The organism is Rhodococcus sp. T7, from assembly GCF_009872365.1.
Lineage (GTDB): Bacteria > Actinomycetota > Actinomycetes > Mycobacteriales > Mycobacteriaceae > Rhodococcus_F.
In genome coordinates, this window is sequence record NZ_WXYH01000366.1 from 1 (window position 1) to 56,284 (window position 56,284).

Here is a 56,284-nt window from a genome sequence, read left to right on the forward strand (position 1 = left end):
CCCTCGACCGCTCCAAGGCCGTCGAAGCCGCCACGAAGTACCGCATCGACGACGTCCGCGCCGCCGCCGTCTCCTACACGGATACCGGAAGCGCGTAACGCCGCCATCCTCACCCACCGCCGCCCGTGTGTCCGTCGGACAACACGGGCGGCGGTGCGCGTAGGTTCTTGACTATGGTCGAGCAGAGTCCGTTGGTCTCCCGCAGACGACAAACCCGGGATCCGTTGCCCGACGCACTGTTGCGTCGCGTCAAACAGTTCTCCGGGCGCCTCTCGACCGAGGCCGTCACGACGATGCAGGATCAGCTGCCGTTCTTCGACGACCTCGACGCCGCTCAGCGTTCCAACGTGCAGTTGCTGGTCCAGACCGCAGTCGTCAATTTCCTCGAATGGCTGAAGAACCCGGACAGTGACATCCGGTTCAGCCTGGACGCGTTCCAGGTGATTCCGCAGGATCTCGCGCGCAGGCTCACCCTCAGCCAGACGGTGGACATGGTGCGGGTGGCGATGGAGTTCTTCGAGCAGTGGCTCCCGGCACTCGCCCGCAACGACCAGCAACTGATCGCGCTCACCGAGGCCGTACTCCGCTACGGCCGCGAACTGGGTTTCGCCGCCGCCTCCGTGTACGCCAGTGCCGCGGAGTCCCGCGGCGCCTGGGACACGCGGCTCGAGGCCCTCGTGGTCGACGCCGTGGTCCGCGGCGACACCGGGTCCGACATGTTGTCGCGGGCGGCGACCCTCAACTGGGACGCCACCGCCCCCGCCACCGTCATCGTCGGCACACCGCCCGAGGACGAACGGGTCTCGGTCGTCGGCACGGTCCACACCATCGCGCAGAGGCACGGCCGGGCGGCGCTCGCCGTCGTGCAGGGTTCGCGCCTCGTGATGGTCGTCAGCGGCGAGCTGCAGGAGGGGTCGGGGCACTCGAGTTTCATGACCGACCTGCTCGGCAAGTTCTCGGACGAGCCGGTGATCATCGGGCCGACCACGCCGACGCTCGGCGCGGCCCACTTCAGTGCCGTCGAGGCGCTCGCCGCGATGCAGGCGGTCGCCGGCTGGCGGGGCGCCCCCCGGCCCGTCCACGCCGCCGAGTTGCTACCCGAGCGGGCACTGCTCGGCGACAACGCCGCAGTCACCGCTCTCAACGACCATCTGGTCGCTCCGCTGGCGGCCGCCGGAGGTGTTCTCACCGACACTTTGGACGCGTATCTCGACTGTGGAGGTGCGGTTGAGACTTGTGCCCGGCAGCTGTTTGTTCATCCAAATACTGTGCGGTATCGACTGAAGAGAATCGCCGAAGTCACGGGACGCGATCCGACGAATCCGCGGGATGCGTATGTGCTCAGAGTGGCCGCCACCGTGGGTCGATTGACACATTCCCATAACGAACCCATATCACGTTTAACACCAGTCACACCCTTCCCATTCGGAGAAGCAGGGCTGTAACGAACGTCTGTCCAGATTCGATGCGAGGACCCCACGTGCAATTTTGTGGGAACCCAACAAATCCGCCGACAAAGGTTCATCCGCAACGACATCTCGCGGTACGCCGTCGACGGTGTTCTCTTGAAGAGTGATTTCGTTGCTCGCCCCGGGTCAGGGCTCTCAGACTCCCGGCATGCTCATCCCTTGGTTGGAGCTGCCGGGTTCTCATGACCGTGTCGCACTGTGGTCGAAGGCTGCCGGCCTCGACCTCGTCCGCCTCGGTACCACCGCGACCGCGGAGGAGATCACCGACACGTCGGTGACTCAGCCTCTCGTCGTGGCCGCCGCAATCCTCGCGTTCGAGGAACTCGACGCGCGTGGCCTGGTTCCCGCAGACACCATCGCGGCCGGGCACTCCGTCGGTGAACTCGCCGCGGCCGCTGTCGCCGGGGTCCTCTCCGCCGACGACGCCGTCGCACTCGCCGCCGTCCGCGGCGCGGAGATGGCCAAGGCGTGCGCACTCGAACCGACCGGCATGTCCGCGGTCCTCGGGGGCGACGAGGCCGAGGTGCTCGCCCGCCTCGACGAACTGGGCCTCGAACCGGCGAACCGCAACGCCGCGGGCCAGATCGTCGCGGCAGGTCTGCTGACGGCGCTCGGGGAACTCGCGGCCAACCCGCCGGAGAAGGCGCGGGTCCGTGCACTGCCCGTCGCGGGCGCGTTCCACACCCGGTTCATGGCTCCCGCGCAGGAGGCCGTCACCGAGGCTGCGTCCAAGATCACACCGGGTGAACCCACCCGCACTCTGCTCTCCAACGCCGACGGCGCACCGGTCGCATCCGGAGCCGACGCACTGACTAAGCTGGCCGCGCAGGTAACCCGACCTGTGCGTTGGGACCTGTGTACCGCGAGCCTGCGGACCGCTCAGGTCTCGGCGATCGCGGAACTTCCACCAGCCGGAACCCTGGTCGGTATCGCCAAGCGTGAAATGCGCGGCACGCCGACTCTGGCACTCAAGACCCCGGGGGATATCTCCGCGCTAGCCGAACTGACAGAACTCGGCTAGTTTGCTGCGCGCACCTCGGTGCGTGCAGGGCCCGCAGGCGCGGCCGATGGGGACGTGCCTGCACAACTCCAGATACATCTACACCGAATCAGAAGGGAGCCACTCAGTGGCCGCCACCCAGGAAGACATCATCGCCGGACTCGCGGAGATCATCGAGGAGGTCACCGGTATTGAGCCGTCCGAGGTGACCATCGAAAAGTCTTTCGTCGACGACCTCGACATCGACTCCCTCTCCATGGTTGAGATCGCCGTCCAGACCGAGGACAAGTACGGCGTGAAGATCCCCGACGAGGATCTCGCCGGACTGCGCACCGTCGGTGACGCCGTGAACTACATCCAGAAGCTCGAAGCAGAAGGTGGCGCCGACGCGGAGGCCGTGAAGGCCAAGCTCGAAGCTGCCAAGAACGACGAGGAGTGAGCTCAGCCGTGACTTCCGCCTCGACCAACGGGAGACAGTTCCCCAACATCGTCGTCACCAGCCTCGCGGCTACGACGTCGATCGCTGGTGACGTGGATGCCACGTGGAAAGGCCTGTTGGCCGGCGAGAGCGGCATCGACACCATCCAGGAAGCGTTCGTCACGGAGAACGACCTTCCGGTGACGATCGGCGGCAAGCTGAAGGTGTCGCCCGACGAGTCGCTGTCCCGGGTCGAGATCCGCCGGATGAGCTTCGTCGAGCGGTTGGCGCTCGTCCTGGGCCGTCAGGTCTGGGAGAACGCCGGCAGCCCGGAGGTCGACAAGGATCGCCTCGGCGTCGTCATCGGCACCGGACTCGGCGGCGGCGAAGCTCTGATCGACGCCGTCGAGAAGATGAAGGCCGGTGGCTACCGCAAGGTGTCGCCGTTCGCCGTCCAGATGGTGATGCCCAACGGTCCGTCGGCCACCGTCGGACTCGAGCTGGGGGCCCGCGCCGGAGTGATCACTCCCGTGTCGGCCTGCTCGTCGGGTTCCGAGGCCATCGCCCATGCGTACCGCATGCTGGTGATGGGCGACGCCGACATCATCGTCGCCGGTGGCGTGGAGGGTTACCTCGACGCCGTGCCGATCGCGAGCTTCGCGATGATGCGTGCGCTGAGCACCCGCAACGACGATCCGAAGGCGGCTTCACGGCCGTTCGACAAGGATCGCGACGGCTTCGTGTTCGGTGAGGCCGGAGCGATGATGGTCCTCGAGACCGAGGAGCACGCCAAGGCTCGCGGTGCCACCATCCACGCCCGCCTGCTGGGCGCGGGGATCACCTCCGACGGGTTCCACATCGTCGCTCCCGACCCCTCGGGTTCGGGCGCTGCGCGGGCCATGACGAGGGCGATCGAGACTGCTGGATTGACGAAGAAGGACATCCAGCACATCAACGCGCACGCCACGGCTACGCCGATCGGTGACACCGCCGAGGCGAACGCCATCAAGGCTGCCGTCGGCAACCATGCTGCGGTGTACGCACCGAAGTCCGCGTTGGGGCACTCGATCGGCGCCGTCGGTGCGCTCGAGGCGGTGCTCACGGTCCTGAGCCTGCGTGACGGAGTCATTCCGCCCACGCTGAATCTCGAGAATCAGGATCCAGAGATCGACCTGGATGTCGTCAAGGGCGAAGCCCGGTACGGCGAGATCGATTTCGCGATCAACAACTCGTTTGGTTTCGGTGGGCACAACGTCGCGCTCGCCTTCGGCCGGGTCTGACAGCCGGTCCTGCTAGATCGCGGGTGGAGACCTCTTCTCTGAAGGGGTCTCCACCCATCGACAGCCCTCGAGGGGCCCCCTACAGAGGAGGACGCGATGACAATCCTGGCACCCGCGACGAAGTCCGATGCGTCGATCGACCCGCGCGATCCCCTTGCGCGCCTCGAGAAGCTGTTCGACGCCGGGACGGTCGTCCCGCTCCATCCGCGTGACAAGTCCGGTGTGCTGGCCGCGTCCGGCAACATCGACGGTGTCCGCACCATCGCCTACTGCTCCGATGCCACCGTCATGGGCGGCGCCATGGGTGTCGAGGGCTGCAAACACATTGTGACGGCGATCGATACCGCCCTCGAGGAAGATGCCCCCATCGTCGGGCTCTGGCACTCGGGTGGCGCGCGTCTCGCCGAGGGCGTCGAGGCCCTGCACGCCGTCGGACTGGTCTTCGAGGCCATGGTCCGCGCGTCCGGCCGCGTCCCACAGATTTCCGTCGTCCTCGGCTTCGCGGCCGGTGGTGCGGCATACGGTCCCGCGCTGACCGACGTCGTCATCATGGCGCCCGAGGCCCGCGTGTTCGTCACCGGACCCGACGTGGTCCGCAGCGTCACCGGCGAGCAGGTCGACATGGTGTCGCTCGGCGGCCCCGACACGCACACCAAGAAGTCGGGTGTGGCGCACATCGCCGCCCACGACGAGGGTGACGCTCTGCACCGGGCGCGCCGCCTGGTGTCCATGTTCTGCGAGCAGGGCGAATTCGATCAGGCCGCGGCCGCGCACGGCGACACCGATCTCCGCGCGCTCATGCCGGAGTCGGCGAAGCGCGCCTACGACGTCCGCCCGATCGTTCACGAACTTCTCGACAACGTCGAGGGCGAGTCGAGTTTCGAGGAACTGCAGGGCAATTACGCCCGCAGCATCGTCACCGGACTCGGACGCCTCGGCGGCCGCACCGTCGGGGTCATCGCCAACAACCCGCTGCGCCTGGGCGGGTGCCTGAACTCGGAGAGCGCCGAGAAGTCGGCTCGCTTCGTCCGGCTGTGCAACGCATTCGGCATCCCGCTGGTCGTGGTCGTGGACGTTCCCGGATACCTCCCCGGGGTGAGCATGGAATGGGAAGGCGTCGTGCGCCGCGGAGCCAAACTGCTCCACGCGTTCGCCGAAGCCACCGTGCCCCGGGTGACGGTCGTGACCCGCAAGATCTACGGCGGCGCCTACATCGCCATGAACTCCCGTGCTCTCGGCGCCACCGCCGTCTACGCGTGGCCCGACGCCGAGGTCGCCGTCATGGGCGCCAAGGCGGCCGTGGGCATCCTGCACAAGCGCGCCCTGGCCGCGGCGCCGGAAGAAGAGCGCGAAGCCCTGCACGAGCGTCTGGCCGTCGAGCACGAGAGCATCGCCGGCGGCGTCGACCGCGCCGTCGCGATCGGTGTGGTGGACGAGGAGATCGACCCGGCCAAGACGCGCAGTGTCGTCACCGCCGCCCTCGCCGCCGTCCCTTCCACCCGCGGCGACCACAAGAACATCCCCCTGTGATCTGAGCATTGATCGAGAGAAGGCCCCCACCGGCGGTGGGGGCCTTTTCGCGTCCGTGTGCGGGTGTCAGCCGACGTCGCGGCGCAGCCAGGTGACCTCGGCGCCTTCGCCGCCGCTGCGGAACGGCTCCAGCGCCTCGTCCCAGGCGGTTCCGAGGGCGTAGTCCAGTTCGGCCGCGATGTCACCGCCCGCCTGCATCAGTGCCCGCAGTCGCATCTCCCCCACGACGACATCGCCGTTCGCGCTGGTGGATCCGTGCCACAGACCCATGCCGGGCACGTGACTGAACCGTTCGCCGTCCACGCCCTCGCTGGCGTCCTCGGTGACCTCGAAACGCAGCATCGGCCAGGCGCGGAGCGCATTGACCAACCGCGAGGCGGTGCCGACGGGCCCCACCCAGTTGGTGGTCGCGCGCAGAACGCCGTTGGAAGCCGGCTGCGAGGTCCATTTCAGGTTCGCTCGGCAGTCGAGGGTCGCGGTCAGCGCCCATTCGATATGGGGGCACAACGCGGCGGGCGACGAGTGGATATAGACAACACCAGCCGTCACGTCCGCGAACTGATTCAATGCGCGCACTCGAGCCTCCTGCTTCGACGAGGGACGTCTTCCCCAACGGCCTCAGTCGGTGTGTGCAGCACGCTCGGTTGACCAGTGTGCCCTGTGATGCGTGTGTTGCGCCAGTGATTCGAGCAATCGGTGTGTCATCGTCGTCGGCGTTCCGAGAGGATACCGTCGCTCAGCTCGGTCCACACGGGCTTGGCCCAGTCGCCGAAGTCCCGGTCCGTCAACGCGACGCACGCCAGGCCCGCGACCGGATCGACCCAGAGGAACGTGCCGGACTGCCCGAAGTGTCCGAACGTCTGTGGCGAGTTGCCCGTGCCGGTCCAGTGCGGGCTCTTGCCCGACCGGATCTCGAATCCCAGACCCCAGTCGTTGGGACGCTGTGAGCCGTATCCGGGCAGAATTCCGTCCAGTCCGGGGAATTGCACCGAGGTGGCGTCCGCGAACGTCTGAGGCGAAATGAGCGCCGGGCGGAACAGTTCGGCGGCGAAGCGGCCGAGGTCTCCCGCCGACGCCTGCGCTCCGTGGCCGGCGGGCCCGACCAGAGCGGACGCGGTCATCGACAGCGGAGCGAAGACGGATTCCGAAACGTAGTCGGCGAAGTCGATCGACGTCTCGGCGGTGAGGAGGTCGGCGAGCACCTCGAAGCCGGCGCTGGAGTAGATCCGCTTGCGCCCCGGTGCCGTCTGCACCCGGTCCGCGTCGAAGGCGAGGCCCGACGCGTGCGCCAGCAGATGACGCACCGTCGAGCCCTCCGGGCCTGCGGACTGGTCGAGTTCGACGGCCCCCTCCTCGGTGGCCACCAGGACTGCGTACGCGCAGAGCAGTTTGGTCACCGAGGCCAGCGGGAAGACGCGCTGCTGGTCGCCGTACTCGCCGATCACCCCTTCGTCTCGCGACAGGACCACCGCCGCAGCGTTGTCCACGGGCCATCGGGCAATCTGATCGAGACTCTGCACCCGGTCAGACTACGAGACCGTCACCAGTCGGCTTCGGTGTACCGGATGACGCCGCGAATGTTCTTGCCGTCGAGCATGTCCTGGTACCCGTCGTTGACGCCTTCGAGGCTGTAGGTGCGGGTGATCATGTCGTCGAGGTTCAGCTGCCCCGACTTGTACATGGCCAGCAGGTTCGGGATCTCGACGCGGGCGTTGCCGCCGCCGAAGATGGTGCCCTTCAGGTCCTTCTGCAGCATCGAGAAGAGGAACAGGTTCAGTTTGACGTCCATGTCGGTCATCGCGCCCATCGCCGTGACGACGCACGTGCCGAACTTGCTGGTGAGCAGCAGGGCTTCCTCGACGTATTCGCCGCGCATCTCCCCGACCGTGATGATCGTCTTCTGCGCCATCAGCCCGTTGGTGAGTGCGATGATCGGCTCGATCGCGGCGGCGGCGCTCTCGAACGCGTGGGTTGCCCCGAACTTCAGCGCCTGTTCCCGCTTCCACGGCACCGGGTCGATGGCGAAGATCTGACGGGCCCCGGACGCCACCGCGCCCTGCAGCGCGCTCATGCCGACACCGCCGACACCCATGATGACGACGGATTCGCCCGGCTTCACCTCCGCCATCCGCGTCGCCGAACCCCATCCGGTGGGTACGCCGCAGCCGACGAGGGCGGCGACGTCGAAGGGAATGTCCTTGTCGATCTTCACGACCGACGTCTCGTGCACGACCATGTAGGGCGAGAACGTTCCGAGCAGGCACATGGGGATGACGTTCTCGCCGCGCGCGTGGATGCGGAACGTGCCGTCACTGATCGCCAGCCCGCTCAGGAGCCCCATCCCGAGGTCGCAGAGATTCTGATGTCCCGCCGAGCACGCCGGACAGCGTCCGCAGGCGGGTACGAAGGAGAGCACCACGTGGTCGCCGACCTCGAGATCCTTCACCTCCGGGCCCAGCTTGGTGATGACGCCGGACCCTTCGTGGCCGCCCATCACCGGGAAGGACGCCATGGGCATCGAACCGGTGACGATGTGGTGGTCGGAGTGGCACATTCCGGCCGCTTCCATGCGAATCTGCACCTCGCCCGCAACCGGATCGCCGATCTCGATCTCCTCGACCGACCACGGCTCGTTCAGGCCCCACAGGATCGCACCCTTGGTCTTCATGTGACTCCAACCCTTCGTTCATGTCTGCACATCTGCTGATGTGACGATAGACACAAACCGATCGAATTGGAACACGTTCTACCGAATCGGGTCCGGGAATCCGAAACTGTTACCCCGACACGTCGTGGAGGTGGTGGATCGGGTCGTGGACGAAATACCTGGCGAGGGTCTCCACCGTGAACGAGGCGCCGTCGCTCCGCCGCCCGGTCCGCGACCGGAGTTCCGGCGTGACGGCCGCGAAGTTGTCCGCCACCGCGGCGCCTGCCGCACGCAGTTCGGCGTCCACGACGACCGGGTCCTGCTCGTTGTAGCGCTCGGCGATCGCCGTCTCGTCCTGATCCCAGTTCGGGAACGGGGGATCCGTCTGCTCGAGGATGAGCCGGAGGCGGACGTCGAAGATCCGGAACACGTCGCGAACGTGCGCGGCGTACTCGAGGGCCGACCACGTCTGCTCGTTCGGCCGGACAGTCACGTCGGCACGGGTGAGGACCGGCGACCAGGCATCCGCGTTCGCCCGGACCAGAGCGGGAATGTCCTCGTACCGGGTTGCGGCCGAATCGAACCCGCAGTCGGGGCACGCCCGGTCGAGGACCCAGGTCCAGTTCTTCGTGTCGGGAGTGATCGCCATGCCGGTCATCGTAGAGCGCCGGGCGGATGCGCTCGCTCAGAGTTTGTAGCCGATCGTTCGCAGCAACGCCTTGCGGTCGGCGACGTCGGCACTCGTCTCCACACCGGCCGGTGGGCGCCCGTCGATCACGCCGGCGATGCCCCGGCCGAGTTCCGTCTCGGCCACGATGATTTCGACGGGGTTGGCGGTGGCGCAGAAGATGCCGCACACCTCCGGCACCTGTTTCAGCGTGTTCAGGACGTTCACCGGATAGCCGTCCTCCAGAAATACGAAGAACGAGTGGCCCGCGCCGACGGCGACGGCGTTGCGCGTGGCCAACTCGACGAGGCGGTCGTCGTTGCCGGAGTTGCGCACGAGACGGGGTCCCGACGCCTCGCAGAACGCGATACCGAACCGGAGGTGCGGACCCACTCCCACCAGGGCCTCGTGCACGTCCTCGACGGTCTTGATGAAGTGGGACTGTCCGATGATCACGTTCATGTCTTCGGGCTTGTCGATCGGCACGATCTGCAGGTCCACGATGGCCTCCTCGGGTGACTTTCAGTCTGCCCCGCTCCGGCACCGAGAACAACGACGCGGCACGTGCGTGCCTCGGTCAGGTGCCGACGTGGGCGGCGAATGCCGACCGGCCGGGACCGGTGAGGTCGCCGAGTGCGTCGCGGCGTCCAGCCATCGCCATCAGCAGCGCTTCCCCGCTTCCACTCACCTGCGGTCCCCGGCCGTGGGACCAGTCGAGATCCGTCGCCACCAGCTTCACCCCGCGAGCTCGCCAGGCGCCGCGGATCAGCGGAGCGAACCGCGCGAACTCCAGCGCCGTGCGCAGCCGCCGCGGGGGGATGGTCCGGGGAATCGCCAGGGGTCGCCGGATGTCCTGTTGATGGATCATGCCGTCGACGAGGGCGATCCTCCCACCGAAACCGGCTGGCAGACCGCTGGGTTCGGCGTGAATGCGCATCAACTCGAGCAGCTGCGCGGGGGTGCGGTCCGCGAGGTCGGCGACCCCGAGTTCGTTGACCCGGTCCTGCAGGAACCAGCCCTTCGCGAACCGTGCGGCCAGGCTGCGGAAATCGAGTTCGTCGTAGCTGATCACGTGCGCGACCACGTCCCGGACCCGCCACCGCTCGCACAGGCTCGGCGACTCCCACTGGTGCGGGGACAGACTGGCGAGCAGTTCGGCGAATTCTTCCCGTTCCTCGCGCGCCAACTCCATGGACTTCACACTGCCCGCATCCGGGCCGACTTGGGAAGCCCCGGCCGACCGGGGAAGTGGGTGGGGCGGGCGGGGCTCGAACCCGCGACCAATGGATTATGAGTCCACGGCTCTAACCGACTGAGCTACCGCCCCATCACCGCACTACTCGCATCGCGGCCTGCCGATGTTACCGTGCGCCCGCCGCGGGCGCGTAGCCGGGACGAAGCCGGTCCCGACAGCGCTTTTCGTCGTCGACGGGTCGATTCGACGTCCCGATCGCGGCGCCTGCTCGTCGTCCTGTGTGCAAATACGCCTCCCGGGGTACGCGGGTGTCACCGTCATTGCCGAGGATCACGGGAAAGGAGTGGACGATGAGCGTCGAACATCCAGGACCGGAACCGGAAGATGCACCCGCCCTCGACGCGGGTGGGGGCGTTCAGCCGGGCGACACACCACCGGACGCCGGCCAGACGTCGGGGTTGTCGCACCCGCAGCCGATGCCGGGTCGGACGGTGCCGGTCCTCGCCTTCATCCTGATCGGGCTACTCATCCTGGGAATCGCGGCGTTCTTCGTCGCTCGTGTGTTCGCGTTGTTCGACTGAGATGACCGTCGCCGGTTCGTCGGCGACGAGTTCGTATCGTCGCCCGTACGTTTCGACGAGTGCCTGGATTGCCGCGACCACCGGGACCGACACCAGCGCTCCGACCGCACCGAACAGCGAGGCGCCCACGATCACCGACCCGAACGCGACCGCGGGGTGGATCGAGACCGTCGCGGACGTGATGCGCGGGTGCAGCACGTAGTTCTCGATCTGCTGGTAGACGGTGCCGAACACGATCACCCACACGCCGTCCATGGGCTGGGACGCCGCCGCGATGATCGCCGGGAGGGCGATCGCGAGGTAGGTGCCCAGCGTGGGGACGAACTGCGAGACGATGCCGGTCCACAGTGCCAGCGGCAGCCAATAGGGCACGCCGATCACCACGAGGAAGATGCCGGTGGCGACCGAACTGATGGCGGCGAGGATGAGCCGCGACACGACGTAACCACCGGCCTTCTCGACCGAGATCTCCCAGACCACCGAGATGACCCGCTGTTGCCGCGCGGGAAACCAGCTCGAGATGGTGCGGCGGAGAGCCGGTCCCTGCGCGGACATGTAGAACACGAACAGCAGCAGCGTCAACATCTGGAAGACGACGCCGAGCAGCGAGGACAGCACGCCGAGAACTCCGGGCGTGAATCGCTCGGCGAGGTCCCGCACGGTCTCGGGGGTGAGGCGGATCAGATCCTCGCCGGTCGCGAAGTCTGTGTCGAAGACACGATTGGACCAGTCGGTGACGGAGGACAGGGCGCTAGGCAAGGCCTTGAGGAGCTGGGCGAGCTGCTGGGCGAGCAGTGTCCCGAAGAGCGCCAGAAATCCGATGGCGAAGACGAACAGTGCCAGCAACACGAGTCCGGTGGCGAGGCCGCGCCGCAGCCCCCGGCGCTCGAGCCAGTCGACGACCGGTTCGAGCGTGATGCTGAACAGCCACGCGAGAAACAGCAGTCCCAGGAATCCGCGCAGGTTGACGAACAGCCACCCCGACAACTGGTAGGCGGCGACGGCCAGCAGGACGTACAGGATCGAGGGCAGCAACCACCGTGGGGCGTCGCCGGCGCCGAAACGCCGGACCGGCCCCGTCCGCTCGGTTTCGCCGCCGTCCTCGCTCATCGCACACCCCGCGGTCGCTTGCTGCCGATACAGCGGGAATGTACTCGCCCGGGACGCGCACCGATCCGAATTGGCCGGGTGCAGCAGAAAACCCCGCCCGGATGGACCGGACGGGGTTTCGGTGCTCCCCCGGCTGGACTCGAACCAGCAACCGTCCGATTAACAGTCGGAAGCTCTGCCAATTGAGCTACAGGGGATTATTCTGCTGTGCTTCGCCGTTCCCGGCGATGCGAGAGAAACTGTAGCGCATAGCCCCACCCCAGTACCAAATCGCCTGCCTGTCGACGCATCAGGCAGGATGGGGAAGGTCGTTGTGCGTCGGGAGGAAGCGGGAATGATGCGGTTGTTGATCGGTATCGCTGCTGGGTACGTGCTGGGTACGCGAGCAGGACGTGCGCGCTACGAACAGATCAGCCGGGCCACCAAGGCCGTGGCCACCAGCCCGGCCACGAAGAAGGTGTTGCAGATGTCACGACAAAAGCTGTCCGACTCGCTGAACACCCAGCCCAAGCTCGAACCCATGAAACCGCTCGACGAGGACACGACCATCCTGGTTCCCCAGGATCAGCTCAAGAAAAAGTAGCCGACGGCGGCCGGTTCAGCCGGCCATGCCGTCACGGTTGGTGTCGCCGATCGCCTGATCGAGCAGGCTCCGGCGGTACTGTTCCAGGGCGACGAGGTCGCCGAGCAGCGAGTGGAACTCGTCCGACGCCGTCGCCGGCGAGATGCGCTGCAGCTTGGATTTCAGTTCCGCCACCTGCTCCCCCACCCACACCTCCTGCAGGCGTGCGATGACGCCGGAGATGTATCGCGGGACGGTGTCCTCCTCGGCGGGCAACGGTTCGACGGCGAGTTCGGACACGAGAGACGCCGCTGTGACGTCCTCGACTCCCCGACTGACTGCGTCGACCCACTCGCCGCCGCCGAGGCCCGCGCTGGCGCCGCCCGCCGCGATCATCGATTCGCGGATCACGACGTACGTCGGGTGCGTGAACGTCTCCACCGGCAGCGAGTCGAAGACGGTGCCCGCGATGGCCGGGTACTGCAACGCACCCTTCAGCGCCTCGCGTTGCGCCCACAACGTCGGGTCGTTCGGCCGGGGCCGGGACAGGCCGACCGGCAACGGCGGGGCGTCCTGGTTGTCGTCCCTGGCCGCCCGCTTCCTGGGCGGCGCGGGCACCGACCCGCGGGTGGACGCCCCCCTGCGCGCCTCGTCCCGCACCCGTTGCCGGACCGCGGCGATGTCGTCCCAGCCCACCCAGCCGGACAACTGGACGGAGTAACTGTCACGCAGAGTCGCTTCCTTGATCTGGGCGACCACCGGCACCGTGCGCTTCAGCGCCTCGACCCTGCCCTCCGCGGTCTCGAGGTCGTGCTCGGTGAGGATCGACTTGACCACGAACTCGAACATCGGGGTGCGGCGCGCCACCAGATCGCGGACGGCGGCGTCACCGGACTTCTGCCGCAGTTCGCACGGGTCCATGCCGTCGGGCGCGACGGCGACGAACGTCTGCCCGGCCATCTTCTGGTCACCCTCGAACGCCTTCATCGCCGCGGCCTGGCCTGCGGCGTCCCCGTCGAACGTGTAGATGATCTCGCCGCGAAAATAGCTGTCGTCCATCAGCAGTCGACGCAACATCGAGAGGTGGTCGTCACCGAACGCGGTGCCGCAGGCGGCGACGGCGGTCTTGACCCCGGCCAGGTGCATCGCCATGACGTCGGTGTATCCCTCGACCACCACCGCCTGATGCCCCTTGGCGATCTCCCGCTTGGCGAGGTCGAGCCCGAACAGCACCTGAGACTTCTTGTACAGCACGGTTTCCGGCGTGTTGACGTACTTGCCGGGCATGGTGTCGTCGTCGAACAACTTGCGGGCGCCGAAACCGATGACGTCGCCGGACAGGTTCCGGATCGGCCAGAGCAGCCGCCGGTGGAAGCGGTCGATGTGACCGCGCCGCCCTGCCTTCGACAGGCCCGCGGCCTCGAGTTCCTTGACGTCGAAACCCTTGCCCAGCAAATGCTTCGTGAGGATGTCCCAGCCGTCGGGCGCATACCCGCAGCCGAACTGCTGCGCGGCCTGGGCGTCGAAGTTCCGTTCCGTCAGGTAGTCGCGGGCGGCCTGCGCGTCGGGCTCCTGTAGACGCGCCGAGTAGAACTCCTGCGCCGCCGCGTTGGCCGCGACCAGCCGGGCGCGGGTGCCGCGGTCGCGCTGCACCGACGTTCCGCCACCCTCGTACGAGATGGTGTAGTTCAGCCGGTCGGCCAACTGCTCGACGGCCTCGACGAAACTGATGTGGTCGATCTTCTGGAGGAACGAGTAGACGTCGCCGCCCTCGCCGCACCCGAAGCAGTGGAAGTGCCCGTGGTTGGGGCGCACGTGGAACGACGGCGACTTCTCGTCGTGGAACGGGCACAGCCCCTTCATGGAGTCGCCGCCGGCGCGCTTGAGGGAGACGTACTCCCCCACGATGTCCTCGATCCGTGTGCGCTCGCGAATGGCCGCAACGTCACGATCAGGGATTCTGCCAGCCACGCCCGACAGTCTAGGCGCTCTCCCGGAGCCCGGAATTCCGCCTCGGGATCAGCAGTTCGACGGGGCGGGGATCCCGGCGAATCGGTCGCCGAGATAGCTGAACGCGGGGCCGGCGCCGAGCATGGTGGCGGTGCCGTGGTCGGCGCCCGGGATCACGTCGAACTGCACCCGCGCACCCTGTGAGCAGTACCGGGCGACGGTGTTCTGCACCGGTCCGATGGCGACGAGGGGGTCCGCGCTGCCGTGCCAGACGAACATCGGGGTCCGCGGAACCCCCGGATACAGTTCGACGCTGTTCTCGTCCATCACCGCGCGGCCGGACGGATCGGCGAGGATCCCGGGACCGTTGGTCAGGTCGGGCAGCGATTTGCCCGCACCGGCGCCGAGGATCGAATCGGTGCACATGTTGCTCATCTGCGCGCGCAGGGCGAGTCCCTCGTCGTTGAGGCCGTCCCCGAGCGGGGAACGCGTCGGGTACTCACGCTCGAGCCCGATCGCGGCCGCGAAACCCAGGCCGAATGCCTGCGAGCGGGTGCCGCCGAGGCGGTCGGCCAGTTCGCCGATGTTGACCGGGGTGCCGCCCTCGGCGGCGCCCACGATGTTCAATTCCGGGGCGTAGGTGGGGGCGAGCGCCGCAGCCCAGTTGGTCGCCATGGCGCCACCCGAGTACCCGGCGAGCCCGACCGGACTACCGCCGAGACCGGCCTCGGGGAGCCGCTGCGCGGCGCGGACGCCGTCGAGGACGAGCCGGCCGCCGAGTTTCGCCGCCCCGTACGCGCTGGTGGGACCGAGGTGGTCGGGCACGGCGACCGCCCAGCCCCGCGCGAGCAGGGCGTTGAGGGCCGGGGCCTCCTGGAGTCCGCCGTCGAACAGCTGATGCGACGGTGCGCATTCGAGCCCGAGCGCGTTGACGAACGGCTGATACGACACCAGCGGCCGGTTCGCGGGAGTGCCACGGGGCACCAGCACCGTGGTGACCGCGGCGATGGGCGCGCCTGCGGAGTTGGTCGACTTGTACTTGACCTGCCAGGCGTCGGCGGTGGGGAAACCGGTGGCGGCGACCGGGCGGCTCGCCAGCACGTCACCGTCGGCGCGCGCCCCGACATCGGCGGGCGCACCGTAGAACGGGTCGGGGTCGGCGAACGGGTATGCGGGCGCGGCCTGTACCGCGGGTGGGGCCAGCAGGGCGGCGCCGACCGCCACCGCCAGCGCTGCGGACGTCGAACCGATGATCTTGCGCACTGCAGACTTCATCCGGTCTCCCTGACCATTGGGTGCAAGCTGTCTGTAGTCCTATTCGTAGCACCGCGCCGGCCGGATTGGTCCGACTTCGATGTTCGTCAGCCCCAGCTCGCCTGGGCCCCGAGACTGGACTTGTCGACGCGTTCGAGCCTGCTCTCGGTGTAGGAGGCGATCTGGTCGACGACGACCCGGACCCGTGCGGGGTCGTCGGCCGCGGCGTTCCAGGCCGGAACCAGGATCGGGTCGAGCCCGTCGGGTGCGGTCGCAAGCAGCCATTCCGCGACGCGGTGCACGCGGTCCCGCTGCCGTTCCTGCCGCGCCCGGTGGCCGGCATCGGACATCACGAAATTCAATGCGAACGTCTTGAGCAGCGCCACCTCGGACGCCACCACCGGCGGGACCACCAGATCGGCGTCGTACCGGGCGACCGGCTTGTCGCCGTGGACGTCGCGGGTCCCGATGATCGCGGCGGTCGCGAACCGGCCCACCAGTTCGCTGGTGAGGTTCTTCAGCGCGACCGAACTGGTGAGCGTGCCGTCGTAGCTGCCCACCGCGACGACGACCGGCAGAAGGCTGAGCCGTTTCGCGGCCTCGACGAGTTCCTCGACGTCGAGTCCCACGAACTCCGCGGCGCCGAACTCGGCGAGCGCCCGCTGGTCCACCGGATCGGCCAGCGCACGCAGGTCGATGCGCCCGTCGATTACCCCGTCCTCGACGTCGTGCACGGAGTAGGCGACGTCGTCGGCCCAGTCCATGACCTGCGCCTCGAGACACTGGTGACCGTCCGGGGCGCCCTCACGGATCCACGCGAGCACCTCGGCGTCGTCGTCGTAGGCCCCGAACTTGGCGCCCGGGCGCGGCCGGGTCCACGGGTACTTGATCGCCGCGTCCAGCGACGCCCGGGTCAGGTTGAGCCCGGCGCTGCGTCCGTCGGGGTAGAGCACCTTCGGTTCGAGGTTCGTCAGGATGCGCAGATTCTGGGCGTTGCCCTCGAATCCGCCGCAGCGTTCCGCGACCTCGTCGAGGGCCTTCTCACCGTTGTGACCGTACGGCGGGTGACCGATGTCGTGCGCGAGGCCGGCGAGGTCGACCAGATCGGGATCGCAGCCGAGACCGTCGGCGATCCCGCGGCCGATCTGCGCCACCTCGATCGAGTGCGTCAACCGCGTCCGCGGGGTGTCCCCGTCCCGGGGGCCCACCACCTGGGTCTTGTCGGCGAGCCTGCGCAGCGCTGCCGAGTGCTGGACGCGCGCGCGGTCGCGGGAGAAGACGGAGCGGTGCTGGGCGGCCGCGATCTGACTGCCCGGGATCCCCGCCCGTTTCGGTGCCTCGCGGACCCGCCGGGCGACGTCGTGCGCGGAGTACACCTCGCCGCGGGGTGTCGTGTGTGGTGTCATCGAAACGCCTACTGTCCCGCCGTGTAGGGGAAGTCGGCCGAGAAGTGAGTGAGCTGATACCAGATCAACGCCCCTGTCTCCCGGGCGATTCCGTGCAACTGCGACTCTCGGGTGAACACCGCGGGCCCCTGCCGGGTGGGCGCCGTCCAGGCCTCGAGTCCGGCGTCGCGGGCCATCGTCCGGGTCCGCAGCGAATGCCACGGGTCGCTGACGAGCACCGCCGAATCGATGCCCTGCGCACCCATCGCCTCACTCACCGCCTCGATGCTGAGCAGGGTGTCGGATCCCTCCTCGACCGCGGTGATGCTGTCGGCGGGGACACCGCGCGAGATCAGGTAATTCTTCCCGGACGCCGCCTCGGTGTACTCGTCGCCCTCCTGCTTGCCGCCGACCGTGATGACCTCCGGGGCCACCCCGCGCTCGTACAGCTTGTACGCCTGCTCGAGCCTGGCCTCGAACACGGACGACGGGGTTCCCGAGTACTGGGCGGCGCCGAGCACCACGATCGCGTCGGCCGTCGACGTGTCGTCGATCCGCGCGACCTGCCACACCCGGACCGCGGTGCCGAGCACCAGAGTCGCCGCGAGGAGAACGACGCCGGCGATGATCCGGCGGGTCCACCGCGCCAGCGTGCCTGCGAACCCCAGGCGCGCAGGATGGCGCGGGAGGTCGTGGCGTTCACGGCTCGGTGCAGAATTCACTCCCTGATTCTGCCAGCTGTCGCCGAACTGTCCCGATGACGACTCGCCACACCCGATAGATTTGCTGGCATGCCACTCGCACCGCGCCTCGAGCAGACGCCGTCGTCCCACCCCCGAATCCCCTTCCCCGGCGCCCGGCGGTGCGCCGCCCTCGGCGCCGTCTCCACACTCCTGACGCTCGTGGCGATCCTGTTCTCCCCCGCGATCGCGTCGGCGGACGCACCGTTCCGCCTGCCCGGTCAGATCACGGACACCGTCGGGGTACTCGACGCGGACCAGCAGAGCGACGTCCAGGCCGCGATCGACCAGCTCTACGACGAGCACAAGGTGCGGTTGTGGGTGGTCTACGTTCCCGACTTCAACGGTCTCGGCGCAGGCCCGTGGGCGGATCAGACGGCGCAGGCATCGTCCCTCGGCGATCGCGACGCACTGCTCGCGGTCGCGACGGTCGACCGTGAGTACGCCCTCATCGCACCGGACGGGCTGTCCGAGATCACCAGCGACGAAGCCGAGTCGATCCGGGTGGACGCGGTGGAACCGGCCCTGCGCGAGGAGGACTGGGCCGGCGGCGCGATCGCCGCGGCAGGCGGGCTCGGTGACGCGATGAGTCCGGGCGGCGGAATGTCGGTGCGCACGCTGCTGATCGGCGGCGGCGTGGTCGTCGTGGGCGCGGGCGGGCTCGTCCTGTATTCGCGGAAGAGGAAGCACGACCGGTCCCGGGCGGGCGTCGAGGCGGCACGCAGCATCAGCCCCGAAGACACGGCCGCACTGACGGCGCTGCCGTTGGACACGCTCGACGAGCGAGCCAAGGAGGTGCTCGTCGAGACGGACGACGCGCTGCGCACGAGCCAGGAGGAACTCGAACTGGCCCGCGGCGAATTCGGCGAGCAGGCCACCGCTGCGTTCACGGCGGCGTTCGACACCGCGCAGTCCACCCTCGCGGCGGCGTTCACCGTGCGTCAGCGACTCGACGACGCGATCCCCGAGACCCCGCAGCAGCAGCGGGAGATGCTCATCGACATCATCACCTCGTGCGGGCGCGCCGACCGCGAACTCAACGAGAAGGTCCAGGAGTTCGACGGTTTGCGGGACCTGCTGATCAACGCCCCCGATCGGCTCGACGCGCTCACCCGCGACATGGTGGCGCTGACCGTACGCATTCCCGACTCCACGCAGACCCTCGCCACCCTGCAGACCGAATTCCCGGCCGCCGCACTCGCTTCCGTCGCCCAGAACGTGACGATGGCGGAGGAGCGGCTCGCGTACGCGGAGAAGGCCGTGGCGGAGGGCCGGGACGCGGTCGCCCTGCCACCGGGGAAGCAGGGACCGGCGGTGTCGGCGATCCGCGGCGCCGAGGGCGCCCTCGAACAGGCCCGGATTCTGCTCGACGCCGTCGATCACGCCGCGGAGGACATCCGGCACGCCATCGCCACGCTGCCTGCCGCGATCACCGACGTGGAGGCGGGGATTGCGGCCGCGGCCCAGTTCACCGAGCAGGGTGGGGACCGGCTCGCGGCGGCCCGCACTGCGGCCGAGGCCGCGCTGGCGGCGGCCCGGACGGCCGCGGACACCGACCCGCTCGGCAGCTTCACCCAGATCGTGAAGGCCGACGCGGAACTCGATGCCGTGCTCGCCGAGGCGCAGGAATCGCGGCAGCAGGCCGAGCGTGCGCAGCAGCGTCTCGAGCAGGACCTCGTGGCGGCGCAGTCGCAGGTCACGGCGGCGTCGGACTTCATCGGCACCCGCCGCGGCGCGGTGGGAGCGGAGGCACGGACCCGCCTGACGGAGGCGCAGCGGCACCTGGCGGGGGCGCAGCAGTTGCGCACCACCGACGCCTCCCGCGCACTGCAGCACGCCCAGGCCGCCGCGGGCCTGGCCGCCGACGCGCTGCGCCTGGCGCAGAACGACGTGAGCCGCTGGGAGTCCCGCCAGCGGCCCGGACCCGGTGGCGGCGGCGGGAATGCCACCGGCGCGATCCTCGGCGGCATCCTGATCGACAGCATCCTGCGCGGCGGATTCAGCGGCGGCGGCAACTGGGGTAGCCGCGGCTCCGGCGGCGGCCGCGACAGCGGTCCCCGTTCGTTCGGCGGGCCGAGCAGTTCGGGCCGGATCAGCGGGGGCGGCCGATTCTGACGTCCTCCCGAGCATTCGTCGCACTCGCCTGCCTCGCGGCCACCTGCTGCGGCGTCCTGTCGGGGTGCGCGGGCGGGCGAGACACCGGGGACGAGCCGGCGATCCCGCTGTCGGCGGAGGCGTACCGCAGCCGGGAGGACGACGCGGCGGGCGGCCGAATCCACGTGCGGATCGCGAATACCGGCGGCGAGCCCGTGACCGTGACATCCGTGGCGCTGGACAGCCCGGGCTTCGAGGCGGCGCCCGAGACCGGGCGGGTCGTCGAACTCGGCCCCGGCAACCGGATCGACGTCGAGGCCGAGTACGGCGCCGTCCGCTGCGACACCCGGCCGGACCCGGCGTACGCCGTGATCGGGGTCGCCGATCAGGGCGCGTCGCCCGTGCGGGTGCCGCTCGCCACCCCGTACGACGTCCTCGGCCGCATCCACGACGGAGACTGCGCCGCAGAGGAACTGACGCGGGCCGTCCCGGTGACGCTGATCCCTGCGGCGGCGCCGCCGGAGCCGGCCGCTCCCCTCCCCGCTCGGCTCATCGTGAGCCGGGGAACCGCAACGGGTGACGTCCGGGTCGACGAGATCGGCGGCAGCGTCCTGTACGCCCTGCGTGGGGCGCTGCCCGCCACCATGCGGGCGGACGAGGACCGGCTGAGCATCGACATCACGATCGACGCGGCACGCTGCGACCCGCACGCACTCGCGGAAGCGAAGAAGCCCTTTGTCTTTCCGCTGTGGATCGCGGTCGGCTCCTCGGTACCGGAATACTCGCGTATCCCGGTGTCCGAGGAGAACCGCCGAATCCTGACGAACTATCTGACCACTACCTGCGACGCGCGCAGGTGACCGCGGATCAGGAGCCGATGAGGCGCTGCGCCAGGTAGCCCTCCACCTGGTCGAGCGCGACCCGCTCCTGGGCCATCGAGTCGCGCTCACGCACGGTCACGGCGTGATCCTCGAGGGTGTCGAAGTCCACGGTGATGCAGAACGGCGTGCCGATCTCGTCCTGACGACGGTAGCGGCGGCCGATCGCGCCTGCGTCGTCGAACTCGACGTTCCAGTGCTGGCGGAGCGTCGCGGCGAGATCCTTGGCCTTCGGCGTCAGGTCCGCGTTACGCGACAGCGGCAGCACCGCGGCCTTCACCGGGGCGAGACGACGGTCCAGGCGCAGCACGGTGCGCTTGTCGACGCCGCCCTTCGCGTTCGGCGCCTCGTCCTCGGTGTACGCGTCGACGAGGAACGCCATCAGCGAACGCGTCAGACCGGCTGCCGGCTCGATGACGTACGGCGTGTACCGCTCACCGGACGCCTGGTCGTAGTAGTTGAGGTCGGTGCCCGAGTGCTTCGAGTGGGTCGACAGGTCGAAGTCGGTGCGGTTGGCCACACCCTCGAGCTCGCCCCATTCGCTGCCCTGGAAGTGGAAGCGGTACTCGATGTCGACGGTGCGCTTGGAGTAGTGCGACAGCTTGTCCTGCGCGTGCTCGTACAGCCGCAGGTTGTCCTTGTTGATGCCGAGCCCGGTGTACCAGTCCATGCGGTAGTCGATCCAATACTGGTGCCACTCTTCGTCTTCGCCGGGCTTGACGAAGAATTCCATCTCCATCTGCTCGAACTCACGGGTGCGGAAGATGAAGTTGCCGGGAGTGATCTCGTTGCGGAAGCTCTTGCCGATCTGGCCGATGCCGAACGGCGGCTTCTTGCGCGACGTGGTGAGCACGTTCGCGAAGTTCACGAAGATGCCCTGCGCGGTCTCCGGGCGGAGGTAGTGCATGCCCTCTTCGCTCTCGACCGGGCCGAGGTACGTCTTGAGCATCATGTTGAAGTCGCGGGGCTCGGTCCACTGACCGACGGTGCCGCAGTCGGGGCAGCCCACGACGTCCATGGGGACGTCGTCCGGGTTGTCGAGGCCCTTCTTCTCCGCGTACGCCTCCTGCAGGTGGTCCTGACGGTGACGCTTGTGACAGTTCAGGCACTCGACCAGCGGGTCGTTGAACACGCCGACGTGACCCGACGCCACCCAGACCTCGCGCGGCAGGATCACCGAGGAGTCGAGGCCGACGACGTCCTCGCGGCTGGTGACCATGTTGCGCCACCACTGCTTCTTGATGTTCTCCTTGAGCTCGACGCCCAAGGGGCCGTAGTCCCAGGCCGACTTCGTGCCTCCGTAGATCTCACCGCACGGGTAGACCAGGCCACGACGCTTGGCGAGATTGACGACGGTTTCGACTTTGGACTTCGGTGCCACTCGGGTGCTCTCCATCTGGGTAATAGATGCATGGTTCACGTGCGCTTTTCGGATCCCAGCCTATCTGCCCGATCGCGGTCGGTTCACCCCGCCGGTTGACATGCGTATTCGTGCATATCAAAATGGAATCGATTTGCAATAAGATGGGGTGTTCCTCCCGGGGCCGACGGCCACGCGGCCACGGTCCCGTCCATTGTCCGGCACACCGAAGGAGATCACTGGTGAGCGTCGTCGATCCCGGGGATCTGCATCCGTTCGAGGCGGCGCCGCCCGCCCCCGTGCCGTCGAAGGAGACACTGACGGCGGCAGGCGACATCCTGCGCGCCCTCGCGGCCCCCGTCCGCATCGCGATCGTCCTCCAACTCCGCGAATCCGAGCGCTGCGTGCACGAACTCGTCGGGGCACTCGGCGTCACCCAGCCACTGATCAGCCAGCATCTTCGCGTGCTCAAGGCCGCGGGCGTCGTACGCGGCGAACGCACCGGACGTGAGGTCCTCTACCGCCTGGTGGACGACCACCTCGCCCACATCGTCGTGGACGCCGTCGCGCACGCCGAGGAAGGATAGAAGCCTTGACCCAGAACACCGGCCAGCGCAAACCCGTCGTCGTGGGAGTCCGCGCCACCAAGCAACGCAGCGCCATCTCCGCACTCCTCGACGACATCGAGGAGTTCCGGTCGGCGCAGGAACTGCACGACGAACTCCGCAAGCGCGGCGAGGGCATCGGGCTCACCACCGTCTACCGCACCCTGCAGACCCTCGCCGACGCAGGCACCGCCGACGTCCTGCGCACCGACACCGGCGAATCGGTGTACCGGCGCTGTTCCTCCGGACACCACCATCACCTGGTCTGCCGCGCGTGCGGCTACACCGTCGAGGTCGAGGGGCCGACCGTCGAGCAGTGGTCGCAGTCGATCGCCGACGCGCACGGTTTCTCCGACGTCAGCCACACCATCGAGATCTTCGGCGTGTGCAAGGACTGCAGCGCGCCGCGCTAGGCGTCATGGGATCAGGCCCTGCCGGGCGGTGTCTGCGCCGCTCAGCACGAGAAGCAGCATCGTGGTCAGCGCCTCGTCCCCCAACCCGGCGGCGGGGAACGTGTACCGCAGGATGACGTCCGCGAGCCGGCCGTGACCGAACACCGCGATCGAACCGAACTGCAACGCGCCGTTGCGCTCCGCGACCTTCTTGTGCAGCGCGGCGCTGACCGGACGATCCCAGGCCAGCACGCACGTCATCGACAGCACGTCGAGGCCGTCGGTGAGGGTCATCGCACTGATCGAGCACAGCGCCCCGGCGTATTCGAAGCTCAGCGAGCCGTCGTCCGCCCGGGCCACGGTGGCGAAGTGCTCCAGTGCGTCCGCTGTCCGCCCGAGCAGTGCGGGTGCTCCGTCGACGGTCATTTCACGCCACCGAACCGGCGGTCGCGCGACGCGTATTCGACGCACGCCGCCCACAGGTCGCGACGGTCGAAATCGGGAAACAGCTTCTCCTGGTACACCATTTCGGCGTAGGCCGACTGCCAGATCAGGAAGTTGGACGTGCGCTGCTCGCCGGACGGCCGGAGGAACAAGTCGACGTCCGGCATGTCCGGCTCGTCGAGATAGCGGGCGACGGTCGCCTCGGTGATCTTCTCCGGGTCGAGCTGACCCGCCGCGACCCGCCTGCCGATCTCCTTCACCGCGTCGGCGATCTCCGCGCGGCCGCCGTAGTTGACGCACATGGTCAGGTTCATGACCGTGTTGTGCTTCGTCAGCTCCTCGGCGATCTCGAGTTCCTTGATGACGCTGCGCCACAGCTTGGGCCTGCGACCGGCCCACCGCACCCGCACCCCCATCTCGTGCATCTCGTCACGGCGGCGGCGGATCACGTCGCGGTTGAAGCCCATCAGGAAGCGCACCTCCTCGGGGCTGCGTTTCCAGTTCTCGGTGGAGAACGCGTATGCCGACAGCCATTCGACGCCCATCTCGATGCACCCGCAGACGGCGTCCATCAACACGGCCTCGCCGCGTTCGTGGCCTGCGGTCCTGGGCAGTCCCCGCTCCTGCGCCCAGCGGCCGTTGCCGTCCATCACCAGCGCGATGTGCCGGGGCACGAGTTCGGGTTGCAGGCCCGGCGGGCGGGCGCCCGAGGGATGCGGGTCCGGCGGCCGGATCTGGCGCTCGGCCCCGGAATTATGCGGAGCTCGGGGTTCGCGTCGTCGAATCACGGTCCCCATCCTGCCTGACCGAATCCTCCGCCCCTACCGCCGCATGCGGTCGTGCGCGTTCGATCAGCGGGAGGGTGCGGAGTTGCCGTTCGAGGTGCCATTGCAGATGCGCCGCGACCAGACCGCTGGCCTGCCCCCGCAACGACTCGGGCACCTGCTCGGTGCTCGCCCAGTCGCCGCGGAACAGGGCGTCCATCAGGTCGAGGACACCCGGTGACGGGGTGGCGGCGCCCGGCGGCCGGCACTGGACGCACACCGCTCCCCCGGCGGCCACGTGGAATGCCCGGTGCGGGCCGGGTGCGCTGCACCGCGCGCAGTCGTCGAGGGCAGGAGCCCACCCCGCAAAACCCATGGCCCGCAACAGGAAGGCGTCGAGGATCAGCTCGCACGGCCGGTGGTGTTCCGCGACGGCCCGCAGCGCCCCGACCGTCAGGCGGTGCAGTTGCAGCGCCGGGGCCCGTTCCTCCCCGGCGAGCCGCTCGGCGGTTTCGAGGATCGCGCACGCCGTGGTGTACCGGGAGTAGTCGTCGACGATGTCGGTCGCGAACGCGTCGACCGTCTGGACCTGGGTGACGATGTCGAGGTTGCGGCCCGGGTAGAGCTGCACGTCGATGTGCGCGAACGGCTCGAGCCGGGCGCCGAACTTGGATTTCGTGCGGCGCACGCCCTTGGCCACCGCGCGCACCAGACCGTGCTGCCGGGTGAGGAGGGTGACGATACGGTCGGCCTCGCCCAGCTTGTGCTGGCGCAGGACCACCGCATTGTCTCGATACAACCTCACCGGTCCAGTCTCCCACGCCCGGGCGGCGACGGTCCGCAGGCTGAGCCGCCGGGCCTCACACCTGGAACCGGTACCCCATTCCGGCCTCGGTGATGAGGTGACGCGGGTGCGACGGGTCGTCCTCGAGCTTGCGCCGCAACTGCGCCAGGTACACCCGCAGGTAATGCGTCTCGGTGGCGTACGCCGGGCCCCACACCTCCCGGAGCAGTTCCTTCTGCCCCACCAGCTTGCCCTTGTTACGCACGAGCATCTCGAGCATCCCCCACTCCGTCGGCGTCAGGTGCACCTCGGCCCCCGCCCGCCGCACCGTCTTCGCCGCCAGGTCGACCGTGAACGAATCCGTCTCCACCACAGGTTCGCTCGTGTCGACGGCCGTCGTCGCGCGGCGGGCCGCGGCCCGCACCCGGGCCAGGAATTCGTCCATCCCGAACGGCTTGGTGACGTAGTCGTCGGCGCCCGCGTCGAGGGCGTCCACCTTGTCCGCGGAATCGGTGCGGGCCGACAGCACGATCACCGGCGCCGGGCACCAGCCGCGCAGGCCGGCGAGCACCTCGGTGCCGTCCATGTCGGGCAACCCGAGGTCGAGCACGATCACGTCCGGCGGTCGCTCGGCCGCGGCGCGCAGTGCGGCGGCCCCGGATGCGGCCGTCACCACGTCGTATCCGCGGACACTGAGATTGATCCGCAGGGCGCGGAGGATCTGCGGTTCGTCGTCGACGACGAGGATTCTCGTCATGGGTGCTCCCCTCCCGCTCCGGCCAGTTCCACCACCATCGTCAGACCACCACCGGGGGTGTCGGTGGCGCTGATGGTGCCGCCCATCGCGTCGACGAAACCGCGGACGACGGACAGCCCGAGCCCGACTCCCGTGGTCGTGTCGCGGTCCCCCAGCCGCTGGAACGGGGCGAACATCTCCTCCGCCCGCCCCCGCGGAATTCCCGGGCCCGTGTCGGCGACGGTGACGACGGCGCGGTCTCCCACCGCCGCCGCACCGACCCGGATCACGGAGTCCTCACCGTAGCGGAGTGCGTTGTCGATCAGATTCGCGAGCACCCGCTCGAGCAGGCCCGAATCCGCCATCGCCGCGACCGTCCCGACGTCGACCTCCACCCGTTCGCGGGCCCGGGTCCCGGTCCGGCCGCCGATTCCCAGCCCCACCAGCGCCCGGTGCACCACCTCGTCGAGATACACGGGGCGCAGCGTCGGGGTCACCACCCCCGCCGCGAGCCGCGACGAGTCGAGCAGGTTGCCGACGAGGGAGGTCAGGACGTCGGCCGATTCCTCGATGGTCGCGAGCAGTTCGGCGGTGTCCTCCGGGGAGAAGTCGACGTCGTCGCTGCGCAGGCTGGACGCGGCGGCCTTGACCGCGGCCAGCGGGGTCCGGAGGTCGTGGCTGACGGCGGACAGCAGCGACCGCCGCAGCCGGTCGGCCTCGGCCAGCGCCTGCGCCTGCCCCGCCTCCTGCGCGAGTTCCGCCTGGCGGATCATCCCCACGGCCTGGTTCGCGACGGCGAGCAGCACGCGGCGGTCCCGGGCGCGCAGTTCGCTCCCGCGCAGGGCGAGCGCGTACTCCCCTTCCCCCACCTCGCAGACCGTGTCGGCGTCGTCGACGCTCGCCGGCGGATTCGGACCGACGGATCCCACGAGACCGCGGTCCCGGTGCAGGACGCTCACCGACTCCTGACCGTACGTCTCGCGCACCTTCTCGAGCAGCGTGCCGAGATCGGCTCCCCGCAGCACCGATCCGGCGAACAGCGCCAGCAACTCGGCCTCCTGCGACGCCCGCCGGGCCTCCCGCGACCGCTTGGCGGCCGCGTCGACCAGGACGGCGACGGCGACGGCGACCACGAGCAGCACGACGGTGGTGATGAAGTTGTCCGGCTCCGCGATGGTGAAGCTGTGCACCGGCGGCGTGAAGAAGTAGTTGAGGAACAGACCCGAGATCAGCGCGGAGAAGGCCGCAGGTGCGACACCGCCGAGCAGCGAGACGAGCAGCACCACGATGAAGAACAGTGCGCCCTCACCGCTCAATCCGAGCCAGCGGTCGACGGCGCTCATCACCAGGGTGGCGACGGACGGAACGAGGACCGCGGCGATCCAGGCGATCGCCGTGCGGGACCGCGAACCCACCGGCGACAACCGCCTCGGCCGCTGGGATTCGCCGTGCGTGACCATGTGCACGTCGATCGACCCGGACTGTTGCACCACGCTCGCGCCGATGCCCTCGTCGAGGATGCGCGCCCATCTCGAGCGTCTCGACGTCCCGAGCACCAGCTGGGTGGCGTTCGCGGTCCGGGCGAAGTCGAGGAGTGTGGTCGGGACGTCGTCGCCGACGACGCTGTGCAGGCTCGCCCCGATACTCGCGGCAATCGTCCGCACCTTGCCCATCTCCGGGGCCGAAACGCCGGCGAGGCCGTCGCCGCGCACTACGTGCACGACGATCAGCTCGGCGCTGGACCTCGACGCGATCCGGCCTGCGCGCCGGACGAGTGTCTCCGATTCCGGTCCGCCCGTCACCGCGACCACCACCCGTTCCCGAGCCTCCCACGTGTCGGTGATCTTGTTCTCCGCGCGATATTTCGCGAGTGCGGCGTCGACCTGATCGGCGACCCACAGCAACGCCAGTTCGCGGAGTGCGGTGAGGTTCCCTGTCCGGAAGTAGTTGCTCAACGCGGCATCGACCTTCTCCGCGGCGTAGATGTTGCCGTGGGACAGCCTGCGGCGCAGCGCCTCCGGGGTGATGTCCACCAGCTCCACCTGGGTGGCGGCGCGCACCACCTTGTCGGGGACCGTCTCCTGCTGCACCACACCGGTGATCCGCTGGATCACGTCGCCCAGGCTTTCGAGGTGCTGGACGTTCAGCGTCGACAGGACGTCGATGCCCGCGGCGAGGAGTATCTCGACGTCCTGCCAGCGTTTCTCGTGGACACTGCCCGGCGTATTCGTGTGCGCGAGTTCGTCCACGAGCACCAGCGCCGGCCTGCGGGCCAGCACCGCCTCGACGTCCAGCTCGCGCCCGAGCGTGCCACGGTAGGCGATGACCTTCGGCGGAATCAGTTCGAGGTCACCGAGTTGCGCGGCCGTGCGGTCGCGTCCGTGGGTTTCCACCACGGCCGCGACGACGTCACACCCCCGCTCGCGGCGGCGGTGCGCCTCGCCGAGCATCGCGAACGTCTTCCCGACCCCCGGTGCGGCACCGAGATAGATGCGCAGTTCGCCGCGCCGGCGTTCGCCTTCGGGTCCGGTACCACTCACCTCGCCATCATCCACCAGCTGTCGGGGCGGTGCACCGAGGTGCGGTCAGGCCGAGGGCGAGATTCAACTCGAGGACGTTCACCCGCTGCTCGCCGAGGAACCCGAGTTGCCTTCCCTCGGTGTTCTCGTCGACCAGCTGCCGGACCCGGCTCTCGCTCAGGCCGTTCACCTGCGCGACCCTCGGCACCTGCAACGCGGCGTACGCGGGGCTGATGTGCGGGTCGATGCCCGAACCCGATCCGGTGACCGCGTCCGCCGGAACGGCCTCGGGCTGCACGCCCTCGCGGGCGGCGATCGCGTTCCGGCGCTCCATGACGAACGCGGCCAGGATCTCGCTGCTCGGTCCCTGGTTGGTGGGCAGCGCGGTGGCGGGGTCGCCCGGTGCGAACGGATCCTGTTCGGCCACCGACCCGGTGACCCGGTTGTGGAAGAACGGGTCCGGCTCCCCCGCCGGCACCTGAGGGTCGACGCCGACCCACCGGCTCCCGACGACGCACCCGGTGGTGTCGCGGACCGGCGAACCCTCGGCCGCGCCGGCGCCGATCCGGCTCACCCCCCACACCGCGGCCGGATAGAGCACGCCGAGAACGGCGGTCAGTGCGAGCAGGACGAGGAGTCCGGCCCAGGTCTGCCGGAGCAGTCCGAGGAGAAAACGCATGGAAACTCACCCAATTCCGGGAATGAGACGGACGACGAGGTCGATGAGCCAGATACCGGCGAACGGTGTGATCACGCCGCCGAGGCCGTAGATCAGCAGGTTGCGGCCCAGCAGTGTCGACGCCGACGACGGCCGGTAGCGAACACCTTTCAGCGACAACGGGATCAGGGCCACGATCACGACGGCGTTGAAGATCACCGCCGAGAGGATGGCCGATTCCGGTGTGGCCAGCCGCATGATGTTCAGCGTGTCCAGCTGCGGATAGATGACGCTGAACAGCGCGGGGAGGATGGCGAAGTACTTGGCCAGGTCGTTGGCGAGCGAGAACGTGGTCAGCGCCCCGCGGGTGATGAGCAGCTGCTTGCCGATCTCCACCACCTCGATGAGCTTGGTGGGATCGGAATCGAGATCTACCATGTTCCCGGCTTCCTTCGCCGCGGACGTGCCGGTGTTCATCGCCACCCCGACGTCCGCCTGGGCCAGGGCCGGGGCGTCGTTGGTGCCGTCCCCGGTCATCGCGACGAGCCGTCCGCCCTCCTGTTCCTTGCGGATCAGCGCGAGTTTGTCCTCGGGTGTCGCCTCCGCCATGAAGTCGTCGACACCGGCCTCTTCCGCGATCGCCTTGGCGGTGAGCGGATTGTCGCCGGTGATCATCACCGTGCGGATTCCCATCGCCCGCAGTTCCGCGAACCGCTCGGCGATGCCCGGTTTCACCACGTCCGACAGTGCGATCACGCCGAGCACCGTCGGCGCATCTGCGTGAACCGAGGCCACCACGAGGGGTGTTCCGCCGGCCTGCGCGATCTCGTTCACCGCGTCGGTGACCGCGGGCGTCGTGTGACCGCCGAGCGCCTGCACCCAGGTCAGCACCGCGTCGCTCGCGCCCTTGCGGATGCGGGTTTCGTCGATGTCGAGCCCGCTCATCCGGGTCTGCGCCGTGAACGGCACGAACTCCGCCGCTCTCTCCGCCTCCGACGGCGCGGGGTCCAGCCCGAAGTCCCGGGCGCACAGGTCCACGATGCTGCGGCCCTCGGGGGTGCCGTCCGCGAGGCTGGACAGCCGTGCCGCCGTGGCCAGGTCGAGCGCGGACACTCCCGGTGCGGGATGCAGGGCGGTGGCCTGCCGGTTGCCGAACGTGATGGTGCCGGTCTTGTCCATCAGCAGGGTGTCGATGTCGCCGGCGGCCTCCACCGCCCGCCCCGACATCGCCAGGACGTTGCGCTGCACCAGCCGGTCCATTCCGGCGATGCCGACGGCCGACAGCAGGGCGCCGATCGTGGTGGGGATCAGGCACACCAGCAGCGCGATCAGTTTGATCGGATGCTGCTCCTGCCCCGCGTACAGGCCCATCGGGGCGATCGCGACGACGGCCAGCAGGAAGATGATCGTCAGCGACGCCAGCAGGATGTTCAGCGCGATCTCGTTCGGCGTCTTCTGCCGCGCCGCCCCCTCCACGAGCGCGATCATCCGGTCCACGAACGACTGCCCGGGGGCCGCGGTGACGCGGACGACGATCCGGTCGGACAGCACGGTCGTGCCGCCGGTGACGGCGCACCGGTCGCCGCCGGATTCGCGGACGACGGGCGCGGACTCGCCGGTGATGGCCGACTCGTCCACGGTGGCGATGCCCTCGACGACGTCGCCGTCGCCCGGGATCACCTCACCGGCGACGACGACCACGCGATCGCCGACGACGAGGTCGGTGCCCGGCACCGATTCCAGAGCGCCGCTCGTCGTGATCCGGTGGGCGACCGTGTCCTGCTTCACCTTCCGCAGGCTCGCCGCCTGCGCCTTGCCCCGCCCCTCCGCGACCGACTCGGCGAGGTTCGCGAACAGGACGGTGAACCACAGCCAGGCGGTGACCGCCCAGGAGAACACCGACGGGTCGGCGACGGCCATGACGGTGGTGACGACGGAACCGGCGAACACCACGAACATCACCGGGTTGCGGGCGAGGTGCCGCGGGTCGAGTTTGCGCAGCGCGCCCGGCAGCGCCGTCACCAGCTGGGCGGGGCTGAAGATCCCGGCCTTGACGGGCGCCGGAGCGTGGCCGCCGTCCGGCGTCGTCGCCGGGTCGGTCGCCGGGTCGGTCGCCGGACGACTGGTCACGTTCACACTCACTGCAGAGCCTCCGCGATCGGTCCCAGCGCGAGGGCCGGGAAGAATGTCAACGCCGCGACGAGCACGACGGTGCCGGTGAGCAGCCCGGTGAACATCGGGCCCGTCGTCGGCAGGGTGCCGGCGCCCGCGGCCGTCTTCTTCTGCGACGCCAGGGATCCGGCGAGCGCGAGGACGAAGAGGATCGGCAGGAACCGGCCGAACAGCATGCACACGCCGAGCGCCGCCTGGAACCAGTCGCTCGTGACCGTCAGCCCGCCGAACGCGCTGCCGTTGTTGTTCGACGCCGACGCGAACGCGTACAGCACCTCCGAGAAGCCGTGGATCGATCCGGGACTGCCGGGGTCGCCGCTGTTGCCCTGGTAACCGGTGGTCGAGGACAGGATCACGGTGATTCCCGTTCCGATCAGGACCAGCGCGGGCATCACCAGCACCGACAGTGCGGCGAGGGTGATCTCCCGTTGCCGCAGTTTCTTGCCGAGGTACTCGGGTGTGCGGCCGACGAGGAGTCCGCCGACGAAGACGGCGATCAGAGCGAGGACGAGAATGCCGTAGAGCCCGGTGCCCACACCGCCGGGCGCGATCTCCCCGAGCAGCATGTTCAGCAGCACGGCCCCGCCACCGAGCGGCGACAGGCTGTCGTGGGCGGAATTCACCGCGCCCGTGGACGTTCCCGTGGTGCTCACGGCGAACAGCGCGGTGCCCGGAATGCCGAAGCGGACTTCCTTGCCTTCCATCATCGCGCCTGCCGCGGTGGCGGCGACGCCGCGTCGTCCCGATTCGGCGGCGAGGGTGACGGCGAGCAGTGACCCCCACAGGATGCCCATCACGGCCAGCAGCGTCAGACCTTGTTTGCGATCGCCGACCATGGTGCCGAACGTGCGGGTGAGGGACACCGGGATCAGCAGGATCGCGAGGATCTCGACGATGTTGCTGACCGGGGTGGGGTTCTCGAACGGGTGTGCCGAGTTGGCGGCGAGGATGCCGCCGCCGTTGGTGCCGAGTTCCTTGATCGCCTCCTGCGAGGCGACGGGCGCCAGCGCGTTGGTGACGGCATTGCCGTCCAGGCCGGTGGATTCGAAGCCCGTGTGGAACGACTGGATCACGCCCTGGCTCAACAGAATCAGCGCGATGACGAACGAGAACGGCAGCAGGATCCGCAGACTGCCGCGGGTGAGGTCCACCCAGAAGTTGCCGATCTCACCGCCGCGGGCCACGCGGACGAACCCGCGGATCAGCGCGACCGCGACGGCCATGCCGACCGCCGCGGACACGAAGTTCTGCACGGCGAGTCCGACCGGCTGGGTCAGGTTGCTCATCGTGGTCTCGGGGGCGTAGGACTGCCAGTTGGTGTTGGTCACGAACGACACGGCCGTGTTGAACGCGACCGCGGGGCTGACCCCGGACAGGTCGCCGGACAGCGGCAGCACGCCCTGAATGCGTTGCAGGACATACAGGAAGAGCACGCCGGCCATCGAGAAGCCCAGCACGCTGCCTGCGTAGCCGTACCAGGTCTGCTCCGTGTGGGGGTTGATGCGGCACAGGCGGTACAGCACGGATTCGATCCGCAGGTGCCTGCGTGATTCGTATACGCGGGCCATGTAGTCGCCCACCGGCACGTACAGCACTGCGAGGACCGCGATCACGAACGCGATCTGCAGGCCGGCCGCGAGGGCGGGCGTCATCAGAACCGCTCCGGGTCGATGAGCGCGACCAGCAGATACACGACGAGCGCCGCCGCGATCGCGACGAGGGCGACAGCGAGTGTTCCGGCGGCGGTCATTTCACGCGTCCGGTCTGCAGGGCCCGGAGAACGAGCGCGCAACAGGCGAACCCGCCGAGCACGAGCGCAACGTAGGCCACGTCGGCCATGTGAGGATCCCTCTTCGTACTGATCCTGCGGTTCAGCGCAGGCATGACACCCCACGGTTGCGGGGTGTCATGCCAGCATCGCGCCGGATCCGGGCGACAGAGGCCTCGCTGACGAAGCGCTTACGGGACGACCACGGCTCTTGACGCTTTCCTTACGCGGTCCGGGTCAGCCGCGACACGGACGCGGGCACGGGTGTGCCGGTCGCCACCCACGGCGCAGGGACGGGCGCACCGGCGACCGATCGCACGGGGACGACGCCGGCCCACGCACTGCTCGCCTCGGCGGGTTCGCCCGGCGGCGCGTCCCGCACCTTGACGGTCCACTGCCCCGGCGTGATCGGGAGGGCGAGGGCCAGCGTCGCGGCGAGTTCCTTGCGCCGGTGTCCCCGGACCTCCCTGCTGCGACCGGGGATCAGCACGTCCGACAGCGCGTCCAGGGCGCCGGCGGATTCGTCCTGGTCCAGCGTCACGAGATTGCCGCGGACCACCGCGGATCGGTAGTTGGCCGACGAGTCGAACAGCGTGTCCGCGACGACGATTCCGTCGAGCATCGCGACGCACAGCACCGCGGGCGCGCCTGCCGCCACCTGCCGCAGCGCACCGGCGCCGGTGGAACCGTGCAGCAGGATCCTGTCGCCGTCGCGGGCGTAGAGCATCGGCACCGCCCAGGGCAGGCCGTCGACGACGGTGGCGAGGGTGCCCATCGGCGCGGCGTCGAGGACGGCGTCGAGTTGCGCTCGTTCGGTTCGGGCACGGTCCGGGTATCTCCTGATCTTGTCCACGAGACCATCCTGAACCCCATGTGGACCAGCCTCCAGATCCACAATCGCACATATCGGCAGACCAGTATTGTGGGTTCATGCCCCGGATCAGCCCCGAACTGCACCTGACGTTGCCGCTCCCCGACACCGACGCACCGCTTCGGCACCGCATCGCGGAGTCGATCCTCGACGAGATCCGAGGCGGCCGTCTGCGGCCCGGCGACCCGCTGCCCTCCACGCGGGCGCTCGCCGGCCACCTGACGGTCGCGCGGGCGTCGGTGGTCGACGCGTACGACGAACTCTGCTCGTCCGGATACGCGAACGCCCGCGCCGGTTCCGGCACCCGGATCGCGCCGGGCGCCGACGTGGCGGCCCGCGCGCACGTCGCCTCGCACGCGATCACGCACAGGTCGGAGCGGGCGTCGCAGGCCGTGCCCGTGACACCGGAGGCGCGGTGGGACCTCACCCCGGGCCACCCCGACCCCGGCCTGATCTCGACCACCGACTGGCGCCGGGCGTGGCGGTCGGCCGCCGCCGCCCCGGTGACGTCCGACGTTCCGGGCCCTGACGGACACCCGGAATTGCGGCGCGCCCTCGCGGGGCATCTGCGCCGCACCCGGGGCATCGCGGCACGGCCCGACGAACTCGTCATCGTTCCGGGAGTGGGCTCCGCGCTCCGGACCCTCGTCGCCGCGGCCGGGCTGAGCGGCCGCGACGTGGTGTTCGAGGAGCCCGGCTACACCCGGGCCCGCCGGGACCTCGAGTCCTCGGGCTCCCGGACACGCTGCGTGCCCGTGGACGACGACGGCCTCGATCCCGCACTGCTGCGCAGCACCGACGCGGCGGCCTATTGCACGCCCGCCCACCAGTACCCGATGGGGGCCCGGATGCCGGTGGGCCGCAGGGCCCGGCTCGTCGCCGACGCCGCGGCGTCGGGAACGCTGATCATCGAGGACGACTACGACGGCGAGTTCCGCTACGACGTCTCGGCGTTGCCCGCCCTGCGCAGCATCGACCGCGGGCCCGACTGCGTGGCCTACGTGGGCACCGCGTCGAAGATCCTCACTCCCGCGATCCGGGTGGCGTGGGTGATCGCCCCACCGGCGCTGCGGCCGGGGATCGTCCGGGCGCTGGACACGACCGGCGAGGCCTGCTGCGCGATCACGGCCCTCGCGCTGGCGCATTTCATCGACTCGGGTGCGTTGTCGCGGCACCTCGCCCGCGCGTCCCGCACGTATGCGGCCCGCCGGTGCGCGTTCGTCGCCGGTCTGCATCAGCAACTGTCCGCGGTCGGCACGGACGGCGTCGGGGTCGCCGGCATCGACGCCGGTCTCCATGTCGTCCTGACACTGCCGCGCTCGGTCGACGACGTCGCCCTCTCGGCGGAACTGCAGGACCACGGGGTGACGGTGCCGAGCCTCGCCGACTACCGCACCACGCCGGGCGGACCCCGGGGACTGGTTTGCGGGTACGCCCGGCTGCCCGAATCTCAGGCGCGCGGCGCCGCCGGGGTGATCGGAGAGGTGGTCCGCCCGCACCTCCGCTGATACTGTTCGTTCGAACGAACAGTCACGGGGAGGGGCGAGATGAGCACGGGACAACTGGGCAGTGAACAGCGGCACGACGAGGAAGGCGACCGGGCACCGGGACTCGTCGAACAGGTGAACGCCCTGGTCTCCGGCGACACCACGTCGGTCGCGGCCACCCGCGCCGCACTCGACCGCATCGACGCGAGCCAGCCGACGCTCAACGCGTTCAAGGTGGTCCGCCGGAACAAGGCACTGGCCGAGGCCGCCGAAGCCGACCGCCGGATCGCCGCCGGTGAACGCCTCCCGCTCCTCGGTGTCCCGATCGCCGTCAAGGACGACGTCGACGTGGCCGGGGAGCCCACCGCGTTCGGCTGCCCGGGCGACTTCCCGCCCGCGGCGCGGGACTCCGAGATGGTGCGGCGACTGCGCGCCGCCGGTGCCGTCGTCGTCGGCAAGACCAACAGCCCCGAACTGGGGCAGTGGCCGCTCACCGGCGGACCCGCCTTCGGTCACACCCGCAACCCGTGGAACGGCGAACACACCCCGGGCGGGTCGTCCGGGGGCGCCGCGGCGGCCGTGTCCGCCGGCCTCGTGTCCGCCGCGATCGGCTCCGACGGCGCCGGTTCCATCCGCATCCCCGCCGCGTGGACCAACCTCGTCGGAATCAAACCGCAACGCGGCCGCATCTCCACCTGGCCCGCCGCCGAGGCGTTCTACGGTCTCACCGTCAACGGACCGCTGGCTCGGACGGTCGCCGACGCCGCCCTGCTCCTCGACGTCGCGGCAGGACCGCACGACGGCGACACTCACACCCCGCCACCGGTCACCGTCAGCGACGCCGTCGGCCGCGATCCCGGGCCGCTGCGCATTGCGCTGTCGCTGCGGATCCCCTTCACCGCCACCCCCACGACACTGCACCCCGAGGTGCGTCGGGGCGTCGCGCGGATCGCCGATGCGCTGCGCGGGCTCGGGCACCGCGTCGTGGTGGACGACCCCGACTACGGAATCATGTTCGGGCTCGGTTTCCTCCCCCGGTCGATGGTCGGCATCGACGACTGGATGCGGAAGGTCCCCGACCCGGCGCTCGTCGATCCCCGCACGAAGGGCAACGCCCGGACCGGGCGGCTGTTGCGCGGGGCCCCGCTGCGCGCCGCCCGGGCGGCCGAGCCGAGGATGCGGCGACGCGTCGGCGCCATCTTCGACGAGTACGACCTCGTCCTCGCCCCCACCACTGCCACTCCCCCGCCGAGGGTCGAGGGGATCGACGGCATCGGTTCGTGGGCCACGGACAAGGTGATCACCGCGGTCTGCCCGTACGCGTGGCCGTGGAACGTGCTGGGCTGGCCGAGCGTGAACGTCCCGGCCGGGTTCACGTCCGGAAACCTGCCGATCGGCGCCCAGCTGATGGGGCACGACAACGCCGAGCCGCTCCTGGTTTCGGTTGCGGCCCAACTCGAGTCGGTGCTCCGGTGGGATCTGGAACGTCCCGGGAAGTGGTGGTGACCGTGGCGTCGACGGACGTCCGTGACCGGATCCTCGCGGCGGCGCTGCACATAGTCGGCACGGAAGGCATTCCCGGCGTGACCAATCGGCGGATCGCGGCGCAGGCCGGGGTGTCGCTCGGCTCCATCACGTACCACTTCCCCACGCAGACGGACCTGCTGCGCGCCGCGCTGTCGGGGTTCGTGACGGAGGAGACGCAGCGGCTGTCGGAGCTGGCGGAGGGGTACCGGGACAAGGGGCTGAGCTTCGAGGACGTCGCCGCCCTGACGGAGAAGGTCGCGAAGGATCTGGCGTTCTCCGCCGAGCGGATCGCCCCGTTCGAGCTGTACATCCAGGCGGGCCGGGATCACGAACTCCGTCAGGCCGCCGCCGAATGTTTCGCCGCGTACGACGAATTGACGGTGACGATCCTCACCGCCCTCGGTGTCCCCGACGCGGCGTCCGTCGCCCCGACGGTCGTGGCGACCATCGCCGGCCTGCAGCTACGGAGGCTCGCCACCGGCAGCGACGGCGAGCACGATTTCGCGGCGTCGGTGCTGCTTCTCCTGCGGGCCGCCGGCCCCGTGAGCGGCTGACGAGTCCATGGACTCGCTGACCACGCACGGGCGGCGGAGCCGCCTAGAACCCCAGCCTGCCCAGCTGTTTCGGGTCGCGCTGCCAGTCCTTGGCGACCTTCACGTGCAGTTCGAGGAAGATCTTGGTGCCGAGCAGTTTCTCGATCTGCAGCCGCGCCTTGGTCCCCACGTCGCGGAGGCGGGCGCCGCCCTTGCCGATCACGATGCCCTTCTGCGACGGCCGCTCGACGTACAGCAGCGCGTGCACGTCGAGCAGTTCGCCCTGCTTCTCGGTGCGTCCCTCGCGGGGGATGATCTCCTCGATGACCACGGCCAGCGAGTGCGGCAGTTCGTCGCCGAGCCCCTCGAGAGCGGCCTCGCGAATGAGTTCGGCCATCAGCGTCTCTTCGGGTTCGTCGGTGAGTTCGCCGTCCGGGTAGAACGCCGGCCCCTCCTCCATCTTCGACGCGAGGACGTCGACCAGCACCTCCACCTGCTCGCCGGACGCGGCGGACACCGGCACGACGTCCGTCTCCGGCCCGAGGAGCTTGGAGACGGCCAGCAACTGCTGCCCGACCATGTCCTTGCTGACCTTGTCGATCTTCGTGACGATGCCGACGAGCGTGGTCTTCGGGGCGATCTGCCGGACCTGCTGCACGATCCAACGGTCGCCGGGGCCGATCTTCTCGTCCGCCGGGATGCACAGGCAGATGACGTCGACCTCGGAGTAGGTGTCGCGCACGAGGTCGTTGAGGCGCTGGCCGAGGAGCGTCCGGGGACGGTGCAGCCCCGGGGTGTCGACGAGGATCAGCTGCGCGTGGTCGCGGTGCACGATGCCGCGGATGGTGTGCCGGGTGGTCTGCGGCCGCGAGGACGTGATCGCGATCTTGCTGCCCACCAGCGCGTTGGTCAGCGTGGACTTGCCCGTGTTGGGCCGTCCGACGAAACAGACGAATCCGGAACGGAATTCGGGTTTACTCATGTTGCTCCTCGATCACGGATCCATCGGTTCGCGCGAAGACGACGGCCGCCTGCGCACTGACTTCGTGTAGCGCGGCGATGCCCGGGTCGTCCGGGTTCCCGCCGATCACGGCTGCCGCCTCGAAACCCTCGGCACCACTCGACACCGCCGCCGCGACGGCCGCCTGCAACGCGGTCAGCGACAGCGCCGTCAACGCGACCGCGCCGGCCGCGTAGGTGCGGCCGTCGAGGTCGCGGACGGCGGCGCCCTGGCCACTTCCGGTGCGGCCGAACGCTCCTCGCGCGAGCACGATCAGTTTCGCGTCCTCGGCGTCCAGTTCAGTCATTGTCGCCCTCCCGTTCACGGTCGTTGACGTCGTCGTCCTCGTCGATCGGTGCGCGTTGCACGAAGACCGTGCTGATCCGCACCCGCCCGCGCACGTCGGGCGAACCCTCACCGCGCAGGACGAGACCGTGCGAGACGACCTCCGATCCCGGGAGCGGCACCCTGCCGAGTTCGTATCCGATGAGCCCACCGACTGTTTCGACCTCGTCGTTCTCGACCTCGATGCCGAACAGTTCACCGAGATCCTCGATCGGCAGCCGCGCGGACACCCGGTACATGCCGTCGCCGAGGTCCTCGACGGGCGGGGTCTCGTCCTGGTCGTATTCGTCGGCGATCTCCCCGACGATCTCCTCGATGACGTCCTCGATGGTGACCAGGCCTGCGATGCCGCCGTATTCGTCGACCAGCACGGCCATGTGGTTGCGGTCGCGCTGCATCTCGGCGAGCAGGCTGTCGAGGGGTTTGGAATCGGGCACGAACACGGCCGGCCGCATCACGTCGCCGACGAGGACACTGCGTCCACCGTCGCGGGAGTGGTACGTCTGCTGCACGAGGTCCTTGAGGTAGACCACGCCGAGGACGTCGTCGACGTTCTCCCCGATCACGGGGATCCGCGAATGTCCGCTGCGGACGGCCAGCGACGTCGCCTGCCCCGCGCTCTTGTCGTTCTCGATCCACACCATCTCGGTGCGCGGCACCATCACCTCGCGGGCGGAGGTGTCGCCGAGTTCGAACACGGACTGGATCATCCGGCGTTCCTCGTCGGCGACGACGCCGCGTTCCTGCGCCATGTCGACGAGTTCGCGCAATTCGATCTCGGACGCGAAGGGGCCGTTGCGGAATCCCTTACCCGGGGTGATCGCGTTACCGATCAGGATGAGCAGGCGGCTGATCGGGCCGAGCAGGGTTCCGATGACCTGCAGGGGAAGCGACGTGATCAACGCGATCGTGTACGCGTGCTGGCGGCCGAGCGTGCGCGGGCCGACCCCGATCACCACGTAGTCGACGAGCACCATGATGACGGCGGTGAACGTGAGCGCCCACACGGGTTCGAGGAGGTCGGACAGGCCACCGACGAGCACCACCGTCGCCGTGATCTCGCACAGGATGCGCAGCAGCACCATGAGATTCACGTAGCGGGGGCGATCCGACAGGATGCGGAGCACCCGGGTGGCGCCGGGGCGATCCTCCTTCGCCATCTCCTCGATGCGCGCAGACGAGATCGTGTTGAGCGCGGAATCGACGGCGGCGAAGACACCACCGAGAGGGACGAGGACGATCGCGAGGACGATCAGCGCGATGGCGCTACTCACAGAAGACCCTTCACGTGGCGGTTACTGATCCGGGGCGTCGAAGAAGCCGGCCTTGCCGAGCAGCTTCTGGTCCCGGGCAGCGAGCGCGGCGTCCCGTTCGGCCTGGCGCAGATCCTCGTACCAGTCGTCGAGCAACTGGTTCTGCAGGCCGAACATCTCCTTCTCCTCCTCCGGTTCGGCGTGGTCGTAGCCGAGAAGGTGAAGCACACCGTGCACGGTGAGCAGAGCGAGTTCGTGGGCCAGCGGATGACCGGCCTTGTCGGCCTGGTCGGCGGCGAAGGACGGGCACAGCACGATGTCGCCGAGCATCGACGGTCCCGGCTCGGGTGAATCCGGGCGGCCGCCGGGCTCGAGCTCGTCCATCGGGAACGACATCACGTCGGTGGGACCGGGCAGGTCCATCCACCGCATGTGGAGGTCGGCCATGGTGGCCGAGTCCACGAGGACCATCGACAACTCGGCCGCGGGGTGCACGTCCATCCTCGCGATCACGAAGCGGGCAACGCTGATCAGCTCCTCTTCGGAGACGTCCATGCCCGATTCGTTCGAGACTTCGATGCTCATGTGTGTCGCTTCCTCCTGGTTCCGGCGACACTCACCCTACCGTCGTGGAGAACGCGAGTGCGCCGCTCTCCGCTGTGCGCGGTTCCCGAGCTCGACCTTGCCGTCCCGGTCCGCCTCGAAACGCTCGTACGCGTCGACGATGTCGGACACCAGCCGGTGCCGGACCACGTCGCTGCTGTTGAGTTCGGCGAAGTAGATGTCGTCGATGTCACCGAGTATCTCGGTGGCCGCGCGGAGCCCGGACCGGGCGCCGCCCGGAAGGTCCACCTGCGTGACGTCGCCGGTGACGACGACCTTGGAACCGAAGCCGAGGCGGGTGAGGAACATCTTCATCTGCTCGGCGGTGGTGTTCTGCGCCTCGTCGAGGATGATGAACGCGTCGTTGAGCGTGCGGCCGCGCATATAGGCGAGCGGCGCCACCTCGATGACACCCGATTGCATCAGCTTCGGGATGGCCTCGGGGTCCATCATGTCGTGCAGGGCGTCGTGCAGCGGCCGCAGGTACGGATCGATCTTCTCGTGCAGCGTGCCGGGCAGGAAGCCGAGCCGCTCCCCCGCCTCGACCGCGGGGCGGGTGAGGATGATCCGCGACACCTGCTTGGTCTGCAGGGCCTGCACCGCCTTCGCCATGGCGAGGTACGTCTTGCCGGTGCCCGCCGGCCCGATGCCGAACACGATGGTGTTGGCATCGATCGCGTCGACGTACCGCTTCTGGTTCAGCGTCTTCGGCCGGATCGTCTTGCCGCGGCGCGACAGGATGTCGAGGGTGAGGACCTCGGCGGGCGAATCGCTCAGGCCCTGCGTGAGCATGCCGACCGTGCGGCGCACCGCGTCGGGGGTCAGCGGCTGCCCGCGGCCGACGATGGCGCTCAGTTCGGCGATGACCCGCTCGGCGAGCGCGACGTCACCGGGCCGTCCCGTCAACGTGACGGCGTTGCCGCGTACATGGATGTCTGCGTCCAGGACCCGTTCGAGAGCGCGCAGATTCTCGTCGGAAGAACCGAGGAGAGGCGGGACCGTTTCGGGTGGGAGATCGATACTCGAACGCACGGTGCGTTCCGCCGGACGCGTGGCGCCGAACGTCTCGCCGTTCTGGTCTTGTTCGCTCACGTGAGGGATATGGCCTTCTTCCGGGTTCCTGGTCGGTCACGACGGTCGTCGCGATGAAGGAAGTCTATCGCTCGCAGGTCACAGCGCCCACTCGTTTACGCGACGCCGTCACCGATCCGCGACGTCCGGATTCTCGCGCAGCCACCGGCGCGCCTCGTCCACGACGCGGGCGCCCTCGGCCGGAATCAAGCCGAGCACCGCGAGGTACGCGACGGCGAACGACTCGCCCGAATCCTGCACTGCGCCGGAATTCGCCTGGTCCAGCAGGGTGATCGTCATCGCTTCCGCGAGGGCCACCAGCACCGTCGACGGCAGGTAGGACGCGAACACCCCCGACTGCCGGCCACGCTCGACCACCCGCACGTCCCGGTCGCGGACCACCCCGAGGAGGTCGTGGATGCGCTGCTCGCCGAGTTCGCGACGGGCGAACGACAGCAGCATGCGAAAGCGGTCGCCGATCGGCCACGTTCGCAGCGCCATCACGGCGACCGCGAGGTCGGGACGCTCCGGCTGCCGCGCCTCGTCCCCCATGGCGACCACGAGGGCGGCGGAGGCCTCGTCGGCGATGCCCTCGACGAGCGCCTCGCGGCTGGGGAAATGAGCGTAGACGGTGCGGCGCACGACCCCGGCGGCCCGCGCGACGTCGTCCATGCTCGCGTCCGGGTCGGCGATGAAGGCGGCGACTGCGGCGTCGAGAATTCGCGCCCGGTTGGCGCGCGCGTGACTTCGGCGGGTCTTCCCGGGGTCACCGGGCGACTTCGTCGGGACAGACACGGGCGGAACTCCCTCGCTGGTTGGTGTGATCTACGCCAATCGTACTTGCACACTGGTGTGCAAGTAGCTAACTTACACATCACTGTGCAATTAACTGCGCCGATCCGATCGAGCACAACCCCAGGAGCGTCGACATGACCACCGTGATGAACACACCGGTCTCCCGAATGGACGGGCCGTACTCCCGACGCTGGGCCGCGCTCGGCGTGCTCTGCCTGAGCCTGCTGATCGTCGTGATGGCCAACACCGCCCTGATCGTCGCGGCCCCCGACATGACCCGCGACCTCGCCCTGAGCAGCTCCGATCTGCAGTGGGTGATCGACGGCTACACCGTTCCCTACGCCGCGCTGATGCTCCTGTTCGGCGTGATCGGCGACAAGTACAGCCGGCGCGGCGCGCTACTCGCGGGACTGCTCGTGTTCGGCGCCGGCGCCGTCGTCGGCAGCCTCGCCGACACCACCACGGCCGTCGTCGCAGCACGCATGGTCATGGGCGTCGGAGCGGCGATCATCATGCCCGCCACACTGTCCCTCCTCGTGGCCACGTTCCCGCGGGCCGAACGGGCGCGGGCCATCGCCGCCTGGGCCGCGACGTCCGGGCTCGCCATCGCCCTCGGGCCGCTGCTCGCCGGCTGGCTGCTGGAGAGCCACTCGTGGAGCGCCACCTTCCTCGTCAACGTCCCGATCGCCGCCGTCGCGATGGTCGCGGCGCTGATGCTCGTGCCGCCGTCGAAGGCCGACGGCCGGGGTCCGATCGACTGGCTGGGCGGGCTGCTGTCGGTGACGACCATCGGGTCGCTCGTGTACGCGATCATCGACGGATTCCACTTCGGCTGGGGCGCAGGCGCTGTCGGCGCCGCGATCACCGCGGGGGTGGGTCTCGGACTGTTCGTCGTGTGGGAGTTACGCCATCCGCAGCCACTGCTCGACGTCCGCAGGCTGGGCAGGCGCGAGGTGGGTGGGTCCACCCTCGCCGTGCTGTTGCTGTTCCTCGCGGCGTTCGGGTCGATCTACTACATGTCGCAGGAATTCCAGTTCGTGCTGGGGCTCAGCCCTCTCGCCACCGGCGTCCACCTGCTGCCGCTCGCCGCAGCGGTGTCGGTCGGATCGTTGCTCAGCGGGCGCGTGAACCCGAGGCTCGGCACCCGGGTCACCGTCGTCACCGGCATGGTGATCGCGGCCGCGGGCGTGCTGCTGACGACGACCGTGGACGGCAGTTCGGACTACCTCGACTTCCTGGCCCCGCTGATCCTGCTCGGCGTCGGAATCGGCCTCAGCGTGTCCCCCGCCACGGACGCCATCATGGGCAACTTCCCCGAGAGCGACCTCGGCGCCGCGGGCGGCCTCAACGACACCGCGATCGAACTGGGCGGATCGCTCGGGATCGCGATCCTCGGCTCGGTCCTCGCGTCGGCGTACAAGGACGACGTCGCCGGTTTCCTCGACACACTGCCCGTCGGTCAGCTGTCCGGGGAGCAGGCCGCGCAGGCCGCCCAGGCAGCGGACGTCGCGGGCGACTCGATCGGCGGAGCGTCGGTCGTGGCCGCGGAACTGGGCAGAAACCCGCTGTTCGCGTCGCAGTCCCAGGCGCTCCTCGACGCCGCGGGAACGGCGTTCGCGAACGCCGTCTCCCAGGCCGGCCTGGTCGGCGGACTCGCGCTGGGCATCGGCGCGGTGGTAGTGGCGCTCGTCCTGCCCGGACGCACGGTCACATCCGAATCCGGGGACCGTAGTTCAGAACTCGCCGTCGTCGGACAGTAGGGCGTCCCGGGAGATCTTCCAGCACTCGGTCTCGGGATTCAGGAACGCGTAGTGGTCTTCCCCGTCGACGACGTGCAGCGCGACGGGATCGCCTGCCGCCCGCGCCGCCTCGCTGTACCGGACGCTCACCTTCGCCGGAACCTGCGCGTCCTCGGTGCCGTGGATGCATACCACCGGTACCCCGGTGGGGATGCGGTGCAGCGGGGACGCGGCGCGGTACCGGTCCGGGTCCTCGTCGAACGGCACCCCGAGGAGGTCCTCGATGTACCCGATCCGCCGGCCGCGTTCCCCCGCTGAGGCGAGGTCGAGGGCGCCTGCCTGGGACACGACCCTGTCCGGCCGGACCGTCGTCTGCCGCTGACCGGCCAGCCACACCGCGAGTTGCCCGCCGGCCGAGTGACCGACGACCCGGACCTTCGACAGGTCGAACGGGACCGGAGACCGCTCGGCGACCGGACCGGCGATCGCGTCGAGCGCGGCGAGAACGTCGGCGGACATCTCGTCCCACCGGCCGCCCGCACCGAGCCTGCGGTATTCGATGTTCCAGACGGCGACGCCGTGGCGTGCCAGGTCGACCGCGAAACTCGTGCCCAGGTTCAGGTGGTATTTCCCGCTCCAGAAACCGCCGTGGACGACCATCACCACCGGCACCGGGGTCGACGCCGGTTCCTCGGGCGGATAGAAGTGCCCGAACTGCTGCGGTTCGGTTCCGTAGGCGATGCGAATGCGGTCCACGGACAGTCAGGCTAGCGGGGCCGCGCCCCAGCGGTCGGTGAGGACGCCGATGGCGCCCAGCGCGACGGCCGCGGCGGTCGAGGTCCGCAGGACGTGCGGTCCGAGCAGCACCGGCACGGCGCCCGCCTCGGACAGCGCGGTGATCTCGTCCTCGGAGATGCCTCCCTCGGGACCGACGACGAGCACGATCTCGGCCGCCGAACGCAGCGGAAGCTCGGCGAGGCCCTGCGTCGCCGCCTCGTGCAGTACGGCGACGACTCCGCCCCGGCCGACCACCTCACGGACGACGGCGAGCATCCCGGCGGTGCGGTGCAGATCCGACACCTCGGGCACGATCGCCCGCCGGGACTGCTTGGCGGCGGCGAGAGCCGCGCTACGCCAGCGAGCGACACCCTTCGCGACCTTCGGGCCCTCCCACCGCGCCACACACCGCGACGACTGCCACGGCACGATCGCGTCGACCCCGGCCTCGGTGGCCAGCTCGACCGCCAGCTCGGACCGCTCCGCCTTCGGAAGCGCCTGCACCACGGTCACACTCGGCGACGGCGCCGTCACCTGACGACGCTCGTGGACGGTGAGTTCGAGCCGGTCCTTACCGGCCGCCGTCACCTCGGTGTCGGCGAGACCACCCCGGCCGTCGGCCAGCACGATCCGCTCCCCCACACCGATCCGGCGCACCGTCGCGGCGTGCCTGCCCTCCGGGCCGTCCAGAACGGCGGTGCTCCCCACCTCGGGCAGCGGGTCGAGGAAGAAGACCGTCGCCGCCACGGTCAGCGACCGCTGAACGCTTCACGCAGGCGCGAGAACAATCCGCCGCTGTGCTGGGACCCGGTGGAGACGACCTCGGCGATGTCGCGGTCGCGCAGGTCCTTGAGTTCGCGGAGAAGCTTCGTCTCCTTGTGGTCGAGACGCGACGGAACCACGACCTCGAGGTGTGCGTGCACGTCGCCGCGGATACCGGACCGCAGCTTCGGCATGCCGTGCCCGCGCAGGACCGTCACCGACCCCGGCTGGGTGCCCGGCTCGATGGTGATCTCCTTGGGACCGTCGATGATCGTGTCGATCGTCACGGTCGTGCCGAGGGCGGCGTCGATCATCGGAACCCGGATCGTGCAGTGCAGGTCCTCGCCGTCGCGGACGAACACCTCGTGCGCCTGCTCGACGACCTCGACGTACAGGTCGCCCGCGGGTCCGCCGCCGGGACCGACCTCGCCCTGCGCGGCGAGACGGATCCGCATGCCGCCCGCGACGCCTGCGGGCACCTTCACCGTGATGTCGCGGCGGGCGCGCACCCGGCCGTCGCCGCCGCACTTGTGGCACGGGTCGGGAATCGTCTCGCCCGCGCCGCGACAGGTGGGGCACGGCCGCGACGTCATGACCTGACCGAGGAACGAACGCTGCACCGACTGGACCTCGCCCGCGCCGCCACACGTCTCACAGCGCACCGGCTTGGAGTCGCCGTTGGTGCCCGAACCGGTGCAGCTGTCGCACAGGATCGCCGTCTCGACGGTGACGTGCTTGCTGACACCGGTCGCACACTCCGCCAGCGTGAGCTTGGTGCGCAGCAGTGAATCGGCGCCCGGCTGGACACGGCCGCGCGGCCCGCGGCCCGCTCCGCCTCCGCCGCCGAAGAACGCTTCGAACACGTCGCCGAGGCCGCCACCGAAACCGCCGCCGAAGCCGGCACCGCCTCCGCCGCCGCCCGAGGAGAGAGGGTCGCCGCCGAGGTCGACGATGCGGCGCTTCTCCGGATCCGACAGCACCTCGTAGGCCGTCGAGATGTCCCGGAACCGGGCCTGCGCCGCCTCGTCGGGGTTCACGTCCGGATGCAGTTCCCTCGCCAGCTTGCGGTACGCGCGCTTGAGCTCCTGATCGGTCGCCTTCTGATCGACGCCGAGCGTTGCGTAGTAATCCCGTGCCACGTTGAGTCTCTCGTCCTTCTCTACTTCGTTATCTCGCCACTAGTACCTGTGCGCGCTGTCTACGCGCGGCGCTGTCGCCGGCCGGCCGTCACCGCTCGGCGAGCACCTGGCCGATGTATCTCGCAACGGCTGCCACCGACGCGATTGTTCCCGGATAGTCCATCCGGGTAGGTCCGAGCACGCCCATTCCGCCGAGCACGGTGCCCGCCGCACCGTAGCCGGTCGAGATGACGGAGGTGCCGCGCATCTGCTCCACCTGGGTTTCCTCCCCGATCCGGACCGTCACGGTGCCCGCGTCCTGGGTGGCGGCCAGCAGCTTGAGCACCACCACCTGCTCCTCGAGCGCCTCGAGGACCGCGCGCAGCGAACCGGGGAATCCGCTGATTCCCGTGAAATCGGCCGCGTTGCGGGTCAGGTTCGCGGTGCCGCCGAGGACGAGGCGCTCCTCGGGGTGCTCGACGAGCGTTTCCACGAGCACGGTGGCCGAACGGATGACGGCGTCGCGCAGATCTTCGGGGGCCTCGTCGGCCAGTTCCGACACGGCGATGGACGCCGCCGCGAGCCGTTTGCCGTCGAGGGCTCCGCCGAGCAGTCCGCGCAGCCGCGCCAGGTCCTCGTCGTCGAGGACGTCGCCGAGTTCGACGATGCGCTGATCCACTCGGCCCGAGTCGGTGATGAGCACCAGCAGCAGCCGGGCGGGGGTCAGCGCGACCACCTCGAGGTGGCGGACGGACGACGCCGAGAGTGTGGGATATTGCACAACCGCGACCTGCCGTGTGAGTTGCGCGAGCAGGCGCACACCGCGCCGGAGGACGTCGTCCAGGTCGACGCCGGACTCGAGGAAATCGAGGATCGCGCGACGCTCCGCCGTCGACAGCGGCTTCACGTCGGCGATGCGGTCGACGAACTGCCGGTATCCCTTGTCGGTGGGGACACGGCCCGAACTCGTGTGCGGCTGGGCGATGTAGCCCTCGCTCTCGAGGAACGCCATGTCGTTACGCACCGTCGCACTGGAAACACCCAGATTGTGCCGCTCGACCAGCGCCTTCGATCCCACCGGCTCCTGGGTCGAGACGTAGTCGGCGACGATGGCGCGGAGAACCTCGAACCGTCTGTCGTCCGTACTCGACATCGCCGTCCACCTCCAATTCTCGATCGTCACGAGCAGCGACGTCACCGAACCTTCGTTCGGGTCGGCCGTCACATCCCCTGAGCTACGCGCAGATGCGCGTGCGTCTCGGCTCGGTCCAGTCTAATCGTCGCGTCGCCGATACCGGTTCAGGCCTTACTGTGGTGGGCGGAGACGAGCAGAGGCAACCACCACGGGCGGATGACGAGGCGATGATTTTCAAAGGTGTCATGGACGGCAAGCCGTACCCGGACCACGGGTTGTCGCTGCGCGACTGGTCCAAGATCCCGCCGCGGCAGGTGCGGCTCGACGAGATCGTCACCACGACCAAGGTTCTCGAACTCGACCGGCTGCTGTCGGAGGACTCGACGTTCTACGGCGACCTGTTCCCGCACGCGGTGCAGTGGCACGGGGTGCTCTACCTCGAGGACGGGTTGCACCGGGCGGTGCGCTCGGCGCTGCGGAACCGCGTCGTGCTGCACGCCCGCGTGTTCGACTACGACGAGATGCCCGGCATCGTCACGGCCTGAGACGGAAGCGTCTCAGCGCAGCACCGCCCGGACCACGGCGTCGGCGAGGAGCCGCCCGCGGTCGGTCAGCACCAGGTGCTCCCCCGCACGCACCAGCAGTCCGTCGGCGACCACCGTCTCGGCCGCGCGCTGCTCCGCGTCGTCCAGTTCCGCCACGGGAAGTCCCGTGCGCAGCCGCGCCGTCAGCATGACCCGCTCGACGTGGACGTCCTCCTCCGTCAGTTGCTCGCTGCCACCGACGGGCAGGCTTCCTTCCGCCAACTGGTCCGCGTAGCGCGCCGGATGCTTGACGTTCCACCAGCGCACACCGCCGACGTGGCTGTGCGCGCCCGGCCCGGCGCCCCACCAGTCGCCGCCGTCCCAGTAGCCCAGGTTGTGCAGGCAGGCCGCGTCCTCGCGCGCCCAGTTCGACACCTCGTACCAGGTCAGGCCGGCCTCCGCGAGCCGGGCGTCGATCCGCTCGTACCGCGACGCGAGCACGTCGTCGTCGGGGGCAGGCAGTTCCCCGCGGCGCACCTTCCGCGCCAGGGCGGTGCCGTCCTCGACGATCAGCGCGTACGCGGACACGTGGTCCACGCCCGCCGAGAGCACCGCGTCGAGCGACAGGTCGAGGTCCTCGTCGCGCTCCCCCGGCGTTCCGTAGATGAGGTCGAGATTGACGTGCCCGAACCCCGCGGACCGCGCCTCCAGCGCCGCCGCCACCGCACGCCCCGGCGTGTGCGTGCGGTCGAGGACCTTCAGCACGTGCTGCGCCGCCGACTGCATGCCCAGCGAGATCCGCGTGAATCCGCCCGCGAGCAATCGGTCGAAGAACTCCGGCGACGTTGACTCCGGATTCGACTCGGTGGTCACCTCGGCGCCGTCCGCGAGCCCGAAACTCGCGCGGACCGCGCCGAGGACGTCCGCCAGGCCGTCGCCGCCGAGAAGGGACGGCGTGCCGCCGCCGACGAAGACCGTGTCGACTGCCGGAGCGCCCGTCATCTGCGCGGCCAGGTCGAGTTCGCGGCGCACACCCTCCATCCACGACTGCGGCGACGCCGACGTCCCCAGCTCCCCGGCCGTGTACGTGTTGAAATCGCAGTATCCGCAGCGTGTGGCACAGAAAGGCACGTGCACGTAGATCCCGAACGGACGGCTGCCCACACCCGCCAGCGCACTCTCGGGCAGCGCAAATGCCGCCGCCTCACCCCGACCGACCGTGGAAGTACTCAATCCGCTCACCCCACCAGTCTCCACGGTCGGCTCCCCACCGGTGACCACCCGACCGTCAACGGCCCCTCGTCGTGATATTTCCCGCAAAAATGGTGGAAATCGGTGCCCGGCTCTGCGTGAGCGATCTGACGTGGCACAATGGTCTGCATGACCGGACCCGGAGTGCGACTTGTGGCGCGTCGCCACGTCGATCTCAAGCGTGTCTGCAGCTGTTGTTGTCTGCCCTGTCTCGCGCAGTAATTCAGCCTGTCAGCCCGTTCATCTTTCTTCTCGACTTCCGGCCGGATTCGAATGCCCCGAGCGAGGATCAGCCCTCCTCCTCGGCCTCAGCCGGTGCATCTTGAGATTCAGGAGTGCTCCATGACGTCGACCACCGACGCCTCCCCCGCTGCCGCCCAGGCAGCACCCGCGCGCACGCGCACGGCAAAGCCGGCCCGGCGTCGCGCCGAAGGCCAGTGGGCCCTCGGCTACCGCGAGCCCCTCAATGCCAACGAGCAGGCCAAGAAGGACGACAACCCGCTCAACGTCCGGGCACGCATCGAGAACATCTACTCGAAGCAGGGCTTCGACAGCATCGACAAGGGCGACCTGCGGGGCCGCATGCGCTGGTGGGGTCTCTACACCCAGCGCGAGCAGGGCTACGACGGCACGTTCACCGGCGACGAGAACATCGACCTGCTCGAAGCCAGGTACTTCATGATGCGGGTCCGCTGCGACGCCGGCGCCCTGAACGTCGAGCAGTTGCGCACCATCGCCGGGATCTCCACCGAGTTCGCCCGCGATACCGCCGACCTCTCGGACCGCGAGAACGTCCAGTACCACTGGATCGAGGTCGAGAACGTCCCCGAGATCTGGAAGCGCCTCGAAGGCGTCGGCCTCAAGACCACGGAAGCGTGCGGCGACTGCCCCCGCGTCGTCCTCGGTTCACCGCTGGCAGGCGAATCGCTGTCCGAGGTCCTCGACCCGACTCCCGCGATCGACGAGATCGTCCGCCGCTACATCGGCAAGCCCGAGTACTCCAACCTGCCGCGCAAGTTCAAGACCGCGATCTCCGGCCAGCAGGACGTGGTGCACGAGATCAACGACGTCGCGTTCGTCGGCGTCAACCATCCCGAGCACGGTCCCGGCCTCGACCTGTGGGTCGGCGGCGGCCTGTCCACCAACCCGATGCTGGCGCAGCGCGTCGGCGTCTGGGTGCCGCTCGACGAGGTTCCCGACGTGTGGGAAGCCGTCGTGTCGATCTTCCGCGACTACGGCTACCGCCGGCTGCGGAACAAGGCTCGCCTGAAGTTCCTGGTGAAGGATTGGGGCATCGAGCGGTTCCGCGAGGTCCTCGAGACCGAGTACCTGAAGCGCAAGCTCATCGACGGCCCCGCGCCGGAGAAGCCCACCCGGCCGATCGACCACGTCGGTGTGCAGAAGACCCGCAACGGCCTCAACGCCGTCGGGGTCGCCCCCATCGCGGGTCGCGTGTCGGGCACGATCCTGGCCAAGGTCGCGGACGCCGCCGAGCGTGCGGGCAGCGACAAGATCCGCTTCACGCCGTACCAGAAGCTGATCATCCTCGACGTCGCCGACGACAAGCTCGAGCAGCTGATCGCCGACCTGGACGAGCTGGGCCTGCCCGCGCGTCCGTCGCACTGGCGCAAGAACCTGATGGCCTGCTCGGGCATCGAGTTCTGCAAGCTGTCGTTCGCGGAGACGCGGAAGCGCTCGCAGGTGCTCGTACCCGAGCTCGAGCAGCGGCTCGCCGACATCAACGCGCAGCTCGACGTGCCGATCACGATCAACATCAACGGCTGCCCCAACTCCTGCGCCCGCTCGCAGGTCGCGGACATCGGGTTCAAGGGAATGCTCGTCGACGACGGCGAGGGCAACCAGGTGGAGGGCTTCCAGGTCCACCTCGGCGGCAGCCTCGGATTCGATTCGGCCTTCGGCCGGAAGCTTCGCCAGCACAAGGTCACCAGCGCCGAACTCGGTGACTACATCGATCGCGTCGTCCGGCACTTCGTGAAGCACCGCAACGAGGGTGAACGCTTCGCGGAATGGGTCGTGCGCGCAGACGAAGGAGACTTGCGTTGAATCTCGCCACAGCCACACAGGAGGACCTCCGGCTCCTTGCCGCGCAGGGGGCGGCAAGTCTCGAAGGCGCCTCCGCGCGAGAGTTGCTGCAGTGGACGGAGGACACGTTCGGCAGCGACTACATCGTCGCGTCGAATATGCAGGACGGTGTGCTCGTTCACCTCGCCGCCCAGATTCATCCCGGCGTGGACGTGCTGTTCCTCGACACCGGCTACCACTTCGCGGAGACCATCGGCACCCGTGACGCTGTCGAGCAGGTCTACGGCGTCAACGTGATCAACGCGCGGGCCGAGGCGAGTGTCGCCGAACAGGACGCGGCGGAGGGCAAGGATCTGTTCGCCCGCGAACCCAACCGGTGCTGCGCGCTGCGGAAGGTCGCCCCGCTGAAGAAGACGCTCGCAGGCTACAAGGCGTGGGTCACCGGCATCCGCCGGGTCGAGGCCCCCACCCGCGCCAACGCCCCCCTGATCTCGTTCGACGACGCGTTCGGTCTGGTGAAGATCAATCCGATCGCCGCGTGGTCCGACGAAGACATGCAGTCCTACATCGACGAGCACTCGATTCTGGTGAATCCTCTCGTCGACGAGGGCTATCCGTCCATCGGGTGCGCTCCGTGCACCAGCAAGCCAGCCCCCGGCAGCGATCCGCGCAGCGGCCGCTGGGCCGGTCAGGCCAAGACAGAATGCGGGTTGCACGCCTCATGACCATCGACATCTCCACTTCCCTCGCAGAAGCCGCCGCCCGGCCGCAGTTGGACGGAACGCAGTTCGACACGCTCGACGCACTCGAGTCGGAAGCGATCCACATCTTCCGCGAGGTCGCGGGCGAGTTCGAACGCCCCGTGATCCTGTTCTCCGGCGGCAAGGACTCCACGGTGCTGCTGCACCTGGCGATCAAGGCGTTCTGGCCTGCACCGCTGCCGTTCGCGCTGCTGCACGTCGACACGGGCCACAACCTGCAGGAAGTCCTCGACTTCCGCGATCACGTCGTGTCCAAGTACAACCTGCGCCTGCACGTCGCGAAGGTCGAGGACTACCTCGCCGACGGCCGGCTCACCGAGCGTCCCGACGGGATCCGGAACCCGCTGCAGACGGTTCCCCTGCTCGACGCGATCTCCGAGAACCGTTTCGACGCGGTCTTCGGTGGCGCTCGCCGCGACGAGGAGCGGGCCCGGGCCAAGGAGCGCATCTTCTCGCTGCGCAACAGTTTCGGCCAATGGGATCCGAAGAAGCAGCGCCCTGAACTGTGGAACCTGTACAACGGCAAGCACTCCCCCGGCGAGCAGGTCCGCGTCTTCCCGCTCAGCAACTTCACCGAACTCGACATCTGGCGGTACATCGCCCGCGACGACGTCGAACTGGCCAGCATCTACTACGCGCACCAGCGCGAGGTGTACCAGCGCGACGGCATGTGGATGACGCCCGGCGTGTGGGGCGGACCGTCCGAGGGTGAAGACCTGCAGACGCTGTCGGTGCGGTACCGCACCGTCGGCGACGGGTCCACCACCGGCGCAGTTCTTTCCGAGGCCGGCGACAACGAGGCGATCCTCGCCGAGGTCGCAGCGTCCCGGCTGACCGAGCGCGGCGCGACCCGCGGCGACGACCGAGTTTCCGAAGCGGCCATGGAAGACCGCAAGCGAGAGGGCTATTTCTGATCATGAGCGACCTCCACGTGCGTAGCCCGCGAAGCACGCAGTTACTTCGGCTTGCCACCGCCGGCAGTGTGGACGACGGCAAGTCGACTCTCGTCGGCCGTCTGCTGTACGACACGAAATCGGTTCTCGCCGATCAGATCGACGCCGTCACCCGGGCGTCGGTGGACAAGGGCCTGTCCACCCCCGACCTGTCGCTGCTGGTCGACGGCCTGCGCGCGGAGCGTGAACAGGGCATCACGATCGACGTGGCGTACCGGTACTTCGCGACGCCGCGCCGCTCGTTCGTCCTCGCCGACACTCCCGGGCACGTGCAGTACACCCGGAACACGGTGTCGGGTGCGTCCACCGCGCAGATGGTGATCCTGCTGGTCGACGCCCGCAAGGGTGTCATCTCGCAGACGCGGAAGCACGCCGCCGTTCTCGCGCTGCTGGGTGTCCCCAAGCTGGTGCTGGCCGTCAACAAGATCGACCTCGTCGAGGACCCCGCCACCGTGTTCGCGACCATCTCGGCGGAGTTCAACTCGTTGACCAGTTCCCTCGGCTGGGCGTCCGAGGACGTCGTCGAGATCCCGGTGTCGGCCCTGCACGGCGACAACGTCGCGGTGCGTTCGGAGAACACCCCGTACTACGACGGCCCCACCCTCATCGAGCACCTCGAGTCGGTGCCGGTCGACGCCGAACCCCACCGGGTCGGCCTCCGGTTCCCCGTCCAGTACGTGATCCGCCCGCGGACCGCCGAGTTCCCCGACTACCGCGGGTACGCCGGACAGGTCGCCGCGGGTGAGGTGACGCCGGGTGACGAGGTCGTGATCCTGCCGTCGGGTGTCCGCACCACGGTCACCCGCATCGACACGGCGGACGGCGAACTCGACAGCGCCCACGCCGGCCGCAGCGTCACCCTCGTGCTCGCCGACGACGTCGACGTCTCCCGCGGCGACGTCATCGCCTCCCCCGCCGACGCCCCGGAGCCGCTCGGCGAGTTCGACGCGACCGTCTGCTGGCTGGCCGAGAAGCCGCTGCGTCCCGGTGCCCGCCTGCTGCTCAAGCACGGCACTCGCACCACGCAGGCCATCGTGGGCACGCTCGTCGAGCGTTTCAACGAGCAGGAACTCACGTCGGAGCCGAGCCCGGAGTCGCTGGAGCTCAACGAGATCGGCAAGATCTCGGTGCGTGTCGCCGAGCCGATCGTCGCCGACGACTACACCGTGAACCGCCACACCGGTAGCTTCCTGCTGATCGATCCGGCCGGTGGCAACACGCTCGCGGCCGGCCTCGTCGGGGACGCCATCGCAGCGGTGGAGCTCGGCGAGCGCGTCTAGTGCAATGACTCCGCTGATCGCTGTCGCCCACGGCAGTCGCGACCCCCGCAGTGCGCGGGTGGTGGCGGCTGCCGTGTCGGCGCTCCGGGAGCGGCGCCCGGACCTCGACGTCCGCCTGTGCTTCCTCGACCTCAACGCGCCGTCCGTGGACCAGGTGATCGACGCGGTCGCCGCCGAGGGACATTCCTCCGCCGTGGTGGTGCCGATGCTGCTGGGCAGCGCGTTCCACGCCCGCGTCGACCTTCCGGCACTCCTGGACGCCGCCCGCCTCCGTCACCCCCACCTGCACGTCCGGCAGGCCGACGTTCTCGGGCACGATGCCCGGCTGGTCGCGGCGGTCCGTGACCGGATCGGCGAAGCCGTCGGTGCGACCGGCGACGAGTCCGGACTCGGGATCGTCCTCGCCGCGGTCGGTTCTTCCGACCCGGAGGCCAACGACCGTACGCGCGCACTGGCCGGGGCGGTCGTCGCGGGCACCCGATGGTCGGGCGCGGTCACGTGCTTCGCCACCGCGGCGGAACCGACGGTGCAGCAGTCCATTTCGACGCTGCGGCAGGGCGGCGCCGAGCGCATCGTGATCGCACCGTGGTTCCTCGCGCCGGGACTGCTCACGGACCGGTTGAGCCGCGCCGCGGAATCCTGCGGGCCCGGCATCATCTACGCGGCCACCATCGGACCGCACACCCGACTGCTCGACGTCATGCTCGACCGCTACTCGCAGTCGCACACGGAACTGCAGCGCTTCCGCGCACTGTCGGCCTGAGCGCGTCGATCACCGCACGCCCGGCGTCCGGGTTCCCGACCGCGATCCGCACGTCACCACTGGGATACGTCCGCGCGTGGACGCCGGCACGGGCGAGTGCGTCACCGACACCTGCTCCGGGGACGTACAGGAAGTTGGCGTGACTGCGCGGGACCGGCATTCCCGCCGCCCGCAACGTGCGCCACAGTTCCTCGCGTTCGGCGACGATGGCGGACACCCGGGTGCGGAGTTCGTATTCGGCGGCGTACGACGCCGTGACCGCGGGAACGGCGGCGCTGCCCATCCCGAACGGCAGTTGCAGCGTTCGAATCCTCCGGGCCAGAACCGCATCCGCGAAGCCGAATCCGATCCGCAACCCGGCCAGGCCGTACGCCTTGGAGAACGTGCGCAGGAACACGACGTTCGGATGTTCGGCGAGAATGCGGTGCGCGTCCAGGACCAGTCGGTGGTGAACGAACTCCACGTACGCCTCGTCGAGAACGACGACCACCCGCTCCGGTACCCGCCGGAGGAAGTCCTCCAATTCGGTGGCGTCGACGAGGGTTCCGGTGGGGTTGTGCGGGCGGCACACGACGACGAGCCGGGTGCGGTCGTCGATCGCGGCCGCCATCGCCGCCAGATCCTGCCCGCCGTCCGGGAGTATCGGTACCGGCACCGCTCCCAGGGCCGCGATCCTCGCGAGGATCGGGTACCCGTCGAATGTCGGGGCGGTGAACACGATCCGCTCCCCC

56 protein-coding genes, 2 tRNA genes and 1 pseudogene (1 of these 59 cut by a window edge) are annotated in these 56,284 nt (G+C 69.2%); 23 read left to right on the forward strand and 36 right to left on the reverse strand.

Annotated features, from left to right (window positions below):
* The 6 genes and pseudogenes from MLGJGCBP_RS54450 to MLGJGCBP_RS38230 form a co-directional block, all read left to right on the forward strand.
* Positions 1-98 (forward strand): annotated as a pseudogene (locus MLGJGCBP_RS54450) (transketolase-like TK C-terminal-containing protein); the annotation flags it as partial.
* A gap of 75 nt (positions 99-173) precedes the next feature.
* The gene (locus MLGJGCBP_RS38210; RefSeq protein WP_012688158.1) at positions 174-1,445 is read left to right on the forward strand and encodes a PucR family transcriptional regulator; all 1,272 of its coding nucleotides are present in this window, start codon (positions 174-176) and stop codon (positions 1,443-1,445) included.
* A gap of 127 nt (positions 1,446-1,572) precedes the next feature.
* A complete protein-coding gene (locus tag MLGJGCBP_RS38215; RefSeq protein WP_160102418.1) occupies positions 1,573-2,490 on the forward strand; it encodes an ACP S-malonyltransferase in 918 nt (305 codons plus the stop codon).
* Between the two features lie 106 nt (positions 2,491-2,596).
* A complete protein-coding gene (acpM, locus tag MLGJGCBP_RS38220) occupies positions 2,597-2,908 on the forward strand; it encodes a meromycolate extension acyl carrier protein AcpM (RefSeq protein WP_087559600.1) in 312 nt (103 codons plus the stop codon).
* 8 nt (positions 2,909-2,916) lie between these two features.
* Positions 2,917-4,167, forward strand: a complete 1,251-nt coding sequence (locus tag MLGJGCBP_RS38225) for a KasA/KasB family beta-ketoacyl-ACP synthase (RefSeq protein WP_087559599.1) — start codon at positions 2,917-2,919, stop codon at positions 4,165-4,167.
* Between the two features lie 96 nt (positions 4,168-4,263).
* The gene (locus MLGJGCBP_RS38230) at positions 4,264-5,697 is read left to right on the forward strand and encodes an acyl-CoA carboxylase subunit beta (RefSeq protein ID WP_087559598.1); all 1,434 of its coding nucleotides are present in this window, start codon (positions 4,264-4,266) and stop codon (positions 5,695-5,697) included.
* 66 nt (positions 5,698-5,763) lie between these two features.
* On the opposite strand, the gene MLGJGCBP_RS38235 is transcribed toward MLGJGCBP_RS38230, so the two are convergent.
* The 7 genes from MLGJGCBP_RS38235 to MLGJGCBP_RS38265 form a co-directional block, all read right to left on the reverse strand.
* Entirely contained in the window at positions 5,764-6,273 is a 510-nt protein-coding gene (locus MLGJGCBP_RS38235; protein ID WP_087559597.1) for a DUF3145 domain-containing protein, read from the reverse strand.
* Positions 6,274-6,398: 125 nt separating this feature from the next.
* Positions 6,399-7,217 (reverse strand): serine hydrolase domain-containing protein, encoded by an 819-nt coding sequence (locus tag MLGJGCBP_RS38240; RefSeq protein WP_160102421.1) that lies wholly within the window; start codon positions 7,215-7,217, stop codon positions 6,399-6,401.
* Positions 7,218-7,237: 20 nt separating this feature from the next.
* Positions 7,238-8,365, reverse strand: a complete 1,128-nt coding sequence (locus MLGJGCBP_RS38245; protein WP_087559595.1) for an NDMA-dependent alcohol dehydrogenase — start codon at positions 8,363-8,365, stop codon at positions 7,238-7,240.
* Positions 8,366-8,474: 109 nt separating this feature from the next.
* Positions 8,475-8,993: a DinB family protein gene (locus MLGJGCBP_RS38250; protein WP_160102423.1), complete on the reverse strand. Its 519-nt coding sequence runs from the start codon at positions 8,991-8,993 to the stop codon at positions 8,475-8,477.
* Positions 8,994-9,029: 36 nt separating this feature from the next.
* On the reverse strand, positions 9,030-9,512 hold the full coding sequence (locus tag MLGJGCBP_RS38255) for an adenosine-specific kinase (RefSeq protein WP_087559592.1): 483 nt from the start codon (positions 9,510-9,512) through the stop codon (positions 9,030-9,032).
* A 76-nt stretch (positions 9,513-9,588) separates the two neighbouring features.
* Complete coding sequence (locus MLGJGCBP_RS38260; protein WP_201453311.1) at positions 9,589-10,203, reverse strand: maleylpyruvate isomerase family mycothiol-dependent enzyme; 615 nt, start codon at positions 10,201-10,203, stop codon at positions 9,589-9,591.
* 61 nt (positions 10,204-10,264) lie between these two features.
* Positions 10,265-10,338, reverse strand: a tRNA-Ile gene (locus MLGJGCBP_RS38265).
* A 218-nt stretch (positions 10,339-10,556) separates the two neighbouring features.
* Between MLGJGCBP_RS38265 and MLGJGCBP_RS38270 the strand changes: the two genes are divergently transcribed.
* Entirely contained in the window at positions 10,557-10,787 is a 231-nt protein-coding gene (locus tag MLGJGCBP_RS38270; protein WP_087559590.1) for a DUF6480 family protein, read from the forward strand.
* Here the strand turns inward: MLGJGCBP_RS38270 and MLGJGCBP_RS38275 are convergent.
* Together MLGJGCBP_RS38275 and MLGJGCBP_RS38280 are read right to left on the reverse strand one after the other, a co-directional pair.
* Positions 10,728-11,897 carry an AI-2E family transporter gene (locus tag MLGJGCBP_RS38275; protein ID WP_160102427.1) on the reverse strand — a complete coding sequence of 390 codons (1,170 nt, stop codon included), beginning with the start codon at positions 11,895-11,897 and terminating at the stop codon, positions 10,728-10,730. The genes MLGJGCBP_RS38270 and MLGJGCBP_RS38275 overlap by 60 nt on opposite strands.
* A 124-nt stretch (positions 11,898-12,021) precedes the next feature.
* Positions 12,022-12,094 (reverse strand) — tRNA-Asn (locus MLGJGCBP_RS38280).
* Between the two features lie 137 nt (positions 12,095-12,231).
* Between MLGJGCBP_RS38280 and MLGJGCBP_RS38285 the strand changes: the two genes are divergently transcribed.
* Positions 12,232-12,480, forward strand: a complete 249-nt coding sequence (locus MLGJGCBP_RS38285) for a hypothetical protein (RefSeq protein WP_037226505.1) — start codon at positions 12,232-12,234, stop codon at positions 12,478-12,480.
* A gap of 15 nt (positions 12,481-12,495) precedes the next feature.
* Here MLGJGCBP_RS38285 and dnaG read toward each other — a convergent pair whose 3' ends face one another.
* The 4 genes from dnaG to MLGJGCBP_RS38305 all read right to left on the reverse strand — a co-directional run bounded on the left by dnaG (position 12,496) and on the right by MLGJGCBP_RS38305 (position 17,770).
* Positions 12,496-14,430 (reverse strand): DNA primase, encoded by a 1,935-nt coding sequence (dnaG, locus tag MLGJGCBP_RS38290; RefSeq protein WP_160102429.1) that lies wholly within the window; start codon positions 14,428-14,430, stop codon positions 12,496-12,498.
* 48 nt (positions 14,431-14,478) lie between these two features.
* On the reverse strand, positions 14,479-15,684 hold the full coding sequence (locus MLGJGCBP_RS38295; protein WP_236581611.1) for a lipase family protein: 1,206 nt from the start codon (positions 15,682-15,684) through the stop codon (positions 14,479-14,481).
* Between the two features lie 86 nt (positions 15,685-15,770).
* Positions 15,771-17,069: a deoxyguanosinetriphosphate triphosphohydrolase gene (locus MLGJGCBP_RS38300; RefSeq protein ID WP_087559586.1), complete on the reverse strand. Its 1,299-nt coding sequence runs from the start codon at positions 17,067-17,069 to the stop codon at positions 15,771-15,773.
* A gap of 8 nt (positions 17,070-17,077) precedes the next feature.
* Positions 17,078-17,770, reverse strand: a complete 693-nt coding sequence (locus MLGJGCBP_RS38305) for a YdcF family protein (RefSeq protein ID WP_087559585.1) — start codon at positions 17,768-17,770, stop codon at positions 17,078-17,080.
* 69 nt (positions 17,771-17,839) lie between these two features.
* Between MLGJGCBP_RS38305 and MLGJGCBP_RS38310 the strand changes: the two genes are divergently transcribed.
* On the forward strand, positions 17,840-19,903 hold the full coding sequence (locus MLGJGCBP_RS38310) for a TPM domain-containing protein (RefSeq protein ID WP_160102431.1): 2,064 nt from the start codon (positions 17,840-17,842) through the stop codon (positions 19,901-19,903).
* A 194-nt stretch (positions 19,904-20,097) separates the two neighbouring features.
* The gene (locus MLGJGCBP_RS38315) at positions 20,098-20,742 is read left to right on the forward strand and encodes a hypothetical protein (RefSeq protein WP_236581613.1); all 645 of its coding nucleotides are present in this window, start codon (positions 20,098-20,100) and stop codon (positions 20,740-20,742) included.
* A 7-nt stretch (positions 20,743-20,749) separates the two neighbouring features.
* Here MLGJGCBP_RS38315 and MLGJGCBP_RS38320 read toward each other — a convergent pair whose 3' ends face one another.
* Positions 20,750-22,141, reverse strand: a complete 1,392-nt coding sequence (locus MLGJGCBP_RS38320) for a glycine--tRNA ligase (protein ID WP_043826260.1) — start codon at positions 22,139-22,141, stop codon at positions 20,750-20,752.
* A gap of 221 nt (positions 22,142-22,362) precedes the next feature.
* Here MLGJGCBP_RS38320 and MLGJGCBP_RS38325 point away from each other — a divergent pair, with 221 nt between their 5' ends.
* Together MLGJGCBP_RS38325 and MLGJGCBP_RS38330 are read left to right on the forward strand one after the other, a co-directional pair.
* A complete protein-coding gene (locus MLGJGCBP_RS38325; protein ID WP_087559582.1) occupies positions 22,363-22,707 on the forward strand; it encodes an ArsR/SmtB family transcription factor in 345 nt (114 codons plus the stop codon).
* 5 nt (positions 22,708-22,712) lie between these two features.
* Positions 22,713-23,138, forward strand: a complete 426-nt coding sequence (locus MLGJGCBP_RS38330; RefSeq protein WP_160102435.1) for a Fur family transcriptional regulator — start codon at positions 22,713-22,715, stop codon at positions 23,136-23,138.
* A 3-nt stretch (positions 23,139-23,141) separates the two neighbouring features.
* Here the strand turns inward: MLGJGCBP_RS38330 and MLGJGCBP_RS38335 are convergent, their stop codons facing one another.
* The 10 genes from MLGJGCBP_RS38335 to MLGJGCBP_RS38380 all read right to left on the reverse strand — a co-directional run bounded on the left by MLGJGCBP_RS38335 (position 23,142) and on the right by MLGJGCBP_RS38380 (position 33,815).
* On the reverse strand, positions 23,142-23,543 hold the full coding sequence (locus MLGJGCBP_RS38335) for a hypothetical protein (protein WP_087559580.1): 402 nt from the start codon (positions 23,541-23,543) through the stop codon (positions 23,142-23,144).
* The gene (locus tag MLGJGCBP_RS38340) at positions 23,540-24,349 is read right to left on the reverse strand and encodes an isoprenyl transferase (protein ID WP_087559579.1); all 810 of its coding nucleotides are present in this window, start codon (positions 24,347-24,349) and stop codon (positions 23,540-23,542) included. Before MLGJGCBP_RS38340 ends, MLGJGCBP_RS38335 begins: the two co-directional genes overlap by 4 nt.
* A complete protein-coding gene (gene recO, locus MLGJGCBP_RS38345; RefSeq protein ID WP_087559578.1) occupies positions 24,315-25,130 on the reverse strand; it encodes a DNA repair protein RecO in 816 nt (271 codons plus the stop codon). Before recO ends, MLGJGCBP_RS38340 begins: the two co-directional genes overlap by 35 nt.
* Positions 25,131-25,185: 55 nt before the next feature.
* Positions 25,186-25,866: a response regulator gene (locus tag MLGJGCBP_RS38350; protein WP_012688186.1), complete on the reverse strand. Its 681-nt coding sequence runs from the start codon at positions 25,864-25,866 to the stop codon at positions 25,186-25,188.
* Entirely contained in the window at positions 25,863-28,385 is a 2,523-nt protein-coding gene (locus MLGJGCBP_RS38355) for a sensor histidine kinase (protein ID WP_160102437.1), read from the reverse strand. The genes MLGJGCBP_RS38350 and MLGJGCBP_RS38355 overlap by 4 nt, the downstream gene beginning before the upstream one ends.
* 7 nt (positions 28,386-28,392) lie before the next feature.
* Positions 28,393-29,043 (reverse strand): potassium-transporting ATPase subunit C, encoded by a 651-nt coding sequence (locus MLGJGCBP_RS38360; protein WP_160102439.1) that lies wholly within the window; start codon positions 29,041-29,043, stop codon positions 28,393-28,395.
* Positions 29,044-29,049: 6 nt separating this feature from the next.
* On the reverse strand, positions 29,050-31,164 hold the full coding sequence (kdpB, locus tag MLGJGCBP_RS38365) for a potassium-transporting ATPase subunit KdpB (protein WP_160102441.1): 2,115 nt from the start codon (positions 31,162-31,164) through the stop codon (positions 29,050-29,052).
* Positions 31,161-32,846, reverse strand: coding sequence for a potassium-transporting ATPase subunit KdpA (kdpA, locus tag MLGJGCBP_RS38370; protein ID WP_160102443.1), 1,686 nt, complete (start codon positions 32,844-32,846; stop codon positions 31,161-31,163). Before kdpA ends, kdpB begins: the two co-directional genes overlap by 4 nt.
* On the reverse strand, positions 32,846-32,944 hold the full coding sequence (kdpF, locus tag MLGJGCBP_RS38375; RefSeq protein ID WP_087559573.1) for a K(+)-transporting ATPase subunit F: 99 nt from the start codon (positions 32,942-32,944) through the stop codon (positions 32,846-32,848). Before kdpF ends, kdpA begins: the two co-directional genes overlap by 1 nt.
* A gap of 241 nt (positions 32,945-33,185) precedes the next feature.
* Positions 33,186-33,815, reverse strand: a complete 630-nt coding sequence (locus MLGJGCBP_RS38380) for a pyridoxamine 5'-phosphate oxidase family protein (protein WP_160102445.1) — start codon at positions 33,813-33,815, stop codon at positions 33,186-33,188.
* A gap of 77 nt (positions 33,816-33,892) precedes the next feature.
* Between MLGJGCBP_RS38380 and pdxR the strand changes: the two genes are divergently transcribed.
* Genes pdxR through MLGJGCBP_RS38395 form a run of 3 tightly spaced genes read left to right on the forward strand, consistent with a single transcriptional unit; the run spans position 33,893 to position 37,401 of the window.
* The gene (pdxR, locus tag MLGJGCBP_RS38385; RefSeq protein WP_160102447.1) at positions 33,893-35,341 is read left to right on the forward strand and encodes a MocR-like pyridoxine biosynthesis transcription factor PdxR; all 1,449 of its coding nucleotides are present in this window, start codon (positions 33,893-33,895) and stop codon (positions 35,339-35,341) included.
* Positions 35,342-35,380: 39 nt separating this feature from the next.
* The gene (locus tag MLGJGCBP_RS38390) at positions 35,381-36,826 is read left to right on the forward strand and encodes an amidase (RefSeq protein WP_160102449.1); all 1,446 of its coding nucleotides are present in this window, start codon (positions 35,381-35,383) and stop codon (positions 36,824-36,826) included.
* 2 nt (positions 36,827-36,828) lie between these two features.
* Positions 36,829-37,401, forward strand: a complete 573-nt coding sequence (locus tag MLGJGCBP_RS38395) for a TetR/AcrR family transcriptional regulator (protein ID WP_087559620.1) — start codon at positions 36,829-36,831, stop codon at positions 37,399-37,401.
* 43 nt (positions 37,402-37,444) lie between these two features.
* Here the strand turns inward: MLGJGCBP_RS38395 and era are convergent, their stop codons facing one another.
* The 6 genes from era to MLGJGCBP_RS38425 all read right to left on the reverse strand — a co-directional run bounded on the left by era (position 37,445) and on the right by MLGJGCBP_RS38425 (position 42,447).
* Positions 37,445-38,362 carry a GTPase Era gene (gene era / locus MLGJGCBP_RS38400; protein ID WP_160102451.1) on the reverse strand — a complete coding sequence of 306 codons (918 nt, stop codon included), beginning with the start codon at positions 38,360-38,362 and terminating at the stop codon, positions 37,445-37,447.
* Positions 38,355-38,687 (reverse strand): cytidine deaminase, encoded by a 333-nt coding sequence (locus MLGJGCBP_RS38405; RefSeq protein ID WP_124391268.1) that lies wholly within the window; start codon positions 38,685-38,687, stop codon positions 38,355-38,357. The genes era and MLGJGCBP_RS38405 overlap by 8 nt, the downstream gene beginning before the upstream one ends.
* Entirely contained in the window at positions 38,680-39,999 is a 1,320-nt protein-coding gene (locus tag MLGJGCBP_RS38410; RefSeq protein ID WP_160102453.1) for a hemolysin family protein, read from the reverse strand. The genes MLGJGCBP_RS38405 and MLGJGCBP_RS38410 overlap by 8 nt, the downstream gene beginning before the upstream one ends.
* Before the next feature lie 21 nt (positions 40,000-40,020).
* Positions 40,021-40,563 (reverse strand): rRNA maturation RNase YbeY, encoded by a 543-nt coding sequence (gene ybeY / locus MLGJGCBP_RS38415; RefSeq protein WP_087559566.1) that lies wholly within the window; start codon positions 40,561-40,563, stop codon positions 40,021-40,023.
* Between the two features lie 36 nt (positions 40,564-40,599).
* Entirely contained in the window at positions 40,600-41,673 is a 1,074-nt protein-coding gene (locus MLGJGCBP_RS38420; protein WP_087559565.1) for a PhoH family protein, read from the reverse strand.
* Between the two features lie 108 nt (positions 41,674-41,781).
* A complete protein-coding gene (locus MLGJGCBP_RS38425; protein WP_087559564.1) occupies positions 41,782-42,447 on the reverse strand; it encodes a TetR/AcrR family transcriptional regulator in 666 nt (221 codons plus the stop codon).
* Between the two features lie 134 nt (positions 42,448-42,581).
* Here MLGJGCBP_RS38425 and MLGJGCBP_RS38430 point away from each other — a divergent pair, with 134 nt between their 5' ends.
* Positions 42,582-44,207: an MFS transporter gene (locus tag MLGJGCBP_RS38430; RefSeq protein WP_087559563.1), complete on the forward strand. Its 1,626-nt coding sequence runs from the start codon at positions 42,582-42,584 to the stop codon at positions 44,205-44,207.
* Here MLGJGCBP_RS38430 and MLGJGCBP_RS38435 read toward each other — a convergent pair.
* The 4 genes from MLGJGCBP_RS38435 to hrcA form a co-directional block, all read right to left on the reverse strand.
* A complete protein-coding gene (locus MLGJGCBP_RS38435) occupies positions 44,181-44,942 on the reverse strand; it encodes an alpha/beta hydrolase family protein (RefSeq protein ID WP_160102455.1) in 762 nt (253 codons plus the stop codon). The genes MLGJGCBP_RS38430 and MLGJGCBP_RS38435 overlap by 27 nt on opposite strands.
* A gap of 6 nt (positions 44,943-44,948) precedes the next feature.
* Positions 44,949-45,710, reverse strand: a complete 762-nt coding sequence (locus MLGJGCBP_RS38440; RefSeq protein ID WP_160102457.1) for a 16S rRNA (uracil(1498)-N(3))-methyltransferase — start codon at positions 45,708-45,710, stop codon at positions 44,949-44,951.
* Positions 45,711-45,712: 2 nt separating this feature from the next.
* On the reverse strand, positions 45,713-46,864 hold the full coding sequence (gene dnaJ, locus MLGJGCBP_RS38445; RefSeq protein WP_087559560.1) for a molecular chaperone DnaJ: 1,152 nt from the start codon (positions 46,862-46,864) through the stop codon (positions 45,713-45,715).
* An 88-nt stretch (positions 46,865-46,952) separates the two neighbouring features.
* Positions 46,953-47,996 (reverse strand): heat-inducible transcriptional repressor HrcA, encoded by a 1,044-nt coding sequence (gene hrcA, locus MLGJGCBP_RS38450; protein WP_072946667.1) that lies wholly within the window; start codon positions 47,994-47,996, stop codon positions 46,953-46,955.
* Between the two features lie 209 nt (positions 47,997-48,205).
* Here hrcA and MLGJGCBP_RS38455 point away from each other — a divergent pair, with 209 nt between their 5' ends.
* Positions 48,206-48,523 carry a type II toxin-antitoxin system VapB family antitoxin gene (locus tag MLGJGCBP_RS38455; protein WP_005261240.1) on the forward strand — a complete coding sequence of 106 codons (318 nt, stop codon included), beginning with the start codon at positions 48,206-48,208 and terminating at the stop codon, positions 48,521-48,523.
* Positions 48,524-48,535: 12 nt separating this feature from the next.
* Here the strand turns inward: MLGJGCBP_RS38455 and hemW are convergent, their stop codons facing one another.
* On the reverse strand, positions 48,536-49,744 hold the full coding sequence (hemW, locus tag MLGJGCBP_RS38460; protein ID WP_160102563.1) for a radical SAM family heme chaperone HemW: 1,209 nt from the start codon (positions 49,742-49,744) through the stop codon (positions 48,536-48,538).
* A 138-nt stretch (positions 49,745-49,882) separates the two neighbouring features.
* Between hemW and MLGJGCBP_RS54455 the strand changes: the two genes are divergently transcribed.
* From MLGJGCBP_RS54455 to MLGJGCBP_RS38485, 6 genes are all read left to right on the forward strand, one after another.
* On the forward strand, positions 49,883-49,975 hold the full coding sequence (locus MLGJGCBP_RS54455) for an Ms4527A family Cys-rich leader peptide (protein WP_369426193.1): 93 nt from the start codon (positions 49,883-49,885) through the stop codon (positions 49,973-49,975).
* Positions 49,976-50,095: 120 nt separating this feature from the next.
* Positions 50,096-51,817: a nitrite/sulfite reductase gene (locus MLGJGCBP_RS38465; RefSeq protein WP_087559557.1), complete on the forward strand. Its 1,722-nt coding sequence runs from the start codon at positions 50,096-50,098 to the stop codon at positions 51,815-51,817.
* The gene (locus MLGJGCBP_RS38470) at positions 51,781-52,521 is read left to right on the forward strand and encodes a phosphoadenylyl-sulfate reductase (RefSeq protein WP_087559556.1); all 741 of its coding nucleotides are present in this window, start codon (positions 51,781-51,783) and stop codon (positions 52,519-52,521) included. Before MLGJGCBP_RS38465 ends, MLGJGCBP_RS38470 begins: the two co-directional genes overlap by 37 nt.
* On the forward strand, positions 52,518-53,471 hold the full coding sequence (cysD, locus tag MLGJGCBP_RS38475) for a sulfate adenylyltransferase subunit CysD (protein WP_087559555.1): 954 nt from the start codon (positions 52,518-52,520) through the stop codon (positions 53,469-53,471). Before MLGJGCBP_RS38470 ends, cysD begins: the two co-directional genes overlap by 4 nt.
* 2 nt (positions 53,472-53,473) lie before the next feature.
* Entirely contained in the window at positions 53,474-54,790 is a 1,317-nt protein-coding gene (locus MLGJGCBP_RS38480) for a sulfate adenylyltransferase subunit 1 (protein ID WP_160102459.1), read from the forward strand.
* A 4-nt stretch (positions 54,791-54,794) separates the two neighbouring features.
* Positions 54,795-55,553, forward strand: coding sequence for a sirohydrochlorin chelatase (locus MLGJGCBP_RS38485; RefSeq protein ID WP_160102461.1), 759 nt, complete (start codon positions 54,795-54,797; stop codon positions 55,551-55,553).
* On the opposite strand, the gene MLGJGCBP_RS38490 is transcribed toward MLGJGCBP_RS38485, so the two are convergent.
* Positions 55,489-56,284 carry the 3' portion of an aminotransferase class I/II-fold pyridoxal phosphate-dependent enzyme gene (locus MLGJGCBP_RS38490; protein ID WP_160102463.1) on the reverse strand. 254 nt of this gene lie beyond the right edge of the window, so only the last 796 of its 1,050 coding nucleotides appear in the window; its start codon lies off the right edge, out of view — the gene reads right to left on this strand; the stop codon is at positions 55,489-55,491. The two genes, MLGJGCBP_RS38485 and MLGJGCBP_RS38490, sit on opposite strands and share 65 nt — an antisense overlap.

What these genes read in the sequence shown, in the direction of transcription:
- MLGJGCBP_RS38230 (WP_087559598.1), top strand. Translation starts at nt 4,264, where the DNA reads ATGACAATCCTGGCACCCGCGACGAAGTCCGATGCGTCGATCGACCCG.
- MLGJGCBP_RS38335 (WP_087559580.1), bottom strand. Translation starts at nt 23,543, where the DNA reads ATGACCGTCGACGGAGCACCCGCACTGCTCGGGCGGACAGCGGACGCA.
- MLGJGCBP_RS38470 (WP_087559556.1), top strand. Translation starts at nt 51,781, where the DNA reads ATGGGTCGTGCGCGCAGACGAAGGAGACTTGCGTTGAATCTCGCCACA.
- kdpA (WP_160102443.1), bottom strand. Translation starts at nt 32,846, where the DNA reads ATGACGCCCGCCCTCGCGGCCGGCCTGCAGATCGCGTTCGTGATCGCG.
- pdxR (WP_160102447.1), top strand. Translation starts at nt 33,893, where the DNA reads ATGCCCCGGATCAGCCCCGAACTGCACCTGACGTTGCCGCTCCCCGAC.
- MLGJGCBP_RS38295 (WP_236581611.1), bottom strand. Translation starts at nt 15,684, where the DNA reads ATGAAGTCTGCAGTGCGCAAGATCATCGGTTCGACGTCCGCAGCGCTG.
- MLGJGCBP_RS38250 (WP_160102423.1), bottom strand. Translation starts at nt 8,993, where the DNA reads ATGGCGATCACTCCCGACACGAAGAACTGGACCTGGGTCCTCGACCGG.
- MLGJGCBP_RS38260 (WP_201453311.1), bottom strand. Translation starts at nt 10,203, where the DNA reads ATGGAGTTGGCGCGCGAGGAACGGGAAGAATTCGCCGAACTGCTCGCC.
- MLGJGCBP_RS38270 (WP_087559590.1), top strand. Translation starts at nt 10,557, where the DNA reads ATGAGCGTCGAACATCCAGGACCGGAACCGGAAGATGCACCCGCCCTC.
- MLGJGCBP_RS38360 (WP_160102439.1), bottom strand. Translation starts at nt 29,043, where the DNA reads ATGCGTTTTCTCCTCGGACTGCTCCGGCAGACCTGGGCCGGACTCCTC.
- MLGJGCBP_RS38275 (WP_160102427.1), bottom strand. Translation starts at nt 11,897, where the DNA reads ATGAGCGAGGACGGCGGCGAAACCGAGCGGACGGGGCCGGTCCGGCGT.
- MLGJGCBP_RS38210 (WP_012688158.1), top strand. Translation starts at nt 174, where the DNA reads ATGGTCGAGCAGAGTCCGTTGGTCTCCCGCAGACGACAAACCCGGGAT.
- MLGJGCBP_RS38245 (WP_087559595.1), bottom strand. Translation starts at nt 8,365, where the DNA reads ATGAAGACCAAGGGTGCGATCCTGTGGGGCCTGAACGAGCCGTGGTCG.
- MLGJGCBP_RS38350 (WP_012688186.1), bottom strand. Translation starts at nt 25,866, where the DNA reads ATGACGAGAATCCTCGTCGTCGACGACGAACCGCAGATCCTCCGCGCC.
- MLGJGCBP_RS38455 (WP_005261240.1), top strand. Translation starts at nt 48,206, where the DNA reads ATGATTTTCAAAGGTGTCATGGACGGCAAGCCGTACCCGGACCACGGG.
- MLGJGCBP_RS38285 (WP_037226505.1), top strand. Translation starts at nt 12,232, where the DNA reads ATGATGCGGTTGTTGATCGGTATCGCTGCTGGGTACGTGCTGGGTACG.
- MLGJGCBP_RS38485 (WP_160102461.1), top strand. Translation starts at nt 54,795, where the DNA reads ATGACTCCGCTGATCGCTGTCGCCCACGGCAGTCGCGACCCCCGCAGT.
- ybeY (WP_087559566.1), bottom strand. Translation starts at nt 40,563, where the DNA reads ATGAGCATCGAAGTCTCGAACGAATCGGGCATGGACGTCTCCGAAGAG.
- era (WP_160102451.1), bottom strand. Translation starts at nt 38,362, where the DNA reads ATGAGTAAACCCGAATTCCGTTCCGGATTCGTCTGTTTCGTCGGACGG.
- MLGJGCBP_RS38405 (WP_124391268.1), bottom strand. Translation starts at nt 38,687, where the DNA reads ATGACTGAACTGGACGCCGAGGACGCGAAACTGATCGTGCTCGCGCGA.
- kdpF (WP_087559573.1), bottom strand. Translation starts at nt 32,944, where the DNA reads ATGACCGCCGCCGGAACACTCGCTGTCGCCCTCGTCGCGATCGCGGCG.
- MLGJGCBP_RS38430 (WP_087559563.1), top strand. Translation starts at nt 42,582, where the DNA reads ATGACCACCGTGATGAACACACCGGTCTCCCGAATGGACGGGCCGTAC.
- MLGJGCBP_RS38480 (WP_160102459.1), top strand. Translation starts at nt 53,474, where the DNA reads ATGAGCGACCTCCACGTGCGTAGCCCGCGAAGCACGCAGTTACTTCGG.
- MLGJGCBP_RS38300 (WP_087559586.1), bottom strand. Translation starts at nt 17,069, where the DNA reads ATGACACCACACACGACACCCCGCGGCGAGGTGTACTCCGCGCACGAC.
- cysD (WP_087559555.1), top strand. Translation starts at nt 52,518, where the DNA reads ATGACCATCGACATCTCCACTTCCCTCGCAGAAGCCGCCGCCCGGCCG.
- MLGJGCBP_RS38310 (WP_160102431.1), top strand. Translation starts at nt 17,840, where the DNA reads ATGCCACTCGCACCGCGCCTCGAGCAGACGCCGTCGTCCCACCCCCGA.
- MLGJGCBP_RS54455 (WP_369426193.1), top strand. Translation starts at nt 49,883, where the DNA reads ATGACCGGACCCGGAGTGCGACTTGTGGCGCGTCGCCACGTCGATCTC.
- MLGJGCBP_RS38465 (WP_087559557.1), top strand. Translation starts at nt 50,096, where the DNA reads ATGACGTCGACCACCGACGCCTCCCCCGCTGCCGCCCAGGCAGCACCC.
- hrcA (WP_072946667.1), bottom strand. Translation starts at nt 47,996, where the DNA reads ATGTCGAGTACGGACGACAGACGGTTCGAGGTTCTCCGCGCCATCGTC.
- MLGJGCBP_RS38390 (WP_160102449.1), top strand. Translation starts at nt 35,381, where the DNA reads ATGAGCACGGGACAACTGGGCAGTGAACAGCGGCACGACGAGGAAGGC.